The sequence below is a fragment of the Pseudomonas sp. Irchel s3h17 genome (assembly GCF_900187505.1).
In the GTDB taxonomy this organism is placed as follows: domain Bacteria; phylum Pseudomonadota; class Gammaproteobacteria; order Pseudomonadales; family Pseudomonadaceae; genus Aquipseudomonas.
The window spans coordinates 1-53,387 of the sequence record NZ_FYDL01000005.1; the positions used below are offsets into that span (position 1 = coordinate 1).

At 60.9% G+C, this 53,387-nt stretch carries 56 protein-coding genes and 1 pseudogene (1 of these 57 running past the window's edge); 33 read left to right on the forward strand and 24 right to left on the reverse strand.

The features are described 5' to 3' along the window. Window positions 1-127 precede the first annotated feature (127 nt). Window positions 128-1,059: pseudogene (locus CKW25_RS07900) on the reverse strand (helix-turn-helix domain-containing protein); the annotation flags it as partial. Window positions 1,060-1,423: 364 nt separating this feature from the next. Between CKW25_RS07900 and CKW25_RS07905 the strand changes: the two are divergent. The 3 genes from CKW25_RS07905 to CKW25_RS07915 all read left to right on the forward strand — a co-directional run bounded on the left by CKW25_RS07905 (window position 1,424) and on the right by CKW25_RS07915 (window position 4,881). Next, the gene (locus CKW25_RS07905; RefSeq protein WP_095078630.1) at window positions 1,424-3,418 is read left to right on the forward strand and encodes a nucleoside-diphosphate sugar epimerase/dehydratase; all 1,995 of its coding nucleotides are present in this window, start codon (window positions 1,424-1,426) and stop codon (window positions 3,416-3,418) included. 114 nt (window positions 3,419-3,532) lie between these two features. Then, window positions 3,533-3,868, forward strand: coding sequence for a helix-hairpin-helix domain-containing protein (locus CKW25_RS07910; protein WP_095078631.1), 336 nt, complete (start codon window positions 3,533-3,535; stop codon window positions 3,866-3,868). A 218-nt stretch (window positions 3,869-4,086) separates the two neighbouring features. Beyond that, window positions 4,087-4,881, forward strand: coding sequence for an SDR family oxidoreductase (locus CKW25_RS07915; RefSeq protein WP_095078632.1), 795 nt, complete (start codon window positions 4,087-4,089; stop codon window positions 4,879-4,881). 9 nt (window positions 4,882-4,890) lie between these two features. Here CKW25_RS07915 and CKW25_RS07920 read toward each other — a convergent pair whose 3' ends face one another. Together CKW25_RS07920 and CKW25_RS07925 are read right to left on the reverse strand one after the other, a co-directional pair. Beyond that, window positions 4,891-5,448 (reverse strand): TetR/AcrR family transcriptional regulator, encoded by a 558-nt coding sequence (locus CKW25_RS07920; protein WP_095078633.1) that lies wholly within the window; start codon window positions 5,446-5,448, stop codon window positions 4,891-4,893. Window positions 5,449-5,878: 430 nt separating this feature from the next. Continuing rightward, window positions 5,879-6,046, reverse strand: a complete 168-nt coding sequence (locus tag CKW25_RS07925; RefSeq protein ID WP_095078634.1) for a DUF2897 family protein — start codon at window positions 6,044-6,046, stop codon at window positions 5,879-5,881. A 298-nt stretch (window positions 6,047-6,344) separates the two neighbouring features. Here CKW25_RS07925 and kdpF point away from each other — a divergent pair, with 298 nt between their 5' ends. From kdpF to CKW25_RS07955, 6 genes are all read left to right on the forward strand, one after another. Further along, window positions 6,345-6,434, forward strand: coding sequence for a K(+)-transporting ATPase subunit F (kdpF, locus tag CKW25_RS07930; protein ID WP_019692955.1), 90 nt, complete (start codon window positions 6,345-6,347; stop codon window positions 6,432-6,434). A gap of 8 nt (window positions 6,435-6,442) precedes the next feature. Beyond that, entirely contained in the window at window positions 6,443-8,137 is a 1,695-nt protein-coding gene (gene kdpA, locus CKW25_RS07935) for a potassium-transporting ATPase subunit KdpA (protein WP_095078635.1), read from the forward strand. Between the two features lie 10 nt (window positions 8,138-8,147). Continuing rightward, entirely contained in the window at window positions 8,148-10,214 is a 2,067-nt protein-coding gene (kdpB, locus tag CKW25_RS07940; protein ID WP_095078636.1) for a potassium-transporting ATPase subunit KdpB, read from the forward strand. A gap of 54 nt (window positions 10,215-10,268) precedes the next feature. Further along, window positions 10,269-10,814 carry a potassium-transporting ATPase subunit KdpC gene (gene kdpC / locus CKW25_RS07945; RefSeq protein WP_095078637.1) on the forward strand — a complete coding sequence of 182 codons (546 nt, stop codon included), beginning with the start codon at window positions 10,269-10,271 and terminating at the stop codon, window positions 10,812-10,814. Window positions 10,815-10,901: 87 nt separating this feature from the next. Beyond that, entirely contained in the window at window positions 10,902-13,553 is a 2,652-nt protein-coding gene (locus tag CKW25_RS07950; RefSeq protein ID WP_095078638.1) for a sensor histidine kinase KdpD, read from the forward strand. A 60-nt stretch (window positions 13,554-13,613) separates the two neighbouring features. Further along, a complete protein-coding gene (locus CKW25_RS07955; protein ID WP_095078639.1) occupies window positions 13,614-14,312 on the forward strand; it encodes a response regulator in 699 nt (232 codons plus the stop codon). Between the two features lie 22 nt (window positions 14,313-14,334). On the opposite strand, the gene CKW25_RS07960 is transcribed toward CKW25_RS07955, so the two are convergent. After that, window positions 14,335-15,372, reverse strand: coding sequence for a patatin-like phospholipase family protein (locus CKW25_RS07960; RefSeq protein WP_095078640.1), 1,038 nt, complete (start codon window positions 15,370-15,372; stop codon window positions 14,335-14,337). Between the two features lie 224 nt (window positions 15,373-15,596). On the opposite strand from CKW25_RS07960, the gene CKW25_RS07965 reads away from it, so the two are divergent. From CKW25_RS07965 to CKW25_RS07975, 3 genes are all read left to right on the forward strand, one after another. Next, complete coding sequence (locus CKW25_RS07965) at window positions 15,597-15,875, forward strand: hypothetical protein (protein ID WP_095078641.1); 279 nt, start codon at window positions 15,597-15,599, stop codon at window positions 15,873-15,875. Between the two features lie 96 nt (window positions 15,876-15,971). Continuing rightward, the gene (locus CKW25_RS07970) at window positions 15,972-16,739 is read left to right on the forward strand and encodes a CHAD domain-containing protein (protein ID WP_095078642.1); all 768 of its coding nucleotides are present in this window, start codon (window positions 15,972-15,974) and stop codon (window positions 16,737-16,739) included. Window positions 16,740-16,858: 119 nt separating this feature from the next. Next, window positions 16,859-17,656: an acyl-CoA thioesterase II gene (locus CKW25_RS07975; RefSeq protein WP_095078643.1), complete on the forward strand. Its 798-nt coding sequence runs from the start codon at window positions 16,859-16,861 to the stop codon at window positions 17,654-17,656. On the opposite strand, the gene CKW25_RS07980 is transcribed toward CKW25_RS07975, so the two are convergent. The 3 genes from CKW25_RS07980 to CKW25_RS07990 form a co-directional block, all read right to left on the reverse strand. Continuing rightward, complete coding sequence (locus CKW25_RS07980; protein WP_095078644.1) at window positions 17,653-18,024, reverse strand: Mpo1-like protein; 372 nt, start codon at window positions 18,022-18,024, stop codon at window positions 17,653-17,655. The genes CKW25_RS07975 and CKW25_RS07980 overlap by 4 nt on opposite strands. A gap of 122 nt (window positions 18,025-18,146) precedes the next feature. Further along, the gene (locus CKW25_RS07985; protein ID WP_095078645.1) at window positions 18,147-19,628 is read right to left on the reverse strand and encodes a methyl-accepting chemotaxis protein; all 1,482 of its coding nucleotides are present in this window, start codon (window positions 19,626-19,628) and stop codon (window positions 18,147-18,149) included. A 118-nt stretch (window positions 19,629-19,746) separates the two neighbouring features. Further along, entirely contained in the window at window positions 19,747-20,553 is an 807-nt protein-coding gene (locus CKW25_RS07990; RefSeq protein ID WP_095078646.1) for a TatD family hydrolase, read from the reverse strand. Window positions 20,554-20,785: 232 nt separating this feature from the next. Here CKW25_RS07990 and CKW25_RS07995 point away from each other — a divergent pair, with 232 nt between their 5' ends. The 3 genes from CKW25_RS07995 (at window position 20,786) to CKW25_RS08005 (ending at window position 23,530) form a co-directional block, all read left to right on the forward strand. Beyond that, entirely contained in the window at window positions 20,786-22,207 is a 1,422-nt protein-coding gene (locus CKW25_RS07995; RefSeq protein WP_095078647.1) for a transglycosylase SLT domain-containing protein, read from the forward strand. Between the two features lie 103 nt (window positions 22,208-22,310). Further along, window positions 22,311-22,745 (forward strand): DoxX family protein, encoded by a 435-nt coding sequence (locus CKW25_RS08000; RefSeq protein WP_095078648.1) that lies wholly within the window; start codon window positions 22,311-22,313, stop codon window positions 22,743-22,745. Between the two features lie 476 nt (window positions 22,746-23,221). Continuing rightward, entirely contained in the window at window positions 23,222-23,530 is a 309-nt protein-coding gene (locus CKW25_RS08005; RefSeq protein WP_095078649.1) for a hypothetical protein, read from the forward strand. A gap of 1 nt (window position 23,531) precedes the next feature. Here the strand turns inward: CKW25_RS08005 and greB are convergent, their stop codons facing one another. The 3 genes from greB to CKW25_RS08020 are packed head-to-tail and all read right to left on the reverse strand — an operon-like array spanning window position 23,532 to window position 27,251. Continuing rightward, complete coding sequence (gene greB, locus CKW25_RS08010) at window positions 23,532-24,029, reverse strand: transcription elongation factor GreB (protein ID WP_095078650.1); 498 nt, start codon at window positions 24,027-24,029, stop codon at window positions 23,532-23,534. 34 nt (window positions 24,030-24,063) lie between these two features. Continuing rightward, window positions 24,064-26,568, reverse strand: coding sequence for an ABC transporter permease (locus tag CKW25_RS08015; protein WP_095078651.1), 2,505 nt, complete (start codon window positions 26,566-26,568; stop codon window positions 24,064-24,066). Beyond that, window positions 26,568-27,251, reverse strand: coding sequence for an ABC transporter ATP-binding protein (locus tag CKW25_RS08020; protein ID WP_095078652.1), 684 nt, complete (start codon window positions 27,249-27,251; stop codon window positions 26,568-26,570). The genes CKW25_RS08015 and CKW25_RS08020 overlap by 1 nt, the downstream gene beginning before the upstream one ends. 10 nt (window positions 27,252-27,261) lie before the next feature. Between CKW25_RS08020 and CKW25_RS08025 the strand changes: the two genes are divergently transcribed. The 3 genes from CKW25_RS08025 (at window position 27,262) to CKW25_RS08035 (ending at window position 29,291) form a co-directional block, all read left to right on the forward strand. Next, window positions 27,262-27,867: an arylesterase gene (locus CKW25_RS08025; protein WP_095078653.1), complete on the forward strand. Its 606-nt coding sequence runs from the start codon at window positions 27,262-27,264 to the stop codon at window positions 27,865-27,867. Window positions 27,868-27,925: 58 nt separating this feature from the next. Continuing rightward, window positions 27,926-28,219 (forward strand): hypothetical protein, encoded by a 294-nt coding sequence (locus CKW25_RS08030; protein ID WP_095078654.1) that lies wholly within the window; start codon window positions 27,926-27,928, stop codon window positions 28,217-28,219. A gap of 103 nt (window positions 28,220-28,322) precedes the next feature. Next, window positions 28,323-29,291: a L,D-transpeptidase family protein gene (locus CKW25_RS08035; protein WP_095078655.1), complete on the forward strand. Its 969-nt coding sequence runs from the start codon at window positions 28,323-28,325 to the stop codon at window positions 29,289-29,291. A 125-nt stretch (window positions 29,292-29,416) separates the two neighbouring features. Here CKW25_RS08035 and oprI read toward each other — a convergent pair whose 3' ends face one another. After that, window positions 29,417-29,668, reverse strand: a complete 252-nt coding sequence (gene oprI, locus CKW25_RS08040) for an outer membrane lipoprotei OprI (RefSeq protein WP_003172710.1) — start codon at window positions 29,666-29,668, stop codon at window positions 29,417-29,419. 636 nt (window positions 29,669-30,304) lie between these two features. On the opposite strand from oprI, the gene CKW25_RS08045 reads away from it, so the two are divergent. Further along, window positions 30,305-30,586 (forward strand): GNAT family N-acetyltransferase, encoded by a 282-nt coding sequence (locus tag CKW25_RS08045; protein ID WP_095078656.1) that lies wholly within the window; start codon window positions 30,305-30,307, stop codon window positions 30,584-30,586. Between the two features lie 61 nt (window positions 30,587-30,647). Here CKW25_RS08045 and CKW25_RS08050 read toward each other — a convergent pair whose 3' ends face one another. After that, entirely contained in the window at window positions 30,648-31,724 is a 1,077-nt protein-coding gene (locus CKW25_RS08050; RefSeq protein WP_095078944.1) for a 3-deoxy-7-phosphoheptulonate synthase, read from the reverse strand. A 132-nt stretch (window positions 31,725-31,856) separates the two neighbouring features. Next, the gene (locus CKW25_RS08055; RefSeq protein ID WP_095078657.1) at window positions 31,857-32,300 is read right to left on the reverse strand and encodes a PilZ domain-containing protein; all 444 of its coding nucleotides are present in this window, start codon (window positions 32,298-32,300) and stop codon (window positions 31,857-31,859) included. On the opposite strand from CKW25_RS08055, the gene CKW25_RS08060 reads away from it, so the two are divergent. From CKW25_RS08060 to cysB, 5 genes are all read left to right on the forward strand, one after another. Continuing rightward, window positions 32,299-32,685 carry a thioredoxin gene (locus tag CKW25_RS08060; protein WP_095078658.1) on the forward strand — a complete coding sequence of 129 codons (387 nt, stop codon included), beginning with the start codon at window positions 32,299-32,301 and terminating at the stop codon, window positions 32,683-32,685. The genes CKW25_RS08055 and CKW25_RS08060 overlap by 2 nt on opposite strands. After that, window positions 32,685-33,644 carry a putative 2-dehydropantoate 2-reductase gene (locus CKW25_RS08065; protein WP_095078659.1) on the forward strand — a complete coding sequence of 320 codons (960 nt, stop codon included), beginning with the start codon at window positions 32,685-32,687 and terminating at the stop codon, window positions 33,642-33,644. Before CKW25_RS08060 ends, CKW25_RS08065 begins: the two co-directional genes overlap by 1 nt. A gap of 25 nt (window positions 33,645-33,669) precedes the next feature. After that, window positions 33,670-34,575 carry a 5'-nucleotidase gene (locus CKW25_RS08070; RefSeq protein WP_095078660.1) on the forward strand — a complete coding sequence of 302 codons (906 nt, stop codon included), beginning with the start codon at window positions 33,670-33,672 and terminating at the stop codon, window positions 34,573-34,575. 94 nt (window positions 34,576-34,669) lie between these two features. Beyond that, window positions 34,670-35,170 carry a universal stress protein gene (locus tag CKW25_RS08075; protein ID WP_095078661.1) on the forward strand — a complete coding sequence of 167 codons (501 nt, stop codon included), beginning with the start codon at window positions 34,670-34,672 and terminating at the stop codon, window positions 35,168-35,170. Window positions 35,171-35,283: 113 nt separating this feature from the next. Further along, entirely contained in the window at window positions 35,284-36,258 is a 975-nt protein-coding gene (cysB, locus tag CKW25_RS08080) for an HTH-type transcriptional regulator CysB (protein WP_095078662.1), read from the forward strand. Here cysB and CKW25_RS08085 read toward each other — a convergent pair. Both CKW25_RS08085 and CKW25_RS08090 read right to left on the reverse strand, forming a co-directional pair. Beyond that, complete coding sequence (locus tag CKW25_RS08085) at window positions 36,255-36,737, reverse strand: GreA/GreB family elongation factor (RefSeq protein WP_095078663.1); 483 nt, start codon at window positions 36,735-36,737, stop codon at window positions 36,255-36,257. The genes cysB and CKW25_RS08085 overlap by 4 nt on opposite strands. A gap of 2 nt (window positions 36,738-36,739) precedes the next feature. Further along, a complete protein-coding gene (locus CKW25_RS08090) occupies window positions 36,740-37,135 on the reverse strand; it encodes a hypothetical protein (RefSeq protein WP_095078664.1) in 396 nt (131 codons plus the stop codon). Window positions 37,136-37,258: 123 nt separating this feature from the next. Between CKW25_RS08090 and earP the strand changes: the two genes are divergently transcribed. Both earP and CKW25_RS08100 read left to right on the forward strand, forming a co-directional pair. Beyond that, entirely contained in the window at window positions 37,259-38,392 is a 1,134-nt protein-coding gene (earP, locus tag CKW25_RS08095) for an elongation factor P maturation arginine rhamnosyltransferase EarP (RefSeq protein WP_095078665.1), read from the forward strand. A gap of 48 nt (window positions 38,393-38,440) precedes the next feature. Further along, a complete protein-coding gene (locus tag CKW25_RS08100) occupies window positions 38,441-39,010 on the forward strand; it encodes an elongation factor P (protein ID WP_003404205.1) in 570 nt (189 codons plus the stop codon). A 76-nt stretch (window positions 39,011-39,086) separates the two neighbouring features. Here CKW25_RS08100 and CKW25_RS08105 read toward each other — a convergent pair whose 3' ends face one another. The 3 genes from CKW25_RS08105 to CKW25_RS08115 all read right to left on the reverse strand — a co-directional run bounded on the left by CKW25_RS08105 (window position 39,087) and on the right by CKW25_RS08115 (window position 41,399). Beyond that, on the reverse strand, window positions 39,087-39,506 hold the full coding sequence (locus tag CKW25_RS08105) for an organic hydroperoxide resistance protein (protein ID WP_095078666.1): 420 nt from the start codon (window positions 39,504-39,506) through the stop codon (window positions 39,087-39,089). A 405-nt stretch (window positions 39,507-39,911) separates the two neighbouring features. Continuing rightward, a complete protein-coding gene (locus tag CKW25_RS08110) occupies window positions 39,912-40,373 on the reverse strand; it encodes a MarR family winged helix-turn-helix transcriptional regulator (RefSeq protein WP_095078945.1) in 462 nt (153 codons plus the stop codon). A 69-nt stretch (window positions 40,374-40,442) separates the two neighbouring features. Continuing rightward, the gene (locus CKW25_RS08115; protein WP_095078667.1) at window positions 40,443-41,399 is read right to left on the reverse strand and encodes a LysR family transcriptional regulator; all 957 of its coding nucleotides are present in this window, start codon (window positions 41,397-41,399) and stop codon (window positions 40,443-40,445) included. Window positions 41,400-41,518: 119 nt separating this feature from the next. On the opposite strand from CKW25_RS08115, the gene CKW25_RS08120 reads away from it, so the two are divergent. After that, a complete protein-coding gene (locus CKW25_RS08120; RefSeq protein ID WP_371854916.1) occupies window positions 41,519-42,256 on the forward strand; it encodes a sulfite exporter TauE/SafE family protein in 738 nt (245 codons plus the stop codon). Here the strand turns inward: CKW25_RS08120 and CKW25_RS08125 are convergent. Further along, window positions 42,246-43,133 (reverse strand): LysR substrate-binding domain-containing protein, encoded by an 888-nt coding sequence (locus CKW25_RS08125; protein ID WP_095078669.1) that lies wholly within the window; start codon window positions 43,131-43,133, stop codon window positions 42,246-42,248. The genes CKW25_RS08120 and CKW25_RS08125 overlap by 11 nt on opposite strands. Before the next feature lie 61 nt (window positions 43,134-43,194). On the opposite strand from CKW25_RS08125, the gene CKW25_RS08130 reads away from it, so the two are divergent. The 3 genes from CKW25_RS08130 to CKW25_RS08140 all read left to right on the forward strand — a co-directional run bounded on the left by CKW25_RS08130 (window position 43,195) and on the right by CKW25_RS08140 (window position 45,120). Then, the gene (locus tag CKW25_RS08130) at window positions 43,195-43,422 is read left to right on the forward strand and encodes a DUF1127 domain-containing protein (protein ID WP_095078670.1); all 228 of its coding nucleotides are present in this window, start codon (window positions 43,195-43,197) and stop codon (window positions 43,420-43,422) included. Between the two features lie 162 nt (window positions 43,423-43,584). Continuing rightward, window positions 43,585-43,824 (forward strand): DUF1127 domain-containing protein, encoded by a 240-nt coding sequence (locus CKW25_RS08135; RefSeq protein WP_095078671.1) that lies wholly within the window; start codon window positions 43,585-43,587, stop codon window positions 43,822-43,824. Window positions 43,825-43,890: 66 nt separating this feature from the next. Then, window positions 43,891-45,120 (forward strand): winged helix-turn-helix domain-containing protein, encoded by a 1,230-nt coding sequence (locus tag CKW25_RS08140; RefSeq protein WP_095078672.1) that lies wholly within the window; start codon window positions 43,891-43,893, stop codon window positions 45,118-45,120. A 42-nt stretch (window positions 45,121-45,162) separates the two neighbouring features. Here CKW25_RS08140 and CKW25_RS08145 read toward each other — a convergent pair whose 3' ends face one another. Continuing rightward, on the reverse strand, window positions 45,163-46,509 hold the full coding sequence (locus CKW25_RS08145) for a class II 3-deoxy-7-phosphoheptulonate synthase (protein WP_095078673.1): 1,347 nt from the start codon (window positions 46,507-46,509) through the stop codon (window positions 45,163-45,165). A gap of 155 nt (window positions 46,510-46,664) precedes the next feature. On the opposite strand from CKW25_RS08145, the gene CKW25_RS08150 reads away from it, so the two are divergent. Then, window positions 46,665-47,420, forward strand: coding sequence for a spermidine synthase (locus CKW25_RS08150; RefSeq protein WP_095078674.1), 756 nt, complete (start codon window positions 46,665-46,667; stop codon window positions 47,418-47,420). 61 nt (window positions 47,421-47,481) lie between these two features. Here CKW25_RS08150 and CKW25_RS08155 read toward each other — a convergent pair whose 3' ends face one another. Next, the gene (locus tag CKW25_RS08155) at window positions 47,482-48,273 is read right to left on the reverse strand and encodes a crotonase/enoyl-CoA hydratase family protein (protein WP_095078675.1); all 792 of its coding nucleotides are present in this window, start codon (window positions 48,271-48,273) and stop codon (window positions 47,482-47,484) included. Window positions 48,274-48,694: 421 nt separating this feature from the next. Here CKW25_RS08155 and CKW25_RS08165 point away from each other — a divergent pair, with 421 nt between their 5' ends. Continuing rightward, window positions 48,695-50,368, forward strand: coding sequence for a DEAD/DEAH box helicase (locus CKW25_RS08165; RefSeq protein ID WP_095078676.1), 1,674 nt, complete (start codon window positions 48,695-48,697; stop codon window positions 50,366-50,368). A gap of 69 nt (window positions 50,369-50,437) precedes the next feature. Here the strand turns inward: CKW25_RS08165 and CKW25_RS08170 are convergent, their stop codons facing one another. Continuing rightward, window positions 50,438-51,205, reverse strand: coding sequence for a class III extradiol ring-cleavage dioxygenase (locus tag CKW25_RS08170; protein WP_095078677.1), 768 nt, complete (start codon window positions 51,203-51,205; stop codon window positions 50,438-50,440). 103 nt (window positions 51,206-51,308) lie between these two features. Here CKW25_RS08170 and CKW25_RS08175 point away from each other — a divergent pair, with 103 nt between their 5' ends. Further along, on the forward strand, window positions 51,309-51,971 hold the full coding sequence (locus tag CKW25_RS08175; RefSeq protein WP_095078678.1) for a thiopurine S-methyltransferase: 663 nt from the start codon (window positions 51,309-51,311) through the stop codon (window positions 51,969-51,971). 56 nt (window positions 51,972-52,027) lie between these two features. On the opposite strand, the gene htpX is transcribed toward CKW25_RS08175, so the two are convergent. Then, entirely contained in the window at window positions 52,028-52,915 is an 888-nt protein-coding gene (htpX, locus tag CKW25_RS08180) for a protease HtpX (protein WP_095078679.1), read from the reverse strand. A gap of 313 nt (window positions 52,916-53,228) precedes the next feature. After that, window positions 53,229-53,387, reverse strand: the end of a protein-coding gene (locus CKW25_RS08185) for a pyridoxal phosphate-dependent aminotransferase (RefSeq protein WP_095078680.1). It continues 1,053 nt past the right edge of the window; 159 of the gene's 1,212 nt are visible here — the last part of the coding sequence; its start codon lies off the right edge, out of view; its stop codon occupies window positions 53,229-53,231.

The window sequence follows — 53,387 nt, forward strand, 5'->3', positions numbered from 1 at the left end:
GGAGCGCTTGCCGCATGCGCAGTCGATTGAAGACTATGAAGCGCTGCTGCCATGGAACTGCTCGCCAGAAATGCCACGGTAAACACGAAGCGCTTCTGGCGGTAGGTGTAGTTCATGGATCGGATACGTAGTACTTGCCGCGTATTGGCGACGGCAGATACGTGATGTCCCACGACCAAACCTGATTGGGCGCTTTGGCCGCATGCGTCGTCGGTAATGCGTGACGCCTGGGGCGCTGACTACGACCTCGATATTGCTGTTGACCCGCCGCACGCAAGACGCGATAGAACGTCGCCTCCGACGCCAGATAACGCCCTTGATCAGCCAGGCGCGGCACGATCTGGCTCGGCGGCAGATGGGCATACGCAGGGCTGTTGCACAGCGTCACAATCGCCTGTCGCTCAGCCTCGTTCAACGTATTACGCGGCGTTGGTCGCACGGTGGTCGTTCGAGCATCGGCCTGAACGATCTGGGCCTCGGTCCAGCGTTGCAAGGTTCTGAGTGACAGACCAACCTCCTGGCAGGCCCTGATCTTTCTGGTCCCTGCTGCGACGGCTTCGGTCAACCACGCCACGAGTAATTGCCGTTCCGGCAACGATGTCAGTTGTCCTCGTTGTCGGTCCCCCAGTAGTCGTTGAGCTTTTTTCGCAGCACCAACAACGCGGCTGTTTCAGCGAGCGCCTTGTCTTTGCGACGCAGTTCGCGCTCAAGTTCCTGGATGCGTTTCTTGTCCTTGCGAGACTGCTCCCGATCTTATTTTTGCAGGGCCTTTTCCGATTTCTGGCCGGTGATGAAGGCTTGCCGCCAAGCAGTGATTTGTTCGGGGTAAAGGCCTTTGCGGCGGCAATACTCGCCGAGGTCGATCTCGGACAAACCGGCGGCTTCAAGGACGACAGCAAACTTGGTTTCGGCTGACCAGTTCTCGGCCAACGGCTTGTTTTCGGACACTGCATTTCCTTCAGAACTGAGCTGCTTGCGCCAGTTGGACAAAGACATTTCGCTGACCCCTTCGCGCCGGGAAACCTCGGCCATCGACAGGTTCAGTGGGGGAAGCAGCATCTTGAGTAATGCGGCTCTGCGTTCAGGTGAATAGTACGGCACGACCAGTCTCTTTCCGCCCCCGATATGCTTTTTCAGGAAAAACCGAAGAGGCGACAACTATCCTGACACCGGGGGTGACCACTACAGTTTGGCACGCCTCAATCTTGCTTGTGTATTACTATTCTGTCTCTGTGCTTGGGACGTTTCGGACGGTGTGGCATCATTATTCGTGGCAGCGAATTAATTACGAGTAGGTGATGTCGAACGCTCACAGGTTGCGAGCGAAATTCCGTGCGGGTACGAACGGATGCGTTCTGCTTTTTGGATTTGCCGACACTGAAGGTGAAGGTGAAGGGAGAAAACCTAGGTGAGTGAGGGATTTATGGATAGGGTCAGGGCGTTGCTGTTAGGTCTACCAAGACGGCGCAAGCGACTGATTCAGGTTGCCACGGATATCGTGCTTGTCTGGGTGGCCCTGTGGCTGGCGTTTATCGTCCGACTCGGCATTGACGACATGTACAGCCTCATCAGAACCCACCTCTGGCTGTTTGCCTCTGCGCCTGTCATCGCAATCCCACTGTTTATTCGCTTTGGAATGTATCGTGCGGTCATGCGCTATTTTGGCAACGACGCCCTGATCGCGATTGTAAAAGCTGTCAGTTTGTCTTCTTTGATTCTGGTTGTGGTCGTTTATTGGTACAGCAACCATGAGGCGGTGGTCCCGCGCTCGATCATTTTCAACTATTGGTGGCTGAGCATGGTCATCATTGGCGGCTTGCGACTGTGCATGCGCCAATACTTCATGGGTGACTGGTTCACAGCCGCTCAACACGTGCCGTTTGCCAATCGTGATGATGGCCTGACCAAGGTCGCCATTTATGGGGCAGGTGTTGCCGGCAACCAGCTTGTGGCAGCGCTTCGCATGGGGCGTGTGATGCGACCAGTGGCATTTATCGATGATGATCCTAGTATTTCGGATCGCTCGATATCGGGTCTCCAGGTTTATAAACCTAAACATTTGCAGCAGATGATCGACGTCACCGGCGCTCAGGAAATTCTTCTGGCGCTACCGTCATCCACCCGGGCCCGTCGCAGGGAAATTCTCAATCTGCTGGAAGGCTATCCGCTTCACATTCGCAGTGTCCCCAATTTCACCGATCTGGCCAGTGGCCGTGTGAAGGTCGATGATATTCAGGAGGTGGACATTGCCGACTTGCTTGGGAGGGATTCGGTGCCAGCCCAACCCGATCTGTTGGCACACTGCATCAAGGGCAAGACAGTGATGGTTACCGGGGCGGGTGGCTCAATCGGTTCGGAGTTGTGTCGACAGATTTTCTCCATTGGTCCGACCACGCTTTTGCTGTTCGAGCACAGTGAGTTCAACCTTTACAACATTCTTTCCGAGCTCGAGCGGCGCGCTGCCCGGGAGTCTTCTTCTGTCCGGTTGCTGCCGATCCTGGGGTCCATTCGTCATCCCCATAAACTGCTGGATGTCATGAAAACCTGGAGCGTGGACACCGTCTATCACGCCGCCGCGTACAAGCACGTTCCAATGGTCGAGCACAATATCGCCGAAGGCGTGCTGAACAATGTGATGGGTACGCTTAATACTGCGCAAGCCGCATTGCAGTCGGGTGTCGCCAATTTCGTGCTGATCTCGACCGACAAGGCGGTACGCCCCACCAATGTGATGGGCAGTACCAAGCGTCTTGCCGAGATGACCCTTCAGGCGTTGAGTCGGGAGATTGCGCCGGTATTGTTGGGCGAAAAGGCGAATGTCTCGCGCGTCAACAAGACCCGGTTCACCATGGTGCGCTTCGGCAATGTGCTGGGCTCGTCGGGTTCGGTGATTCCGCTGTTTCATAGTCAGATCAAGTCGGGAGGACCGCTGACGGTCACTCACCCTAAAATCACCCGTTACTTCATGACCATTCCCGAAGCAGCCCAGTTGGTGATTCAGGCCGGCTCAATGGGGCAGGGGGGGGACGTGTTCGTCCTGGATATGGGCGAACCGGTGAAAATCGTCGAGCTGGCGGAGAAGATGATTCACCTGTCAGGTTTGAGTGTACGGTCGGACAAGAACCCTCAAGGTGATATAGAGATCGAGTTCACGGGGCTTCGTCCGGGTGAGAAGTTGTACGAAGAGTTGCTGATCGGCGATAACGTCGCGGCCACTCAGCACCCGATGATCATGACGGCCAATGAAGACCATCTGCCGTGGGATGTGCTCAAGGGGCGTTTGAAGGAGTTGCTCAGCGCCGTTGAGCAGGATGACTACACTCGGGTTCGCCAGCTTCTGCGCGAAACTGTCAGCGGCTACACCCCCGACGGTGAAATCGTTGACTGGATCTACCAGCAGCGTCGCCTCGAACCCTGATTGTTACACACTCTGCAACGGACACATTTTTGACAGAACCGCGCCATGACCTAGTTTTGGGAGGCAGCCTCGCAAAGGTTGCTTCTTCCCTAACGATGTCATGGAGTGTCACTTATGCGTACAGGTTACTTCCTCTCTCTGGTTTTCATCCTGATGACCAGCCTGTCCACTACCGCACTTGCAGCGCCAACGGCGAAGACAGAGGCGGGTGCTGCGCCGGTGACGGTGCCGGCAGTATCGTCGGTCGGGTCCGCAAAGGTTGATTTGAACAAGGCGGATGCCGTGACCTTGCAACGTGATCTCCTGGGAATCGGTGAGGCCAAAGCCAAGGCGATTGTTGCGCATCGTGACAGTAATGGTCCATTTGCATCGGTGGACGAGTTACTGGAGATCAAGGGCATTGGCAAGGCAATCCTGGACAAGAATCGCGACAGGCTTGCCGTGAACTGATGCGTAGATGGGGTGCAAGGGCCGGTCATTGATCGGCCTTTTTTGTGCCTGACGGTTGAGTCTCAGTGCGCTGGCGTCACGTCGCCATTTGTCCGAAAACAAATATTATGTCTGTAATATTATCGTTGGATTATGCCTATAATCAGTTCGCCAGCCCAGTTGGCATTCCGCGAGCGGGGGCATCCAGGTTCCCTACGGCATCTTCCAGGAGTACGGCTATGAATTCTGTTCAGTCCAAAGGTACGGCGCTGGTTACCGGGGCTTCTTCCGGCATAGGCGCTATCTACGCCGAGCGCTTGGCGGCTCGTGGTTTTGACTTGCTGTTGGTGGCTCGCGATGAACAACGGCTGCAACGTGCCGCAATGCGTTTGCGGGCTGAGCATGGGGTGCAGGTGGAAGTGTTGAAGGCGGACCTGACGCTCAAGGCAGATGTGATCACCGTCGAGCAGCGCCTGCGCAGTGATGCGAGTATCAGTTTGCTGCTGAACAACGCCGGTGTGGCGGCTGATGGGACCTTGGCGGGCGCAGACCTGGATCAACTGGAGCGGATGATTCAGCTCAATGTGGTGGCGGTGACGCGCTTGGCCTCGGCGGCCGCGGCGAGTTTTTCACAGGCCGGCAGAGGGGCCATTATTAACATTGCCTCGGTGGTTGCCCTGTTCCCGGAGCGTTTCAACGCGACCTACAGTGCGAGCAAGGCTTACGTGCTGAGCCTGACGCAGTCACTCAACGCGGAGCTCTGTGGTTCGGGGGTTCAGGTTCAGGCTGTTTTGCCAGGTGTGACGCGTACCGAAATCTGGGAGCGCTCAGGGATCGACGCCAGTGCCATACCAGCGGAGATGGTCATGGAGGCCGGGGAGATGGTCGATGCGGCGTTGTCCGGGTTCGACCAGGGGGAACTGGTCACCCTTCCTTCGCTACCCGATGCCGCGGACTGGGACGCTTTTGTTGCCGCGCGCTACGTGTTGGGGCCAAACCTGTCCAGGAATACGGCGGCTGCGCGCTACAAGTAAGGCGGCTCTTTACTCGACCTGTTTTTTAAGGTGTTCACGGGTGACGTCGAGGAGCCGCCGGGCCAGTTCCGGATTTTCGACACTGCGTGACAACAGCAATGCGCCGACCAGGGTCGACATGATGATCAGGCTTTGGTCGGCGGCATTCTCTGCGCCGAGCGCTTGCTCGACCTGTTCGAGTCGCGCATTGAGTACCGCGTCGCTGGTGGGACTGGCCTGGCCACGCAAGCCCAGTTCCGACGACATGGTGGGCAATGGGCAACCCTCGTGGGGAGAGGACTTGTGCCATTCGGACAAGTAGGCGTCGATGAAGGCTTCCAGGGGGCGGTTCTCGGAAAAAAGCTGCGCGCAACGGACACTGACTTCTTCACCGGCCGCTTGCAGGGCTTTCTCCACCAACTCGTCCTTGGACTTGAAGTGAGAGTAGAAGCCACCGTGGGTCAGGCCCAGGGCTTTCATCAAAGGTTGCAGGCCAGTGGCGCCGATACCGTCGCGGCGAAAGCGTGCTGCGGCTTCCTTGATGATGCGCTGATGGGTCTGGGCTTTATGGTCCTGCGAGTAGCGCATCTGAAAATCTCCACGGCGATGAGCCATCTTAACCAAGGTAAATAAGATGGTGACTGTACTTTTACTGCCATAAAGCATGCAGATGCGTCCAACGTGTCAGTAACGCGCGTAAACAGGTGACACGAATACGGATTAATCAGTGACTGGCGATTGTTCAACAAGCGCGAGTTGATGAGGGTGAGTGGCGGATTTCCCGGGCTGACCACACCACACTGGAGCTGCATGCCGACCGCATTGGTGGCCGCTTGCTCCCGGGCAAGGCGCTGGCAGCCCTGGATCTACTGCCCCACGGCTTGACGGACCTCGACATGCATGACGTGCTGAATATTTTCCAATGCGCGGGCACGCACGGGCTGCACATCGCAAAGGCGGATTGGCAGGTGCAGTGAGTGCCGTGGCGAGGGGGCAATTCCCTTGCCACGTTTTTCAATCAGCGATCCTGAGCGTCCTTGGCGTCCATTTCTGCGTTGCGCTCGGCCACACGTTTACGCTGTTCATCGGTCAGCTCAACCTTGTTTGCGGTGTCGCGCAGCAGCATCAGGCCACCGACGATCGAGCCGATTGCAAGTATCAGAATCAACCAGCCATACCAGGGCATAGGGCTCTCCTTAAGTGCAGGCGTCAACGCCGTGCTTGTCCATTTTGAGTCACTGCGTTTGTCAGTGGTTCCATTCTAGGCCTGTTCTGCACGATTGACGTCATTTACGCCGCAGGGCAGCGCATTGCTCGCAGCGGGTGTGCTCGCGATGACCTGGTTCAATCCGCCGTAACAAAGCCATAAAGCCACTCTTTACGCATTCTTTATGCCGCTCCCACCTCCTCGATCTCGTTCTTTTACGGCCCGGCTGCGGACAATGGTTCCACACGCGGCAATCGCCGTACGACGGAGAAATTCCATGAGCGTTCTGGACGGGGTGTCCCTGCTATTGGCGGTTGGACTGTTCATCTATCTATTGGTCGCGCTGTTGCGCGCGGATCAGCACTAGGAGCGGCTATGCACAGTTATGACTATTGGCTGATCCTTGCCTTCTTTGCCGTGGTGCTGGTGCCGGCGCCGTTTCTGGGGCGCTTCTACTACAAGGTGATGGAAGGCCAGCGCACTTGGCTGACGCCGGTTCTGGGGCCGGTGGAGCGCGGCTGTTATCGCGTGGCCGGGGTCGACCCGAAGCGTGAACAGAGTTGGCAGAAATATGCCCTGGCGTTGCTCGCGTTCAACCTCGCGGGCTTTTTGCTGTTGTTCGCGATCCTGCTGTTCCAGAACTACCTGCCGCTCAATCCGCAGCATTTGCCGGGCCAGGAGTGGACGCAGGCCTTCAACACCGCGGTCAGCTTCATGACCAACACCAACTGGCAGTCCTACAGCGGTGAGGCCACCCTGAGCTACTTGAGCCAGATGGTCGGCCTGACCGTGCAGAACTTCGTCAGTGCGGCCACCGGCCTGGCGGTATTGGTAGCGTTGTGCCGCGGTATCAGTCGCAAATCGGCCCAGACCCTGGGTAATTTCTGGGTCGACATGACCCGCGCCACGCTCTATGGCTTGTTGCCGCTGTGCTTGCTGCTGGCATTGTTCCTGGTCTGGCAGGGTGTTCCCCAAACCTTCGCGCAGTATGTGAATGCGCTGACCGTGCAGGGCGTTGACCAGGTGATTCCACTGGGGCCAGCGGCCAGCCAGATTGCAATCAAGCAACTGGGTACCAACGGTGGTGGCTTCTTCGGTGTCAACTCGGCGCATCCGTTCGAGAACCCCACGGCCTGGAGCAACCTGTTCGAGGTCTCCTCGATCATTCTGATTCCCGCAGCGCTGGTGTTCACCTTCGGCCATTACGTCAAGGACCTGCGTCAGAGCCGGGCCATCATCGGCTGCATGCTCGCGCTGTTCTTGATCGGTGGTGCGGTGTCGCTGTGGGCTGAAAACCAGCCGAACCCGAGCCTGAGCAATGCAGCGGTCGAGCAAGCCGCACCCCTGGAAGGCAAGGAAGCGCGCTTCGGGACCACCGCGACCGTGCTGTGGTCGGTGACCACCACGGCCGCCTCCAATGGCTCGGTCAACGGCATGCATGACAGCCTCAACCCACTGAGCGGCATGGTTGCACTGGTCAACATGATGGTCGGCGAGGTGATTTTCGGCGGTGTCGGTGCCGGCCTCTACGGCATGCTGCTCAACGTCCTGATCGCCGTGTTCCTTGCCGGCCTGATGATCGGGCGCACACCGGAATACCTGGGCAAGAAATTGCAGGCCAGGGAAGTCCAGTTGCTGGTGGTGACCTTGCTGGTGATGCCGGTTGGCGTGCTGGTGCTTGGTGCCCTGGCGGCAAGCCTGCCTGGCCCGGCGGCCACCATCAGTAACCCGGGACCCCATGGCTTCAGCCAGTTGCTGTACGCCTACACCTCGGCCAGCGCCAACAATGGCTCCGCCTTCGCTGGCCTGGGTGCCAACACGCCGTTCCACAACCTGATGCTGGGGCTGGGCATGTTGATCGGGCGCTTCGGCTACATCCTTCCGGTCCTGGCGCTTGCCGGCAGCCTGGCGATGAAGAAAGCCGCGCCGATTGGCCAGAACAGCTTCCCGACCCATGGCCCGCTGTTTGTCACCTTGCTGACCGTGACCATTCTGTTGGTGGGTGGCTTGACCTTCCTGCCGACCCTGGCGCTGGGTCCTATCGCTGATCACCTGAGCATGGGCTTCTAAGGAATCCATCATGAATATGCACGTTCCTGCCTCAAAACAAGCAGCTCCCGCCAAATCGGTCGAGGTGCCTAAAACAGCGATTTCGGCCCTGTGGCGACCGGCGCTGGTGCAAGCGTTCGTCAAGCTGGACCCGCGGCAGCTCAAGCGTTCGCCGGTGATGCTGGTGGTCGAGCTGACGGCCATCCTCACCACGGTGCTGTGCTTTATCCCGGACGCGGCGGTGCCGTCCTTTGTCGCGGCGCAAATTGCCCTGTGGCTGTGGTTCACCGTGTTGTTCGCCAACTTCGCCGAGGCGCTCGCCGAAGGTCGTGGCAAGGCGCGCGCCGATAGCCTCAAGGCCGGCAGCGAAGGCCTGAGCGCACGGCGCAAACAAGCCGACGGCCGCTTTCAGGTCGTGCCGGCGAGTTCATTGCGCAAGGGCGATGTGATACGGGTTGAGGCCGGGGAGATGATTCCCGGTGACGGTGAAGTGATCGAAGGCATCGCGGCGGTCAACGAAGCGGCGATTACCGGCGAATCCGCACCGGTGATTCGTGAGTCCGGCGGTGATCGTTCGGCAGTCACCGGCAATACCCGGCTGGTCTCCGACTGGTTGCTGGTGCGCATCACCGTCAACCCGGGTGAGTCGACACTGGACCGCATGATCGCGCTGGTGGAAGGCGCCAAGCGGCAGAAAACGCCGAACGAAGTGGCGCTGGATATTCTGCTGATCGGCCTGACCATGATCTTCCTCGTGGTGGTCGTGACCCTGCAGCCGTTCGCCCACTTCGCCAGTGGCAACCTGCCGCTGGTGTTTCTGGTGGCGCTGTTGGTCACGCTGATTCCGACCACCATTGGTGGCTTGCTGTCGGCCATCGGTATTGCCGGGATGGACCGTCTTGTGCGCTTGAACGTCATTGCCAAATCCGGTCGTGCGGTGGAAGCCGCGGGTGACGTACACGTGCTGCTGCTGGACAAGACCGGCACCATCACCTTCGGTAATCGTCGTTGCAGCGCTATCTACGCAGCGCCTGGCGTCAGTTCCAAGGAGCTGGCCGAAGGGGCGCTGTTCGCCTCGCTGGCCGATGACACGGCCGAGGGCAAGTCGATTGTCGAGTACCTGCGCGGCCTTTATCCACAGGCCGAGCCGTCCGCTGAGGCGCTGACCGCCGTGCCATTCAGCGCCGAGACCCGCTTGTCCGGTGTTGACTATCAAGGCCGTGTCTATCGCAAGGGGGCCGTGGACTCGGTGCTGGCGTTTGTTGGCCTGACGCGTGCCGACATGCTGCCTCCGATGTCGCGGGAAATCGACAAGATCGCCCAGAGCGGTGGTACGCCGTTGCTGGTGTGTGCCGAGGGCAAGTTGCTCGGCGCGATCCACCTCAAGGACGTGGTCAAGCCGGGTATTCGTGAGCGTTTTGCCGAGCTGCGCAAGCTGGGGATTCGCACTGTCATGGTCACCGGCGACAACCCGCTGACCGCCGCCGCGATTGCCGCTGAAGCCGGCGTGGATGACGTGTTGGCCGAGGCCACACCCGAGAAAAAACTCGCCCGCATTCGTCACGAGCAAAACGACGGTCGTCTGGTGGCCATGTGTGGCGACGGCGCCAACGATGCTCCGGCACTGGCTCAAGCGGATGTCGGGATGGCGATGAACGACGGCACGCAGGCCGCTCGCGAAGCGGCGAACATGGTCGACCTCGACAGCGATCCGACCAAGCTGCTGGACGTGGTGCAGATCGGCAAAGAGTTGCTGGTTACCCGTGGTGCGCTGACGACGTTCTCCATCGCCAACGACGTCGCCAAGTACTTTGCGATCCTGCCGGCCTTGTTCGCCTCGATTTATCCACAGCTGGGCGTGCTGAACATCATGCACTTGAGCAGTCCCCAGAGCGCGATTCTGTCGGCCATCGTCTTCAACGCCCTGATCATCGTTGGCTTGATCCCGTTGGCGTTGCGTGGGGTACGGGTCCAGGCCGCGAGCGCGGCGCATTTGCTGCGTCGCAACCTGCTGATCTACGGCGTGGGTGGGATCGTGGTGCCGTTCGTGGGCATCAAGCTGATCGACATGCTGCTGACGGCGCTGCACCTGGTGTAACTGCTGCACGCCGCGCCCCGGGCGTGGCGTTCACCCTGAATTGAGGTTTTTGACATGTCCACAATGATTCGTCCGGCCTTGAGCCTGCTTGTCCTGATGACGCTGGTCACGGGCGTCGCTTATCCACTGGTGGTGACCGGTATCGCCCAGGTCGCCTTCCCCGGCCAGGCCAATGGCAGCCTGGTGCGTGATGCCGATGGCAAGGTTCGTGGCTCTTCCCTGATTGCCCAGGATTTCGTCGGTGACGCCTGGTTCCACCCACGGCCATCGGCCGGCGGATTTGCCACGGTTGCCAGCGGCGCCAGCAACCTGGCACCGAGCAATCCGGCCCTGGCGACGCGGGTGATCGACGACGCCACCCAGCAGTGGGTCCCAGGCCAGGGGCCGGTTCCCCTGGCGTTGCTGACCACGTCCGGCAGTGGCCTCGATCCACACTTGCCACCTGCCGCGATTACCTATCAACTGGCGCGGGTGGCAGCGGCGCGTGATGTGCCGGTTGCCACCTTGCAACAGTTGCTCGACGCCCACATCGAACGGCCATGGGTGGGGCCACCGGTGGTCAATGTGCTGGAATTGAACCGGGCACTGGACGCGTTGTAGACACGTGATTGGCCGGGACGCCGAACGTCCCGGTCTGTATTCCCGAGCCAGGCCCGGGAGCGAACAACCTGAAAGAAAGAGACCCTGATGAGTGACTCCGGCCGCGCCGATGCACTGCTAGCTGAACTGCCCCGCGACGGTCGCGGCCGACTCAAGGTGTTTCTGGGTGCCGCCCCCGGTGTCGGCAAGACCTACGCCATGCTGCAGGCCGCCCACACCCAGTTGCGTCAGGGTGTGAAAGTCATCGCCGGGGTGGTGGAAACCCATGGTCGTGCAGAGACCGAAGCGCTGCTCGCCGGCTTGGCGCAGCAACCCTTGGTGCGCTCCGAATACCGCGGCGTGATGCTGGAGGAGATGGACCTCGATGGCCTGCTCAAGGCCAGGCCGAAACTGGTGCTGGTGGATGAGCTGGCACACAGCAACGCCCCCGGCAGCCGGCATGCCAAGCGCTGGCAGGACATCCAGGAGCTGCTCGCGGCGGGTATCGACGTGTTCACCACCGTCAACGTCCAGCACCTTGAAAGTCTCAACGATCAGGTGCGCGGTATCACCGGCGTTCAGGTGCGTGAAACCTTACCCGACTGGGTGCTGCAGGAAGCCTACGAGCTGCTGTTGATCGACCTGCCGCCACGAGAGTTGTTGGAGCGCTTGCGCGACGGCAAGGTCTATGTGCCCGAACAGGCGCGGGCGGCAATCGATGCCTTCTTCACCCAGACCAACCTCACCGCGCTGCGTGAGCTGGCCATGCAAACGGCGGCGGCCCAGGTCGATGATGACCTCAGTCGCGGCTATCGACAGCTGGGGCAGGCGGCCCCCGCGGTACGTGGTCGCTTGCTGGTGGGGGTGGACGGCGATGCCCAGGCAGAACGCCTGGTGCGTCACGCCAGTCGGGTCGCGCAGCGCCGGCATTTGCCCTGGAGCCTGGTGCATGTGGATAACGGCCGCGTGGGCGATGAACAGTCGCGCCTGCGTCTGCAAAATGCCCAGCAACTGGCGGAACGGCTGGGCGGGGAGGTGGTACTGCTGCGCGCCGGTGAAGTGGCGAAAACCCTGATCCAGCACGCCGCCGAGCGGCGTGCCAGCCTGCTGTTGGTCGGTCAGTCGCGCCCGCGCCTGCGTCGTCGAGTGTTGGGTGGCGGGTTGGCGTCGCGCTTGTTGCGCAATGCCCGAGGTCTGGAAATCAACGTTCTGGACAGCGACGAACAACAGTTCCAGCCACGTCAGCGTTCGGTGCAGTCGCTGGTCTGGTTCGACTATGCGCTGGCGCTGCTGGCAACGGTGCTGGCCACCGGTATTGCGTGGGCGGTGTCGAGCCTGCTGCCGTTGCCGAACATTTCGCTGGTGTTCCTTGCGGCGGTGTTGCTGGTGGCGGTGCGCAGCAGCCTGGGACCGGCGCTGGCGTGCGCGGCGTTGTCCTTTCTGACCTACGACTTTCTGTTTATTCCACCGACCTTTTCCTTCGCGATCCAGCGTGAAGAGGATGTGCTGACGTTGCTGTTTTTCCTGTTGATGGCGGCGCTCACCGGCAACCTGGCGGCGCGCCAGCGGCGACAGTTGCAGGCATTGCGCGACACCCAGGAGGAAACCAGCGAGTTGCTCGACCTGTCGCGCAAACTCACTGCGGCCACTGACCGGCAGGCCGTGGTCAGCGCGGCCGCACAGCACCTGGTGGGCTGGAGCGATATGCAACTGTGCCTGGTCAATCGTGACGGGCAGGCGGGCTGGAAGGTCGAGGCCGGTGGTCCGATACAATTTTCCGACGCCGAGCGCGCGGCGGCCGATTGGGCCTGGCAGTATGATCAACCGGCCGGCATGGGCACGGGCACCTTGCCGTTTGGCCGTTGGTGGTGGTGGCCGTTGTCGATCGACGACGGGCCGTTGGGCCTGCTCGGTGTATGCCCGAAGGAGGGGCAGCCGCTCAGTGGCCAGCGTCGGCGCTTGCTGACCGCGTTGAGCCAACCGCTGGCGCAAGCGTTGGCCCGCGCCCAGTTGGCCGAAGACCTTGAAGCGGCACGCCTGCACGGTGAAACCGAACAACTGCGCAGCGCTCTGCTGGCGTCGGTATCCCACGATCTGCGCACGCCGCTGACCTCCATGCGCGGCAGCATCGACAGCTTGCTGGCGCTGGGCGAGGCGATTCCGTTGGCGGATCGTCGCGAGTTGCTTGAAGGTACCCGGGATGAAGCCGAGCGCCTGGATCGCTACATCCAGAACCTGCTGGACATGACGCGCCTGGGGCACGGCGCATTGAAGCTGGCGCGGGACTGGGTGTCGCCTGCCGATATCGTCGGCAGCTCACTCAACCGCCTGCGCGCGGTGCTGGCGCCCTTGCAGGTGAGTGTCGAGGCCCCAGGCGAGTTGCCGCTGCTCTTCGTGCATGCGGCATTGATCGAGCAGGCGCTGGTCAACATACTGGAAAACGCCGCACGCTTTTCACCGGTCCATGGCCGCTTGCAACTGCGTGCCGGTGTCGCCGACAGCGAACTGTTTTTTGCCGTGAGTGATGAGGGTCCGGGTATTCCCGAAGCGGAGCGGGCGAAGATCTTCGACATGTTCTACACAGCCGCCCGGGGTGATCGAGGGGGGCAGGGGACGGGCCTGGGCCTGGCGATCTGTCAGGGCATGGTCGGTGCGCACGGTGGGCGAATCAGCGTGGCCGACGGCATTGACGGGCGTGGCACCTGCATCACCATTCACCTGCCGTTGCAGGAGCAGCCGGGGATGGACAGTGAAGCTTGATGCGACCTGCGCTACGCTTGCGGCTCTTTGTTTGCCATTTCCTCTTATTGATGTGAATCCATGAGCCAGACCGCGACCATCCTGGTCATTGACGATGAACCGCAGATCCGCAAATTCCTGCGCATCAGCCTGGCCTCCCAGGGCTACAAAGTGCTTGAAGCCGGCACCGGCAACGAAGGCCTGGCCCAGGCCGCGCTGAACAAGCCGGACCTGCTGGTGCTCGACCTCGGCTTGCCCGACATGGACGGCCAGCAAGTGCTGCGCGAGTTTCGCGAATGGTCGACGGTGCCGGTGCTGGTGCTGTCGGTGCGCGCCAGCGAAGGGCAGAAAGTCGAAGCCCTGGACGGCGGCGCCAACGACTATGTGACCAAGCCGTTCGGCATCCAGGAATTTCTGGCGCGGGTCCGTGCACTGTTGCGTCAGGCACCCGCGGGCGAAGCCCGGGAGGCGGCGTTGTCCTTCGGTCCGTTGACCGTGGACCTGGCGTACCGACGGGTGCTGCTCGATGGCGCCGAGGTGGCGTTGACCCGCAAGGAGTACGCCGTGCTGGCGCAATTGGCGCGCCATGCCGGGCGGGTCATCACCCAGCAGCAACTGCTCAAGGATATCTGGGGCCCGACCCATGTCGAGGACAGTCATTACCTGCGGATCGTGGTCGGGCACCTGCGGCAGAAGCTGGTAGACGACCCGACCCGACCCCGGTTCATCCTGACCGAGGCGGGGGTGGGGTATCGGTTGTTGAGCGAGGGGAGCCAATGATCCCGCCCGGGATGCGGGCTCCTCAGTCGCGCTCGTTCTCGTAGCGATCCAGGGTGTCGCGGGCAATTTCCCGTCCCAGGGCGATCAGTTCCGGCGCCTTGTAGAACTCGAAGAACCGGCAGACCCGCTTCGGTACGTTGATCAGGATGTCCGGTGGGTAACCGGCGATCTTGTATTGCGCCAAGGAGGTTTGCATCACCTCGAAACTCTGGTTGATCAAGTCCAGCAGCGAGGCCGGACCCACGTTGTCGATGATGAACGACCCCGTGGCGGATTTTGGAGCACCTTCGTTTTCCGGGCCCGCGGCGGGTTGCTGGGCTTCGGGGGCGGGGGACTCGATCCACGGATTGATCTCGGCGGCCTCACTGCGCAGTGCTTCCTGTTCCAGCAGCAGCAATTGTTCGGCTTGTTTACGGCGAAACGGCAGGTGCGAACCCACGGAGTTGATCAGGCTGTCGAACCGGCTTTTGAACGCGGCAGGTCGCTGGATCACCGGCAGTTGGTAATGCTTCTGGTTGGTGGAGTTGAGGTTGACCGCGATGATCAGGTCACAATGGCTCGACACCACCGGCACGATCGGCAGCGGGTTGAGCAGGCCGCCGTCCACCAGCATGCGGTTGCCTTGCATGACGGGAGTGAACAGGCTCGGAATGGCCGCCGAGGCACGCATGGCCTGGTGCAGGCAACCTTCCTGGAACCAGATTTCCTGCTGGTTGGTCAGGTCCGTGGCCACCGCCGTATAGGGGATACGCAATTGTTCGATGTTGATCTCGCCGACGATCTTGCGGATTTGCCCGAAGACTTTCTCGCCACGAATGGCGCCCAGGCGAAAGCTCACGTCCACCAGGCGCAGCACATCGAGGTAGTCCAGGCTTTCGATCCAGTCACGGTAATCGTTGAGTTTGCCGGCGGCATAAATGCCACCGACCACCGCGCCCATGGAGCAGCCGGCAACACAGGCAATGTCGTAACCACGGCGTTCAATTTCTTCGATGACCCCGATATGGGCATAGCCCCGGGCGCCACCTGAGCCCAGCACCAGTGCGACACGCTTTTTCATGTACTCGTCCTTACGTCAAACAGGCTTCAACAATGCACCCATCGAGGGGCGTGCTTCAATCATGTTGATCGGGCGTGCATGATGCGCGTCGTTTTTTCGACATTCGATGACGGCACATGAGTGCTCTGGCGGCCGCTATAGTTTCCAGCGACGCTGCAAGGCACTTTTGGCCGCGTTGACCGTCTTACCCAGCATGATTGTTTTTTTACCTTGAGGTGTCATTGATGAAAGCCTGGATCTGTCTGCCATTGATTGCGTTGGTACTTGCCGGTTGCGCGGGTAAAACCGCCTACCGTGACAGTTGTGGTAGCCAACTGGATGCGGCCTGGAAAGAGCTGGATCTGGCCAAGGCCGAAGGGTTTGCCGGTACCGTGAGTTACTCCAAGGCGTTGTCGCTGCTGACCGGGGCCAAGACCCAGCAGCAGTTCGAGGCCTTCGAAGGTTGCGCCAACAAGGCCCAGAAGGCGCGCTTCTACATCCGTGAGTCCCGCGCGGGTCGTTGAACCATCATGACCTGGCGCAATACAGGCGCCAGGTAGCCGGCCCAGTATGGGCCTATGCTTGTGCTCTGGTGTGGATGCCTGACCTGGGAGAAGACGATGTCTGCGTTGGTAGATCGGTTAGTGTCCCGGGTCCTGGGGCTGGAGGTGCGTTTGCTGGCCTGTCAGGCCCGGCTGAGTGCAAGCACCGACGCCGAAGCGTTGCATGATTTGCGCATCTCGGTTCGCCGTTTGCGCAGCCTGTTGCGACCCTTGCGGGGCTTGCCCGGGGTTGAGCAACTGGAGGTGGCCGCGGCGGCGGTGGGCACCCTGACGACCCCCTTGCGCGACCGTGAAGTGCTGGCTGTCTATCTGCTCCAGCATGGGCAGCGGCAAGCGGCCGAGCATCGCATGCTGCAGATGAGCCAGGCGTACCCGGCGGTGGCGGACAGCCCGCAGCTGGCGCAGTTGATGATGATCCTCGACGCGTTTCCGCGTTTTCTACGCGCCTGTGAGCGCCAGGGGTTGCTCAAAGGTTTGCGCAGGCGCATCGAGAAGCGTCTGGCCAAGCAGTGGAGAACCCTGGATCACACCCTGCACGATCCCGCCCACGATCGCCACCGCCTGCGTCTGCTGATCAAGCGGGTGCGCTATGCCATCGAAGCCTACCCCGAGCTGGATCGCCTGCCTGCGGCTGCCACGGCACGGCTCAAGGCGGCACAAGGCGCCCTGGGGGATTGGCATGATTGTTTGCAATGGCTGGCGCGGGCCGAACATGAGCCCGACTTGTCGCCCTGCGTGGAGGGCTGGAAGGTGACCATGGCCACGGCTGAAAGCCGTGCCGATCGGGTGCTCGACAAGCTCAGTGCGGCTTGCTTCAAGTCTTGATCGCATGGCATTGCCCGAGCATCCGGCCTATCTGTCCGTTTCTTTGGCCGGAATAGGCGCTGTACCGGGGGCGAAGGCTGGTTAAGATCCGTCAGTCTTTTCCTAGCCTTGAGGTGTTCATGCGCTTTTCAGAATTACTCGACGCCGTGCGCAACTCGCCTGATGAGCTGGTGATACCGGCGCAGTGGGGGCAGGGCCGCGCCAGTTTCGGTGGTCTGGTGGCCGCGCTGCAGTACGAAGCCATGCGTGCGAAAGTCCCGGCCGAACGCCCGGTACGCTCGTTGGCGATTACCTTTGTCGGTCCGGCCGAGCCCGGTGTTCCCATCCGCTTCGAAGTGGAAGTCTTGCGTGAAGGCAAGGCGGTCAGCCAGGTACTGGGTCGAGCACTGCAAAATGGTCAGGTGGTGACTGTGGTGCAGGGCAGCTTCGGTGCCTCGCGTCCTTCCGAAATCGCGGTGACGGCCCTGCCGGCACCCGAGATGATGCATTGGGACGATTGTCAGGAGCTGCCCTACATCAACGGCGTGATGCCTGAGTTCATGCGCCACCTGGCGATGCGCTGGGGTGTCGGTGGCATGCCGTTTACCGGCAACAAGTCCCGGGACATGGGGGGCTGGGTTCGCTTGCGCGGCGGCGTACAGGACGAGCCGGTGAGCGAAGCGCACATCCTGGCGCTGGTGGACGCCTGGCCACCGGCCTTGTTGCCGCACCTGGCGAAGCCCGCGGCAGGCAGTACCCTGACCTGGACCATCGAATTCGTACAGCCCCTGCTGGCCGTGAGCACGCTGGACTGGTGCAAGTACCATGTGGAAATCGAGCATGCCCGTGATGGATATGGGCATGCCGCCGCCGCGTTGTGGAACCAGGAGGGCGAGTTGATTGCCCTTAGCCGACAGACCGTGACGATTTTCGCTTAACGATCTTTATGCCGGTGGCGTTCGCACCAGGCGCGCCACCAGCGGCCACTGAAGAGAAAACGCGGGAACGTCAGGAACTGCTCCACCAGCAAGCGCGACACCGCATCCTTGCGATCACTGAATGGCTCGGAGGCCTGCGCCTCCAGCCTGTGACCATGACGCTGCAAACCCAGGGCTGCCAGCAGGCCGACAATGCCGATGGCGACGTTCCCAAGGTTCAGGCCGAACACCCCGGAAACGATCAGCAAAAATGCCAGGATGAACAGCGGCACGGCAATCAGGTGCAACACCAGATTGGTCGGATGCTGGTGATTGTTCGGGTACTCCCGCCATTGCCAGGCGGGAAGGTTGGGGTGACGTTTGCCCATCGTGATAGTCCTCGATCCGTGAAACTCATACCTGAAGAATAGGCGGGGTAGAGGTCGACGGCGAATCAAGGTTGGCTATCGAAGTGATAGGCGGTCACGGCCAATGATGAGGATGCCCCGGGTCAAAGCTTCAGTTGCCCGATGGCCTTGCTCAACTCTCCCGCCAGTGTTGCCAGCTCATTGCTGGTGGTGGCCGAGTCCACCGTCTGCTGTACCGTTGACTCGGTGACGTCACGAATACTCACCACGGCGCGGTTCATTTCTTCGGCGACCTGGCTCTGCTGCTCGGCGGCCACCGCAATCTGGGTATTGCTTTCACGCATCTGGGCCACGGCGCTGGTGATCTGCGCCAGTGCGGCATCCGCCTCCCGGGCCTGTTGCATGCAGTCGTCGGCCTTGTAGGAACTCTCCTGCATGAAGTCCACGGCGTCCCGGGTACCGGTCTGCAAGGTCGACACCATGCGGGTGATTTCGTCGGTAGAGGCCTGCACGCGCTTGGCCAGGTTACGCACCTCGTCGGCAACCACGGCGAAGCCTCGACCCATTTCCCCGGCCCGCGCCGCTTCAATGGCGGCGTTCAGGGCCAGCAGGTTGGTTTGCTCGGCGATGCTATGGATCACGCTGACCACGCCATTGATTTTCTGACTGTCCTCGGCCAGGCGTTGAATCATCTCGGCGGTTTGCTGCACGCCGGTGGACAGCCCGGCAATCGATGTTTGCACCCGACCCACCACCTCCTGACCACTGCCGGCGAGGATGTCGGCGGTCTTCGACAGGTCACGCGTGGCGCCGGCATGCTGGGCGATGTGATACACCGTGGCCGACATCTCATTGATGGCGGTGGCGGCCTGATCGGTTTCGCTTTGCTGGCCGAGCATGCCCTGGCGTACGTCGTTCATGCTGCTCGCCAGGCGCGCCGCGCCGACATCCAGTTGGCGCGCAGTGTGGGCCACGGTGCTGACCACCCGTTGGTAGCCGGCCTGCATGGCGTTGAAGGCGCTGGCCATCTGCCCGACCTCATCGGTGCAGGACAGCGGCACGCGCGCCGACAGGTCACCGGTTTTCTCCACATGCAGCATGACGTCCTTGAGGGTGTTGAGCTGGCTCAGCAGGAAGCGGATCAACAGCTGCGAGGCACAGAGCATCGCCAGCATGAGGATGAACACGGCCATTGCATAGTTGGCAAAACGATCGCTGAACACCTGGCTTAGGCTCGGGCCATAGGCCAGGACGGCGGTGTATTGGCCATTGCCCCGCGACACCACTTCGGCGCCGATCAAGTGTGTTTTGCCGAACAGCGGCAAGGGGTTGATGTCGACCCAGCCGTTGGCGTCGATCAATTGGGGCAGTGGCTGATCATTGAGCCTGGGTGTCTGGCCCTTGTTGAAGTTCAGCAAGGTATCGGCCTGGGGCAGTGCCTGACCGGCGGGCCACGCCGTGATCAACCGTGCCTGAGCGCTGGCCGCCTGCTGTGAAGCCTGGCTGCGCGCCTGTTGTTCCAGCTGCACGGCATATAGCACCAAGAGCAATGTGGTGACGAAAGCGACGGCGTTGACCGCCCAGAATTTGTATTTCAGCGAGATATTGCTAAGCCAGGCACCCATGGAAGGTCTTCTCTGATAGCGGAAACAGTATTGGCAAGGTGCCATCATTGTGCCGCTACTCAGGAGAAAAATTTTTGATGTGGATCAAGTCCACTGGGCGGCACAGAGGCGCACCGACTCAATCAATCGCAGGCAATGCAAAAAACGCCCGTGCGCAGGCGGTGCTGTGTGCCGCCAGATCTTCCAGCGACTCGCCACGATGCAGCGCGACTTCACGCAGTACTTCCGTCAGGTACGCCGGCTCATTGCGACCGTTCTTCGGCTTGGGGCGCAAGCTGCGGGGCAACAGATAGGGCGCATCGCTTTCAAGCATCAAGCGTCCACGGGCAATCTCGCGTACCAGCGGGTGCAAGTGCGTGCCCCGGCGTTCATCGCAGATCCAGCCGGTGATGCCGATGTGCAGGTCCAGATCGAGGTAACTGAACAGCGCCTTCTTTTCACCGGTGAAGCAATGCACCACGGCCGCCGGTAACCGGTCTCGGTAATCGCGCAGGATTTCCAGCAGGCGCTGGCTGGCGTCACGCTCATGCAGGAATACCGGCAATTGCAGGTCGACGGCCATTGCCAGGTGCTCTTCGAGTACCTTTTCCTGTTGCGGGCGTGGCGAGAAATCGCGATTGAAATCCAGCCCGCATTCACCCACCGCCCGCACGTTCGGCTCTTTGAGCAAACGGTGTAAACGCTGAGCGCTGTCGGCATTCCAGTCGCTGGCGGAGTGTGGATGAATGCCGGCGGTGGTGAACAACCGCTGCCCGGTTTCGTCCAGTTGCTGGCACAGCTCCAGGGCCTGCTCGCTGCCCTCGACACTGGTGCCGGTCAGCACCAGTTGGCAGACGCCAGCGGCATAGGCACGGTCCAGTACCGCCTGGTGTTTGTCGGCGAAACTGGGGTTGGTCAGGTTGACGCCGATATCGATGAGTTGCATGGTGCTACCCTAGGCCAATGGCCGGAAAGCATACCAGAGCTGTAGATTTATAAGAAAAACCAAGAACTACAACGAGTTATAGCTGTCTTTTGATGCCGAAAATGCACTTCGGCGGTTTTTTCCGTCGCCGATTGAGGCTTTCGCACCCTTGCCAGCGCTCCAGGCGCTCTGTTTCTGTCGACCTGCTGCAGCCCTTCTTGTGCAGCGGGACAGTATTCTTTCCGGAGAACGGATGACGCGACTCCAGGTTTTGCTACTGCTGTGCTTGTCGATGCTGCTGCCGTTGCCGGCGGTTGCCCGGTTGGCAGGCCCCGTGGAGGCCGTTCAGCCAGGCAAGGTCCGGGATCTGGAGCAGATCCGCAGCAGCCGTGTATTGCGGGTGCTGGTCAACCAGAGTCGCAACAGTTCCGGTGAAGTCCAGGGCCAGAGCATTGGCGTTGAGTACCATCGCTTGCGCGCCTTTGAGCAGTACCTCAACGGTCGCGCCCGTGACGGCCAGGAAATTTCCCTCAAGATCATTCCCAAGGCCAAGGACCAACTGCTCGGCGCCTTGCAGCGCGGAGAAGGGGACCTCGTGGCTCCGGGGGAATTGCTTGATCTGCAAAGCGCTCGTGGCGTGACGACCAGCGAACCGATTGTCAGCAATGTGCCGTTGCTGCTGGTGGGGATCAAGGGCGAGCGCCGCTACACCCGGCTTGAGCAACTGTCCGGCAAAACCCTGGCCTTGCCTGCCGGTAGCGCCGCCGGTGAAGCCATCAATCAGATCAACCAGAAGCTGGCGCTGCACAAGTTGCCGCCGGTCACGATCGAATGGGTCGACCCGAGCCTGGCGGTCGAAGATGTTCTGGAGATGGTGCAGGGCGGGATTTTTCACCTGACCATTGTCGAGCAACCAATCGCCGAGCGTTGGGGCAAGATCCTGCCCAAACTGCGTTTTGACCGGCAAGTGGTGATCAGTGAGCCGGGCGAGGAGTTCTGGTTCGTGCGTCGCGATGCATCGATGTTGCGGGCCAGCATTGACCGCTTCCTGGGTGGCTACAAGACACCGTCCGACCAGGATGTGGCATTCCTGCGTATCTATCGGCGTTTGTACCAGGTGCGCAATCCTCTGGCCCGGGCCGATCGCCAGCGTCTGGAGAAGGTGCGCACGGTCTTGCAGAAACATGCCCGCGAGCAGGGCATGGACTGGCTGAATCTGGCCGCGCTGGCCTTCAAGGAATCGGCGCTGGAACCCAACGCCCAGAGCGGCAGCGGCCCGACCGGGCTGATGCAGATCACCCCGTCGGCGGCGCAACGGGTCGGGGTCAACAATATTCAGTCCCTGGACAGCAATGTCCAGGCTGGGGCCAAGTACCTGGCGCTGATCCGTCGCAAGTTTTTCGCCAGCCCCAAGCTCAATGAACGTGAGCGCATGGCCTTTGTCCTGGCCGGCTACAACATCGGCCCGGAACGGGTCCAGGCCATGCGGGCCGAAGCCCGGCGACGTGGCCTGAATCCCAATCAATGGTTCTTCCAGGTCGAGCGTGTTGCGTTGGAGCAGGTGGGGATGGGACCTGTCAGCTATGTTAACAGTGTGAACAAGTACTACTTGGCCTATGACCGGGAACGGGAGTCGCTGGAGGCCCAGGGGCAGAACGTTGTCTCACGTAAATGATCAGCTAAACTGATTGGTATTGCGGATTTTTTGCGCTTTTAACATGAGATTTACTGATTAATATAGCGGCCAACCCACACACACTCGCAATGGATGACAGAGCATGAGCACATTGATCAACAAGGTACTTTCTACTCGCGCTGGCTACGGCCTGACCGTTTTGCGGATTTTCGTCGGCATCATCTTCGCTGCCCACGGTGCGCAGAAACTCTTTGGCATGTTCGGTGGCTATGGCATTGCCGGGACTGCGCAGTACATGGAAAGCCTGGGCCTGGCACCGGGCCAGTTGATGGCGACTCTGGCCGGTGGTACAGAATTTTTCGGCGGCCTGGCATTGATCGTTGGGCTGCTGGTGCGTCCGGCGGCATTGGGCCTGGCCTTCCTCTCGCTGGTGGCGATCTTTTCGGTGCACATCGGCAACGGCCTGTTCATGGCGAACAACGGTTATGAATTCGCCCTGGCACTGCTCGGCGGCAGTTTCGCCGTACTGGTCGAAGGTGCCGGCAAGCTTTCACTGGATCGCGCCATCGCCGACTGACCGCTCTGGCTCAACGAAAAGGCCCGCATTGCGCGTAATGCTGTTCAGTTAAGGATAGGGTTGCTCAATACGTCCCCCGTGGCGAGCGAGCTTGCTCGCGCTGGGCTGCAGAGCAGCCCCAAAAACTGTCGTCGAGTTCGTTCTGAAAGACCGCAGTCGCTTTGTTGGGTGCGCTTCGCGCACCAGCGCGAGCAAGCTCGCTCGCCACGGGTCTCTCACCCGCTTCAAGCCTTTCTTAACTGAACAGTATTGCCGCATTGCGCGGGCCTTTTTTGTTGCCCGGGATTCTTGACACTGTCCCGTCGGCTTCTCTAGGATGCTGTCATGCGCCGATTTAAACAGCTACTTGCGGGGCGCCAGGTGACTCATCCAGTTGCCGATAGAAGCTTGAAACAGGCTTCGAAATACCGCTAAAGCGCTGGTTCGGTGTTGCCTCTCACCTGCCATGCAGACTTTTGAGGCAGAGACACGACATCATGAATGCACTTCGCCCTCCCGTACGTCCCGCGCCGATCACGGCTCACCTGACCCAACGCAACCCGAAAATCCTCCTTGGCGGTCATCATCAGCCCACGCTCTTGCGTTATCTGGACGGCTGGCCGCGTCGCAATGGCGGCCCGGCGGCGTTCCTGATCCAGTTTGTCGAGGACGGTGAATCGCTGGCGCGCTTTGCCAGCGACAGCTTCGACCTGGCGGTGATTCAGTCGCCCAGTGCCGAAGAGGCGGTCGAAGTGATCAGGCAACTGACGCGCGTTGCCCGCCAGGGGCTGATTGCCCGTCGCTGACTCAGGGGTAATCGATGGCGACGATGTACACGAACTGCTCGCCGGTAGGCGTCTGGACCCGGACTTCGGCGTCCAGGGCCTTGCCAATCAGGGCTCGTGCCAGGGGCGAGTCGATGCTGATCAAGCCTTGCTTGAGGTCCAGCTCGTCCGGGCCGACGATCCGGTAGCGTGACTGCTTGCCGTCTTCATCCTCGATGGTCACCCAGGCGCCAAAGTAGACCTTGTTCGGATCGCTGGGTTTTTCGCTGACCACCTTGAGCGCTTCCAGCCGTTTGGTGAGAAAACGCACGCGGCTGTCGATTTCGCGCAGCATCTTCTTGCCGTAGGTGTACTCGGCATTTTCAGAACGGTCGCCCTGGGCGGCGGCTTCGCTGACCGACTGGGTGACCTGAGGGCGACGTACATGCCAGAGCTCATGGAACTCGGCACGCATCCGGGCCTCGCCCTCGGGTGTGATGAGGGCGGTGCCGGCAGGACGGGGAGGGCGATAGCGGCTCATTGCGATTTCTTTTGGTGAGAAGGCCTCGAGTTTATCAACCCTCGCGCAAGACTGTCAGTGGGCTGGCATTCAGCGCACGACGTGTTCCAAATACCCCGGCGGCGCCGACCAGCAAGGCACCGATCACCGGCAATAGCAGCAACCAGGGATGGGGGTGCCAGGCCAGATCAAAGGCATAACGGTAAAGCACCAGGCTCACCAGCTCCGAACCGAGTGCGGCGAGCAGGCCGCTGACGGCACCCAGCAAGCCAAACTCGATGCGCCGTGCCTTGACCAGCAGTTGCCGTTCGGCCCCCAGGGCGCGTAGCAGTGCGCCTTGGCGAATGCGTTCATCGAGGGTTGCCTGCAAGCCGGAAAACAGCACCGCCATGCCCGCCGCGAGGACGAACAGCAGTACGTACTCCACCGCCAGCGTGACTTGTCCAAGGATGCTGCGCAGTTGGGCGAGCAAGGCTTCGACCTGCAGGATGGTCACCGCCGGAAAGGCCCGTGACAGCTCGACGATCTGCGCGTCGTGGCCGGGCGCCAGGTAGAAGCTGGTGAGGTAGGTCGCCGGCAGGTCCTTCAGGGTGCCGGGCTGGAAGATCATGAAGAAGTTCGGCTGGAAGTTGTCCCAGTTGATGTTGCGCAGGCTGGTGACCCGTGCTTCGCGATTGACTCCGCCGACGGTGAAGACCATGTGGTCGCCGAGTTTGAGTTTCAGGCTCTCGGCCACTTTGCCCTCGACCGATACCCCGGGTATGTCGTCCGCAGGTTGCGCTGGCCACCAGTCGCCTGCGGTAATGCTGTTGCCCGCCGGCAATTCGGCGGCCCAGGTCAGGCTCAGGTCGCGCTGGATCGCCCGATCACCCTGGGAATCCTTGCTGACGATGCCCTGCACCGGCTCGCTATTGATGCTGATCAGCCGTCCCGGTACCACCGGGTACAGCGGCGCCGATTGAGCGGAGAGGTCGATCAGGCGATCGGTGAAGGCTTGTTTGTCGGCCGGCAGGATATTGAGCGCGAAGTAGTTGGGGGCGTTCTTCGGCAGCTGGTTTTGCCAGGTGTCCAGCAACTCGCCACGCAACAGGGCGATGAGCGCCATCGACAACAGGATCAATCCGAAGGCCAGGGACTGGCCTGCCGCCGCCAGCGGGTGGCGCAACAACTGCCCCAGGCCCAGGCGCCAGGGCAGCGGTGCGCCGGCCAGCAGGCGGCGCAGGCTTTTGAGCAGCACCAGCAACAGGCCTCCGAGCACCAGGGCGGCGATGATACCGCCCCCCAGCAGGGCGAACGTCAGCAACAGGTCCAGGCTCAAGCGCCACATGATCAGTGCCAGGGCCGCCAAGGCGGCGCCATAGACCATCCAAGTGCTGGAAGGAATCGGCAGCATGTCGCGGCGCAGGACGCGAAGCGGCGGAACGCGACCGAGGGCGGCCAACGGCGGCAGGGCAAAACCGGCGAGCGCGACCAGGCCGGTGCCTATCCCGGCAATGGCCGGCAGCAATCCCCCTGGCGGGACATCGGTGGGCAGTAGGTCATGCAGCAGCGCGAACAAGCCAAGCTGGGCCAGCCAACCGAGGAGGGCGCCGCTGATGCTGGCCAGCAGGCCGAGCACCGCCAGTTGCAGGCTGAACAGCAGCAAGGTTTCCCGGCGCGACAAGCCAAGGCAGCGTAACAGGGCGCTGGCGTCGAAGCGGCGAGTGGCGAAGCGGGTGGCCGAGAGTGCGACGGCGACGCCCGACAACAGCACCGCCACCAGGCTGGCCATGTTCAAGTAACGCTCGGCCTTGCCCAAGGCACCGCCGATCTGTCGGTTGCCGTCGCGGGCGTCCTGCAACCGCTGGTTGGCCGCCAGCCCCGGCTTGATCCCTTGTCGGTAGGCTTCCAGTGCCGAGGCCTCGCCGCGCCACAGTTCGCGGTAGCTGACCCGGCTGCCGGGCTGCACCACGCCGGTCGCGTCCAGGTCGGTGAGGTTGATCATCACCCGGGGCGTGAGGCTGTAGAAGTTGCCGGCCCGATCCGGTTCGTAGGTCAGGACGCGGCTCAGGCGCAGGGTTTTCATGCCGACGTCGATGCTGTCGCCGATCTTCAGGTCCAGTGCCGTCAACAAGCGCGCCTCGACCCAGGCTTCGCCCGGTTCCGGACCGCCGCCCGCTTCCTCGGGGGCAAACGGGGCGGGCGCGCTTTTCAGCTGGCCCCGGAGCGGGTAGATCTCATCGGCGGCCTTGATGCTCGACAGCTGAATACCCTTGTCGGTGGCGATGACACTGGAAAATTCCACCACCCGGGCGTGTTGCAGGCCCAGTGCCTTGCCGCTCTGAATCTGCTCCGCACGGGCCGGTGAACTGCCTTCGAGCAGCAGGTCGGCACCGAGGAACTCGGTGGCGCGCAACAGCATCGCGCTGTTGAGGCGTGCGCCGAAGTAACCGATGGCAGTGCTTGCCGCCACGGCCACCAGCAGGGCGAAGAACAACACCCGCAGTTCTCCGGCACGGGCATCGCGCAACAATTGGCGAATGGCGAGGCTGAACAGGCGCAACAGCGGCAAGCGTGCCATCAAGGCTCCAGGGGGGCGACCAACAGGCCGGCTTCAAGGCGGATCAGGCGGTGGCAGCGATGGGCCAGGCGTTCGTCGTGGGTGACCAGCACCAGGGTCGTGCCGCTTTCTTTATTGAGGTCGAACAGCAGGTTGCTGATGTGCTCGCCGGTGTGGGTGTCGAGGTTGCCGGTGGGCTCGTCGGCAAACAGCACGTCGGGCTCGGCGGCAAAGGCCCGGGCAATCGCCACGCGCTGTTGCTCGCCACCGGAGAGCTGGCGCGGCGAATGGCTCAGGCGCTGGCCGAGGCCGACGCGACGCAGCAGCTCAGTGGCGCGCTCACGGGCATCCTTGCGGCCGTCGAGCTCTAGCGGCAGCATGACGTTCTCCAGGGCGTTGAGGCTGTCGAGCAGTTGGAAGGACTGGAACACGAAGCCGACATGCTCGGCGCGGATGCGCGCGCGCTGGTCCTCGTCCAGGTTACCCAAGGCCTGGCCCGCCAAAGTGACCTCGCCGCTGCTGGGCAGGTCGAGGCCGGCCAACAACCCCAGCAGGGTGGATTTGCCGGAACCGGAGCTGCCGACAATGGCCAGGCTGTCGCCCTTGTTCAGTTCCAGGTTGAGTTGATGCAGGATGGTCAGTTCACCTTCCGCGCTGGGAACCACTTTGCTAAGGTTCCGCGCAGTGAGAATGCTTGCGCCCATGGAGAGTCCGATGCGTGTGTGGTTTTTGAGTGCTGGCCTGGCCTTGGTGTGCATGGCCCAGAACGCAGCGGCGGGTACAGTCCTGATCGTTGGCGATAGTATCAGCGCCGCTTTCGGCCTGGATACCCGGCAGGGGTGGGTGTCGTTGCTCGAGCAGCGGCTGCGGCAAGAGGGTTTCAGCGATAAGGTGGTCAACGCCTCCATCAGTGGCGATACCAGTGCGGGGGGGCAGGCGCGGCTGCCGGCGCTGCTTGCAGAGCATAAGCCTGAACTGGTCGTGCTGGAGTTGGGGGGCAATGACGGCCTGCGCGGACAGTCGCCCACACAATTGCAACAAAATCTTGCGTCGATGATCGACAGCGCCAGGGCCAGTGGCGCCAAGGTGCTGTTGCTGGGCATGCAACTGCCGCCTAATTATGGGGTGCGCTACACCGAGGCTTTCGCGAAGGTCTACAGCAACCTGGCGGAACAGAAAAACGTCCCGCTGGTGCCGTTTTTCCTGCAGGGAGTCGGCGGTAATCCCGAGCTGATGCAGGCCGATGGCATCCATCCGGCGGTCGCGGCGCAGGACAAGTTGCTGGAAAATGTCTGGCCTACGCTAAAACCGCTGCTGTGACGCTTTTCTAGCGGCAGTCTTTCGGCTAATGTGGCGCCCCCCTGATTTGGAGCCCCCGATGCCGCGTTCTGCCTGGTCCCTGTTTGCCTATCAACTGATCGAGCCTGACGAGCAGCTGGATCTGTTCGCCTGCCAGGAAGTCCGGGTGCATCTGGTGACGCGTCAACTGGAGTTGGGCGGCTCGGCCGACCGTACCTTGTGCGGCAGCTTGTTGCCGGCGCAACCGCGCTGGTCGAGCGTCGACCGCACGGTGTTCCAGGACCAGCGTCTGTGCTCGCTGTGCCGGGCGATCCTCGAGTCGCAAAAGCGCGGTACCTCGCCGATCTGGCCCGAGTTGCGTTTCGAGTTGTAACACTCCAGTGGGGCGGGCCGTCGGCCCGGCTCCCCGATTCTTCGGGTGTCAGTGTACAATCGAGCGTTTATACCCTCTGTTGACCATGCAAAGGATTTTCCGGATGTTGCCGCGCTTTCCTGCCGTCGCCCGCTGCCTGTCTCTTGCCGCCTTGTGCGTTGCAGGTCCCGTTGCAGCGTTGGAGCTGCCTTTACCGCCACCGGGCGAAGATATCGTCGGTCAGGTGCAGGTGGTCAAGGCCAAATACGAAGATACCTTCGCTGATCTGGGCACCACCTATGACCTGGGTTATTCGGAAATGGTCGCGGCCAACCCGGGTGTCGACCCATGGTTGCCTGGAGCGGGTACCGAAATCATTCTGCCGACGCGCTTCATTCTGCCACCTGGCCCGCGCGAAGGCATCGTGATCAACCTGGCCGAGTACCGCCTGTACTACTACCCCAAGGGGCGGAACGTGGTCTACACCTTCCCGCTGGGTATTGGTCGTGAAGGCTGGGGCTCGCCGATTGCCCATACCAGCATCGTCGCCAAGACACCGAACCCGACCTGGACCCCTCCAGCCTCGATCAAGGCTGAGCACGCGGCCGATGGCGACCCGCTGCCAAACGTCGTGCCGGCCGGCCCGGACAACCCACTGGGGCCCTTCAAGTTCACCCTGGGCACGCCTGGCTACCTGATCCATGGCTCGAACAAGAAGTTCGGCATCGGCATGCGCACCAGCCACGGCTGCTTCCGCATGTTCAACAACAACGTCCTGGAAATGGCCAGCATGGTGCCGGTGGGCACTCCCGTGCGCATCCTCAACGATCCGTACAAGCTGGGCATGAGCGGTGGCAAGGTCTATCTGGAGGCGCATACGCCGATCGACGACAAGGGCAACCCGTCGGTGGTCGACAAGCACACCTCGGTGATCAACGCCATGCTCAAGCGTGAAGACATCACTGGCAACATGCGCATGAACTGGGACGTGGTGCGCGACGTGGTCGCTGCCGAAGATGGCCTGCCGGTAGAGATTGCAGTGCCGAACGCCACGGCGCCGATGGTCACCAGCGCGCCGCTCGAACTGCAGTAAGCGCTTCAAACAACCCGTCGGGGCGACATCGCTTCGGCGGGTTTTTTTATGGCCTGAAGAAACCGCAGGCGATAAAAAAGCCGACCCAGAAACTGGGTCGGCTTGATAACAATCCCGAGGGATTATTACTTGCGGCTAGCTTTTTCCAGCATGCGCAGAGCACGCTCGTTAGCTTCGTCAGCAGTCTGTTGTGCTTTTTGAGCAGCAGCCAGAGCTTCATCAGCTTTACGGTAAGCTTCGTCTGCACGAGCCTGGGAGCGAGCTGCTGCGTCTTCAGTAGCAGTCAGACGTGCTTCGGTTTCTTTCGATACGCTGCTGCAACCGGTAGCCAGAACTGCGGCCAGAGCCAGAGCAGAGAATTTCAGAACGTTGTTCATCGTGTTCCCCTTCAAGGACTTTCAATTAAATAGCTATCACCTCAGAGTGAGGAAACAGCCGGCGTACATACTACCCATTACTTTTAGTAAGTAAACTGACGTAGCGCAAGAAGCAAAAAAAATTGTAGGCGCTGATTCTTTTTCGAGCAACTTTTAATCGCGCTGTATAAAAAGTATGCAGCCGGGATGCCCGCCCTGAGCGACCTGCTTGAAACGCGCAACCTGCCCAGGTGCCTGTTTCGCAGTATGGGGCTAAAGTCAGTCTTTATTGATTCGTCTACACTTTTGTTGACGATTTGCGGAGCGCCTCACGCGAGTTTGCTTGTTAGAGGTGACTTTAACTACCGACGCTCGTCTCAAGTCTCAATATCCGGCAATGTTCAGGCGCCCGCCCCGGGAGGATTTTCGGCCGGGCCCCCTCGACGTGACCCGTGTCGATCCAGCGCATGCGCTGTCATGACGAGCGCGCCTTGAGCATTTGTGCCATTGGTGCCTACTATTTGATACGTGCAAGACTGCGCGAGATCGGTACGGCCTTTTCTCGGTGTCCAGACAGGCACGGGGTGGCGCAGAGGTTCCTTCGCCGGAAAAACATCGGTAAGGTAGGGGTCAATTCAAGACCCGCGAGGAGTAGTGATGAGCGAGGCGTTGTCCATCCACCATGACCAGGCTGGTCATCAGTTCGAGACCAATGTGGACGGTCATCGTGCCTACCTGACCTACATGGACCTGGGTAAGCAAACCCTGGATATCTATCGCACGTTCGTGCCCAACGCGCTGCGTGGCCGTGGTATTGCCGCCGCGTTGACCGAGCATGCGCTCGAGTATGCGGAACAAATGGGTTACACCGTCATCCCTTCGTGTTCCTACGTGGAGCGCTACATGGAGCGTCACCAGCGGCATGCCGCCAAGCTCTGATCAGGGGCACTCATGAAAACGCCGGGCTAAGCCCGGCGTTTTTGTGTGCGGTACATGCCGGTCAGGTGCGTTCACGCTTGGGCAGCACGTCCTTGAGCTTGGCATGCATGCTGCGCAAGGTGTTTTCGGTCGCGGACCAGTCGATGCAGGCGTCGGTAATCGACACGCCATACTGCAGTTCGGCGAGGTCCTTGGGAATCGCCTGGCAACCCCAGTTCAAATGGCTTTCGACCATCAGGCCGATGATCGACTGGTTGCCTTCCAGGATCTGGTTGGCCACGTTCTCCATCACCAGCGGTTGCAGTGCCGGGTCCTTGTTGGAGTTGGCGTGGCTGCAGTCGACCATGATGTTCGGCTTGATCCCGGCCTTGTTCAGCGCTTGCTCGCAGAGCGCGACGCTGACCGAGTCGTAGTTCGGCTTGCCGTTGCCGCCGCGTAGTACCACGTGGCCGTAGGCATTGCCTTTGGTGGTCACGATCGACACGCCGCCTTCCTGGTTGATCCCCAGGAACCGGTGCGGGCTGGAAACCGATTGCAGGGCGTTGATGGCTACGGTCAGGCCGCCATCGGTACCGTTCTTGAAGCCGACGGCCGAAGACAGGCCCGAGGCCATTTCACGGTGAGTCTGGGATTCGGTGGTGCGGGCGCCAATGGCCGACCAGCTGATCAGGTCCTGCAGGTACTGCGGGGAGATCGGGTCAAGGGCTTCGGTTGCCGTCGGCAGGCCCATTTCGGCCAGGTCCAGCAGCAACTGACGACCGATGTGCAGGCCGTCCTGAATCTTGAAGGAGTCGTCCAGGTACGGGTCGTTGATCAGGCCTTTCCAGCCGACGGTGGTACGTGGCTTTTCGAAATAGACCCGCATGACCAGGTACAGGGTATCGGACACTTCAGCGGCGAGCACCTTGAGGCGCTCGGCATATTCGTGTGCGGCCTTGATGTCGTGGATCGAGCAGGGCCCGATGACGACGAACAGGCGGTGGTCGGTGCCATCCAGGATATTGCGAATCACTTCGCGACCCTTGGTCACGGTGCGCAGGGCGGCATCGCTCAAAGGGATATCACGCTTGAGCTGGTCAGGGGTGATCAGCGTCTCGTTGGAGGCGACGTTTAGGTCATTGATCGGTAAATCAGCCATCGTGTTACTCGTCAGGTCACGGGTGCCGGCCGCCAGCGATCCCCGCGCGGCGGAGCACAGCATGATTTAAGCGCAGCGGGGAGCCGAACCTTAGCGCGTTACGCTGTTGCTCGACAATGGGCAGGCGCGGGTTTAATCCAGTGCTGGCTGCACAAAAGCCTGGTGAACGGTCTCGTGGGAGTACTCCGTGGCATGCTGGTCGACCCATTCGAGGGCCAGGGCCTGGAGGCCTTGCTGTTCGCGCTGGCGTTCCTGTTGCCGGTAGTAACGTTCGATCTGGCAGATCTGCTCGCCCATCCGCGCCTTGAACAGGGTTTGCTCGTCGATGAACGCAATCCCCACCAGGTAGCCATGCTTTCGTCGCAGGCACCAGGCGACAAAGCCCAGGTAGCAGACATTTTCACTCAAGGTCGGCATGCGCACTTCCAGTGCCGTACCCTTGCGCCAGGCGCGGTGGTAATTGCAAGCCACGCCTCCGAGACTGATAGTGTGCAACTCTTGCCGAGAAATACACTGGTGTTTGCGCAACGTTAACTCGACGGGCACATCATCAGGATGAGGAATGAAACGCCCCATGAACACGGACTCCAAGTGTCGGTCATTCGACAGCGTTCTCCCCAGTATAGTGGTCGAATGGGAACTGACCGATTTCGATGCCGACCAGCGGTTGTTGGCGATGAAGGGCATTTCCCTGGTGATTTTCACCAGTGTGGGCTGTTCCGGTTGTCGCTGGGCACGTCAGCAATTGCCCCGCCAGGCGCTGGATATCGACCAGTTGTGCTGGATCGATGCCGGCAATAACGGTGGGGTGGTGGAGCGTTATCAGGTCTTTCATTTGCCGGCGCTGTTTGTGGTGCGCGACGGTGAGTTTTATGGGGCGCTACAGTCGCGCTTGACCTGCACCGAATTGAACACGGCGGTGGGGCTGGCGCTGAGTCGGGATCCAGAGGAGTTACCGTGATGAGTGCAACGATTCAAAAGCCGAAAATCGGCATTATCGGTACCGGGGCGATTGGTGGTTTCTACGGCGTGATGCTGGCGAAAGCCGGGTTCGACGTGCATTTCCTGCTGCGCAGCGAGTTTTCAGCGGTGGCTGAGCACGGCCTGCAACTCAACAGTGCGCCGTACGGTGCCGTGACCCTGAACCCGGTCCAGGCCTATTCGTCGGCGGAGGACATGCCGCCCTGTGACTGGTTGTTGGTCGGTACCAAGACCACCGGCAATGCCGCGCTGGCACCGACGATCATCAAGGCCGCCGCAGCCGATGCCAAGGTGCTGTTGCTGCAAAACGGCCTGGAGGTCGAAGACAGTCTGCGCGATGTACTGCCGGACAGCCTGCACCTGTTGGGCGGCCTGTGTTTTATCTGTGTGCATCGCGCAGGTCCCGGGGTGATCGAGCACCAGGCGCTGGGTGCTGTCCACCTGGGTTACCACAGTGGCCCGGCGCAGGCGGACGAGCCTGCGCGTCAGCAGATTGTGGAACAGGGTGCCGGCTTGTTCCGTGCCGCCGGTCTTGATTCCCAGGCCACGGCCAATCTTGCGCAGGCGCGCTGGCAGAAACTGGTCTGGAATGTCCCCTACAACGGTTTGTCGGTATTGCTCGGTGCGAGTACCAAGCCATTGATGGCGGATGAAAACAGCCGCCAACTGATCCAGGCATTGATGGCCGAAGTGGTGCAGGGGGCACTGGCGTGTGGCTACAGCATGCCTGCGGGGTACGCCGAGCATTTGTTCAAGGTCACCGAGCACATGCCCGATTACTGGCCCAGCATGTACCACGACTACCTGAATAAACGACCGCTGGAACTGGCCGCCATCTATGAAAGGCCCTTGGCGGCGGCCGGGGCTGCCGGTTGTTCGCTACCGAAAATCGAAGCCTTGTATCAGGCCCTGAGCTTTATCGACGGGCGTAACGGCTGAGTCTTTCAGCCAGGGGGGAGTACGCATGGCAAACGGGATAGACAACAGACTGGTGCTGGCGATTTCTTCGCGGGCGCTGTTCGACCTGAGTGACAGCCATCAGGTCTATCTGGCCAGTGGCGTCGAGGCGTACCGGCAATATCAGATCGAACACGAAGACGAAATCCTCGAGCCGGGCGATGCCTTTCCCCTGGTGCAAAAGCTGCTCAACCTCAATGCCAGCCTGGGCAAGGCACGGGTCGAGGTGGTGCTGGTGTCGCGCAACAGTGCCGACACCGGTCTGCGCGTGTTCAATTCGATCCACCATTACGGGCTGGCGATTTCCCGGGCGGCGTTTGTCGGTGGGCGCAGCCCGTACCCGTATCTCAAGGCGTTCGGCTGCGACCTGTTTCTCTCCACGCACGCCGACGATGTGCGCAGCGCGCTGGACGCGGGTTTTGCTGCGGCGACCATTCTGTCCGGGGGGGCCAGCCGTGCCGCCAGCGAGGAATTGCGCATCGCCTTCGACGGTGACGCGGTGCTGTTTTCCGATGAGTCGGAGCGGGTCTATCAGGCCGGTGGCCTGGAAGCCTTTCAGGCCAGTGAGCGCCAGGCGGCACGAGAGCCGTTGCGCGGTGGTCCGTTCAAGGGGTTTCTGGCCGCACTCAATGCCTTGCAGCGCGAGTTTCCCGAAGACCGTTGCCCGATCCGCACCGCCTTGGTCACAGCCCGTTCGGCGCCGGCCCATGAGCGGGTGATTCGGACACTGCGCGAGTGGGATATCCGGCTCGATGAATCGCTGTTTCTCGGCGGCCTGACCAAGTCGGCCTTTCTCGAGGCCTTTGCCGCCGATGTGTTTTTCGACGATCAGGCGGGTCATTGCGAGCTGGCTCGCGAGGTGGTGGCCACCGGTCATGTACCCCATGGCATCAGCAATGAACTGAAGGTTTAAGCCTGTTGTTCAACGCTTTACCCGGAATGTCGTACTCGCTGTGGCACTGCTAAGCTGAATCAAGCTCCGCCATCTTGGCATTCGAGGAGGTCACATGATTCATTCGATTCTGTATGCCACTGACCTCGGCCTATACGCTCCCTTCGTGATGCAACATGCACTGGCGCTGGCACGGACATTCAGAGCCGATCTGTATGTGGTGCACGCCGTTGAACCCATGGGACTGTTTGCCGAGTCGGTGTTGCAGAGCTATCTGGATGAGCAGGCCCTGAACGAATTTCACAGCCAGGGCTTGAGTACGGTAATGGCCAATATCGAGCAGCGCGTACTCGACAGTTTTCGCGAAGAGTTGGGGGAGGGGCAGCAGGACCTGGCGCTGATTCAATCGGTCAGAGTGTTTCAGGGCGACCCGTCGCAGGTCATTCTCGAGCAGGCACAGAAGCTCTCGGTGGACTTGTTGATCCTGGGCAGCCACAGCCATGGGGCAGGGGGGGAAACGCCGTTGGGGCGCACGGCCGCGCGGGTCTTGCAACTGTCCCAGGTCCCGGTTTACCTGGTGCCCTTGTCGCAACGCCGGCGCCACGGAGATATTTGAGGCGGTAACGCTGGCCTTTTGATGAAAAAGTTCTAGATTTATTCTTCAGGCCATTCATATAGTTATATATCGTCGCTGATGCCCGTGGCGTTTATCTGCTTTGAGGGATTCATATGAAGCTTCAACAATTGCGCTACATCTGGGAAGTGGCGCACCACGACCTCAACGTTTCCGCTACTGCCCAAAGCCTGTATACCTCGCAGCCTGGCATCAGCAAGCAGATCCGTCTGCTGGAAGACGAATTGGGTGTCGAGGTCTTCGCACGCAGCGGCAAGCACCTGACCCGAGTGACCCCAGCCGGTGAGCGCATCATCACCACCGCTGGCGAGATACTGCGCAAGGTCGAAAGCATCAAGCAGATTGCCCAGGAGTTCTCCAACGAGAAGAAAGGCACCCTGTCGATCGCCACCACCCACACCCAGGCACGTTATGCGCTGCCGCCGGTCATCAGTAATTTCATCAAGCAATACCCTGACGTTGCCCTGCACATGCACCAGGGCTCGCCGATGCAGATCGCCGAAATGGCCGCCGACGGCACCGTGGATTTCGCCATCGCCACCGAAGCCCTGGAGCTGTTCGGTGACCTGGTGATGATGCCGTGCTATCGCTGGAACCGTTGCGTGGTCGTGCCTCAGGGGCACCCGTTGACCAAACTGCCGAAGCTGAGCCTCGAAGCCTTGGCCGAATACCCGATCGTGACGTACGTGTTCGGTTTCACCGGCCGTTCGAAGCTCGATGAAGCGTTCAGTCACCGTGGCCTGACCCCGAAAGTGGTGTTTACCGCGGCCGACGCCGACGTGATCAAGACCTATGTCCGCCTGGGGCTGGGCGTCGGTATCGTGGCCAAGATGGCGGTCGATACCAAGCTCGACAACGACCTGGTGGTGCTCGATGCCAGCGAACTGTTCGAATCCAGCGTGACCAAGATCGGTTTCCGTCGTGGGACATTCCTGCGTGGGTTCATGTGCGACTTCATCGAGAAGTTCGCCCCGCACCTGACCCGTGAAGTCATGGCCAAAGCCATCCAGTGCCACAACAAACAGGAACTGGAAGAGCTGTTCGCCGGCGTTGAGCTACCGGTTCACTAAAGCACTTCGGTGACAGTGAACTGTTGCCGAGTGCCCGCCACCACAATCTCTACCTCATCATCCTCGAACTTGCCCACCAGGCTTTTGCCCAACGGTGAGCGCGGGGTGATGACGGTAATCGGCTGCCCCACCAGGCAGACCTTCAATCCCGCGCCGTCGGGAGCCAGAAACAGCCATTGCTGACGACCGTTTTCGTCCTCAAGACCGAGCAGGGTGCCGACCTGGATGCCTTGTCGCGCGTCATAGGCCCCCAGGTTCATGTTCTGGCAAAGCGCCAGCGCCTGGCGAATTTCCTCCACGCGCCGGGCCTGGCCTGCCGCCAGGTAGGACGCCTCCAGGCCCAGGGTGTCGTACTTGTTTTCGGCTATGTTTTCTTCATGGGTGGCGGTTTCGTAGGCGGTTTGTGCCGCGCGCCGGGCACTCTCGAGGTCGGCTGAGAGCTTTTCCAGAATCAGTTGGTGAACCGTTTGTTTATTCATGATCAATCGCAGAATTGCAGGACATTGGCGCGGCTTTTTTCGCTGGGGGCCGTCTGGTCTTGTTGCAGCCAGAACTGGCATTTGGGGTTGGACAGGTTGCGAGTGTTATTGCGTGCCTGGTCGAGCGACTGCTGCTGCGTCTGTTTGCGCAGGTTTTCCTGGTACTGCTCGAACAGTGCAGGCGCAGGTTCGACCGCCGATGGTTTGGGCTGCGTCAATTGTCGGGTCGCCTCGGCCAAAGGAGCCAGTTGCTCGCCGGGCAAGACCATCGACAACAGCCAGCAGGTCAGTGCGATGGCCAGGAATCCCAGCCATAGACCCAGCGCGATGCTGACAATCAATTGCCGTGGATCGAGCGTGATGGCCAGCGTGCGGCGAGCGGGTGGACGGTAGGGCATGACGGCCTCCTGGCGCGGATGTCGGGCAATCGGTGATTGTCGCATGAAGATTAATCGACCTTGGCACTTCTGCGCGCGACGATTTATGCGGACAATTGAGGTCTTTGCCCCGCGGAGCCCGGAATGAAAGTCGACTGGGATATTTTTTGCACGGTTGTCGACAACTATGGCGACATCGGCGTGACCTGGCGCCTGGCCCGACAATTGGTGGCCGAGCATCATTGTTCGGTGCGTCTCTGGGTCGACGACTTGCGCGCGTTCGAACGCCTGTGTCCGGAGCTGGACATTCACGCGGCGCGGCAATGGCAGCAGGGCGTGGAAGTGTGTCATTGGCCCGAGCACTGGCAGCCGACGGATACCGCCGACGTGGTGATCGCGGCATTTGCCTGTCAGTTGCCTGGTGCTTACATGGAGGCAATGGCGGCCCGTGAAACCACCCCGCTGTGGATGAACCTGGATTACCTGAGTGCCGAGGACTGGATCGTCGGATGCCATGGCTTGCCGTCGGTGAAGCACAAGCATGTGCAGAAGTACTTTTTCTTCCCGGGCTTCCAGGCGGGTACCGGCGGCCTGCTGCGCGAGCGCGATCTACTGCCGCGCCGCGAGCAATTCCAGGCCGACCCGCACGCCCGGCAGGCGTTCTTGCAAGGGTTGGGTGTCGAGCGCGCCGAAGGCGAAGAGCTGATCTCGCTCTTTGCTTATGAGAACGCCGGCCTGGCCGATTGGCTGGATGTCATGGCGGCCGGTGCTCAAACCACTCATCTGTTGGTACCCGAAGGACGAATCCTCGGCGATGTGTCGCGCTGGCTGGGTGTCGACGGATTGTCGGTCGGGGCCCGGGAGGTACGGGGCGCCTTGACTGTGCAAGTGCTGCCGTTCATCCGGCAGGATCAGTATGACCTGCTGCTGTGGAGCTGTGATTTCAACGCGGTGCGTGGAGAGGACTCGTTCGTCCGGGCGCAGTGGGCCGCTCGTCCGATGATGTGGCATATTTATCAGCAGGAAGAAGACATCCACCTCGACAAGCTTGAAGCTTTTCTGGCGCTCTATACCCAACGCCTGTCGCCCGCGGCGCGCACGGCGCTAGAGGGGTTGTGGCGAGCGTGGAACACGGGTGAAGGAATGGCCCCGGCATGGGTTGCGGCACGGGAACACTGGCCAGAACTGCAAAATCACGCCCAGGCATGGTGTCTGGAACAGGCTTTGCAAGCCGATCTTGCTGCGGCGCTGGTGCAGTTTTACCTAAATTGGATATGATACGCGGCCTAGATTTTTGTAAATCCCATCCAAATTCGGATATTCGCAATGAAAACTGGTAAAGAACTGAAACCCGGTACGGTGATCCGTCTCGAAAACGACCCTTGGCTGGTTCAGAAAGCTGAATTCACCAAGTCCGGTCGTAACAGCGCGATCATGAAGACCAAGCTGAAAAACCTGCTGACCGGTTACAAGACCGAGATCGTTTACAGCGCTGACGACAAACTGGACGACGTGATCCTCGACCGCAAAGAAGCGACCCTGTCCTTCATCAGCGGCGACACCTACACGTTCATGGACACCAGCGACTACACCATGTACGAGCTGAACGCCGAAGACATCGAAAGCGTTCTGCCATTCGTGGAAGAAGGCATGACCGACGTTTGCGAAGCCGTATTCTTCGAAGACCGCTTGGTTTCCGTAGAGCTGCCGACCACTATCGTGCGTCAGGTTGACTACACCGAAGGTTCCGCTCGCGGTGACACTTCCGGCAAGGTGATGAAGCCTGCCAAACTGAAGAACGGTACCGAGCTGTCGGTTGCTGACTTCATCGAAATCGGCGACATGATCGAGATCGATACCCGCGAAGGCGGTTCTTACAAGGGCCGCGCTAAATAAGCGCAGTTCTTGTAGGCACGAAAAAGCCCGACCATTGAGTCGGGCTTTTTTGTGCGCGTCTGATCAGGGCTAGCACTCAGACGGTGACGTGCAAGCGAACGTCGACATTACCGCGAGTGGCGTTGGAGTAAGGGCAGACCTGGTGTGCGGCATCGACCAGGTTTTGGGCGTCGGTCTGCTCCAGGCCTGGCAGGCTGATGTGCAGGTCGATGTCCAGGCCGAAGCCTCCAGGGATCTGGCCGATGCCGACATGGGCGGTGATCGAGGCGTCATCGGGAATCTTGCGCTTGGTCTGGCTGGCGACGAATTTCAGCGCGCCGATGAAGCATGCCGAATAACCGGCCGCGAACAGTTGCTCGGGGTTGGTCGCCGCACCGCCGGCTCCGCCCAGCTCTTTCGGGGTAGCGAGCTTGACGTCGAGGATATTGTCACTGGAGACGGCGCGACCATCACGGCCACCGGTAGCGGTTGCAACAGCGGTATAGAGCGTTTGCATGGTATGAGCCTCTTCGGAGTTTACGTTTTGCGCTAAAGGTTTGCGCGCTAAGTAATCGCCAAATAAATGTATCGCTCAAATATATTGCGCGCAAGATATTTTTTCGATGTGCTCGAACGAAATGGAATCTACCGGCCTAATGCCGGTCAGTTAAGCAACTCAAGCGACGAAGATCCTGTGGGAGCGGGCTTGCCCGCGAAGAAAACACCGCGGTTTTCCAGGCATTACGCGTTATCGCGCTTCGCGGGCAAGCCCGCTCCCACCGGTCCTGCGGCTTAACTGACTGGCATTAATCTGCTGGTCTGCGTTTTTTGGGGGGGAGGGCTGGTTTGGCAGTGCAGGCGGTGTCTCAGGAGCACCGCATGACTGTATTCGCCTGCAAGGCCGCTGCCAGGGAATGCGGCGTCAGAGGTTGTCTTGCAGATGGCTGCGCAGGTTCTGCAGATCGGCCTGCAGCTTGCGCATTTGCTCCAGGGTCTGGCCACTGGCGCCGAGGATGCAGGGCGGAATGTCACGGGCTTGGTCTCGCAACGCCCGGCCTTGTTCGGTCAGTTCGACGATGACCACTCGCTCATCTTCACGACTGCGGGTGCGGCTCAGCAGCCCCTCTGCTTCCAGGCGCTTGAGCAAGGGCGTCAGCGAACCGGGGTCGGTCAGCAGGCGGTGACTGATTTCGCCGACCGTCAGCCCGTCCCGTTCCCACAACACCATCATTGCCAGGTATTGCGGGTAGGTCAGGCCAAGCGCTTGCAGCAGGGGTTTGTAGACCTTGGTCATCAGCAGCGAAGTGGAGTGCAGGGCAAAGCACAGCTGGTTATCCAGCAGCAGGTTGTCGCAGTTGTCCGGGGTGTTGCGTGGAGGGGTCATGTCTTGGCCTTGATCGGTGATCGTCATGAATCTAGCGGGCGAGTGTTTAATGCGCCAGATAATTTTCAGCTAGAGCCGGCCGAAGTCCCGTTGCAGCGCCAGATCCCAGGGGGGCACCGGGCTGAAGCGGCTCTTGAGGTATTCCAGCAACAAGCGACTGCGCGAACTGGCCTGCTGCTCGAGGCGTAAGGCGTAGATGCCGGTGTTTTCCGGTTTCGGCAGACCGCCTTCGCAAAACAGCGGCAGCAATTCACCGCGCAACAAGTATTCGCCGCACAACCAGGTGGGCAGGTGGGCGATGCCCAGGCCGGCGAGGGCACCGTAGAGCAGGGCTTCGGCGTTGTTGGCGCTCAGGCGAATGCGTGGCGGGCGATGCAATTGCAGTTGCCCATCCACTTCGAAGCGCCAGGCGAAGGGCGGCGCCAGGCCAGCCCAGTCGAGGCCATCGTGCTCATGCAACTCCCCCGGATGGCGGGGTGTACCGCGACGCTTGAGGTAGGCCGGGCTGGCACAGGCAATCCGCACCATGCAGGCCAGCGGGGTGGCGACCATTCGTGTGTCCGCCATTTGCCCGGCGCGCAGTACCAGATCGACCTTGCCCAGGTTCGAGCCGTGCATGTCGACGAAGCTGTCGATCAAGTGCAATTGCACGTCCAGCCCGGGGTACAGCCCCAGGAAATCGGCGATCACCGGTGCCAGGTGCCGTCGTCCGAAGGCAGCGGGCGCGTCGACCCGGATCAGGCCTTCCGGCGCGCTGCTCAAGGACGCGGCCTCGGCGCGGGCCAGGCGCAATTCGCTGACGATCCGCCGCGCCCGCTCGGCAAACGCCAGCCCGGCGGGCGTGGCACGTACAGCGTGGGTGCTGCGCACGAACAACTGGCTGCCGAGGGCGTTCTCCAGGCTGTCGATGCGCCTGGCCACGGCCGAAGGTGTCAGCGGATGTCGGCGAGAAGTGGCGGAAAAACTGCCGGTTTCCAGTACGTCGAGAAAAAGCCCCAGTTGATCGGTGAGTGCGTTCGGATTCATGGCGCTGTGCTTGTGCGAAGTTGGCATAACCATTGTGCGTTGCTGTGCGTTTCCCCGCCAGAGCTGACTGCGTAGCATGTAGCGTCTGATGCGAGAGGAAATCGCCCGTGGTTGAATTAATGATCTATCTGGTACTGGGTGCCGCCCTTGGCACCGTGGGTGGCTTGTTCGGGATTGGCGGTGGCTTGATCGCCATTCCTGTGCTCGGTGTGCTGTTCGGCCTGGACCAGCAGATGGCACAAGGTACCGCGCTGGTGATGGTGGTGCCGAATGTCATGCTGGCGCTGTGGCGCTATCACCAACGCAATCGCATCGAACTGCGTCATGCGGTGCCGCTGGCCTCGATGGGCTTCTGCTTCGCCTGGCTCGGCTCGATCTGGGCGGTCGGGATTGATGCCCAGGTGATGCGCATCGGGTTTGTCGCCTTTCTGGTGGCCTTGTCGGCGTACAACCTGCTGCGCATGTTCATGGCCAGCACCCCGGCCACTGGGCAGATGCGTTACGGCTGGCCGTGGCTGGGCGTGCTGGGCGCAGCTTCCGGAGCCATGGGCGGGTTGTTCGGCGTGGGCGGTGCGGTGGTGGCGACACCGGTGCTCACCAGCCTGTTCGGCACTACCCAGGTGGTCGCCCAAGGGTTGTCGCTGGCGTTGGCCTTGCCCAGTACCGGCGTGACCCTGGTGACCTATGCGGCTCACCAGCAAGTGAACTGGAGCATCGCACTACCGATGGCGCTCGGTGGTTTGCTGAGCATCAGTTGGGGTGTGAGGATCGCCCATGCCATGCCGGAGCGATGGCTGCGCGCGTTGTTCTGCGGCTTTCTCGTGCTGTGTGCAGTGATGCTCGCCTTTAAAGTTTGAAGCCCTCGACAATGTGTTCCGCCAGGCACTCGGTGATCGGCGACGGGTGATGCAGGTTGCGCACCAGCATGATGCTGGCCTCGGGTAGCTGGGGCAGCCCTTGCGCTTCGCCGAGGATGCGCATGTCTTGAGGAATGAGACTCTCCAGTTGCGCAGTGATCGCCAGGCCCGCGCTGACCACCGCCATGATCGCCGACAGGCTCGAGCTGTTGTAGGCGATCCGGTACTCACGGCCGGAAGCGTCCAGCGCATTACAGGCCCAGAGACGGCAGAAGCAATCACTGTTGAACATCGCCAGCGGTAAGGGTGATTGTTCGATGGGGTTGTAGCACTGTGCCTGGGCCCAGACGAAGCGCTCCTTGCGCAGCAATTGGCCGATCTCGCTACCAGGTTCGCGGGTAACGATCGACAAGTCGAGGTCCTGGCGCAGCAGGAGCTGTTTGGACGACTCGCAATGCACTTCGATCTGGACCAGTGGGTAGGACTGGGCAAAGCGCGACAGAATGCCGGGCAAAAACCGCATCACGTAGTCATCGGGCGTGCCGATGCGCACGGTGCCGACCATGTGCGGCTCGCGCAGGGTGTTGAACACTTCGCTGTGCAGTTTCAGGATGCGCCGGGCATACCCCAGGAGCACCTGGCCCTCGGCGGTCAGCCTGACCTGGCGACCCTCTCGTTGAAACAGCTGGCGCTGCAACACGTCTTCTTCCAGGCGCTTCATCTGCATGCTCACCGCCGATTGCGTGCGGTTGACCAGCTCGCCGGCACGGGTGAACCCGCCTTGGTCGGCGATGGCGACGAAGGTGCGCAGGACGTCGGTATCGATACTGGGGTAGGCCAATTGATCAATCTCCGAGATGTGTTTCATTAGAAACATTCGTTGGATTGATCTTAGTCCCGGCGCGAGACTTGAGCCATCCACAACGGAGGGCAAGACGATGAAAGGTCAAAAAGGCTACGTGCAGCTGGACCATTTTTCACACCATGGCTTCTCTCTGCACCACCTGCTGGACAAGCTCACCCGCTGGCATCAGCTCTACCGTGAGCGCACGCTGTTGGCCAGCCTGAGCGATGAGGCGCTGAAGGATATCGGCTTGAGCCGGGCGGATGTCGAACAGGAATCCGAACGGCATTTCTGGGAAGACCCCATGGGGTTGGGTAAATAACCGCAAGCGCTTGTTGAAATGTCCGGTCACGGCTTCATCGCACCGTGCGAAAGCCCTTGCGGTGGGGCTTGTGGCGATCAGGAAACAGACGGTCATAGACATTCGCTAGGCCCGTTTCGGCACCTGTACAAGACTGCGCCCTCAATTTTGAGGAGCACCGTCATGGAACGACAGCGCAAATTAATGAGTGTGGGAGCCCGGGCACTGCGATCGACGCTGAATGCCTCCAGTCAACGCCTGTGCAAGGCAGTGGCGCAGTTGAGTCGCTGGCGACAGCTGAGCCAGGATCGTGCCGAGCTGGCTCGGATGAGTGATGACCGGCTGCGGGACATTGGCCTGAGCCGGGCGGACGTGCTCAAGGAGTATGCTCGTCCTTTCTGGGATGATCCGTTGAAACGATGACCGGGTTCGTTGGCATTTTGTCATCCTGGCACTAAGGTGGAGGGAGCCTTCATCACGAGTTATCGAATGACAGGTTCCCTCTGTTTTTCCTTGAATCAGGCCCGGCGCCTGGCGCTGACGGCCCAAGGGTTCTCCGGGCGCCAGCCATCGGCGGTGCTCAAGTCGACCCCGCTCAATCGGTTGATCGAGCGACTGGGTGTGTTGCAGATCGATTCGGTCAACGCCCTGGTGCGCTCGCACTACCTTCCCTTGTTCTCTCGCCTGGGCCATTACTCAACCGACTTGCTTGACCAGGCCGCCTGGAGCCAGGGGCGGCGACGGACGTTGTTCGAGTATTGGGGGCATGAGGCCTCCTTGCTGCCGTTATCGATGTATCCCCTGATGCGCTGGCGCATGCAACGGGCAGCGCAAGGGCAGGGCATTTATCAGCAACTGGCGGCCTTTGGCCGGGAGCAACAGGCGACTATTCGTAGGGTGCTGGCCCTGGTTGAGGAGCGTGGGGCGCTCGGTGCCGGCAGTCTGTCCACTCGCCAGGAACGAGCTGGCCCTTGGTGGGACTGGAGTGCCGAGAAGCATGCGCTGGAATGGTTGTTCGCCGCCGGTGAGGTGACAGTGGCGGGGCGCCGGGGGTTCGAGCGTCTTTATGATTTACCGGAGCGGGTCATTCCCGCGCAGATTCTGCAGCACCCCCTGATCGGGGAAACCGAAGCCCAGAAGGGGCTGTTGTTGCGCGCCGCCAGCGCCTTGGGTGTCAGTACGGAAAAGGACTTGCGTGACTATTTCCGCCTGGAGTTGGCGCCGTGTCGGCATGCGTTGGCCGAACTGGTCGAGAATGGCCAGTTGCAGGTGTGCCAGGTGCAGGGCTGGAAGCAACCGGCCTATTGCCTACCCAATCCTTCGGTGCCGCACAGTGTGGTTGCCAGCGCATTGCTGTCGCCGTTTGATTCGTTGATCTGGGAGCGCAGTCGAACCGAGCGGTTGTTCGATTTTCGCTATCGGCTGGAAATCTACACACCACCAGCCAAGCGAGTTTATGGCTATTACGTGTTGCCGTTCCTGCACCGAGAGCGGATTGCGGCGCGGGTCGATCTTCGGGCAGAGCGGGCATTCGGCTGCCTGGCGGTGCATGGGGTCCACGAAGAGCAGCAAGGCCTGGACGAGGAGGGGATGCTGGCGTTGGCACTGCACCTGAGGCAGCTGGCGAATTGGCTGGGGCTGGCGCGGATTCAGCTCAATTGCCCGCGCGCCAGTGCGGCGCGGTTGCGGGTGGCGTTGGCCGGCATGGGCGGTGACTGATCCGACGCTCGCGGCGAATCAGTCAACCCGGGACCGCCTGACTCAGCGCCGAACCTGTTTCAGGGTTTCAGCAATCAGGAACGCCAACTCCAGCGACTGATCGGCATTCATCCGAGGGTCGCAGTGGGTGTGGTAGCGATCCGACAAACCATCTTCGGTGATCGGTCGTGCGCCGCCGATGCATTCGGTGACGTTCTGCCCGGTCATCTCGATGTGAATGCCACCGGCGTAGGTGCCTTCTGCTTCGTGAACCTGGAAGAACTGTTTCACCTCGCCGAGGATCTGCGCAAAGTCCCGCGTCTTGTAGCCGCTGCTGGCCTTGATGGTGTTGCCGTGCATTGGGTCGCAGCTCCAGAGCACGTTCTTGCCCTCGCGCTCTACGGCGCGGATCAACGACGGGAGATGGTCGCCGACCTTGTTCGCGCCCATGCGGGCGATCAGGTTCAGGCGGCCCGGGTCGTTGTCCGGATTAAGCACATCGATCAGGCGAATCAGATCGTCGGTGTTCATGCTTGGGCCGACCTTGACCCCGATCGGGTTGTTCACCCCGCGCAGGAATTCGACATGGGCACCGTCGAGCTGGCGGGTGCGGTCGCCGATCCACAGCATGTGGGCCGAGCAGTCGTAATAGTCGTTGGTCAGACTGTCACGGCGTACAAAGGCTTCTTCGTAGTTGAGCAACAGCGCTTCATGAGCGGTGAAAAAACTGGTTTCGCGCAATTGCGGCGAGCTGTCCATGCCACAGGCGCGCATGAAGGCCAGGGTTTCATCGATGCGGTCGGCCAGGTGACTGTATTTCTCGGCCAGCGCCGAGTTGGCGATGAAGTCCAGGTTCCATTTGTGCACTTGATGCAGGTCGGCAAAGCCGCCCTGGGCAAAGGCGCGCAGCAGGTTCAGGGTGGCGGTGGACTGGTGGTAGGACTGCAACAGGCGTTCCGGGTCCGGCACGCGGCTCTTCGCGTCGAAGCCGATGCCATTGACGATGTCGCCACGGTAGGCCGGCAGGGTGATGCCGTTGATGGTTTCGTCATTGGCCGAGCGCGGCTTGGCGAATTGTCCGGCCATGCGCCCGACCTTGACCACCGGGCAACCGGCGGCGAAGGTCATGACGATCGCCATTTGCAGCAAGACTTTGAACGTGTCGCGGATCTTCGCTGCCGAAAACTCGGCAAAGCTCTCCGCACAATCACCGCCCTGCAACAAGAATGCCCGCCCCTGGGTGACTTCGGCGAACTGACGACGCAACTCCCGGGCCTCACCGGCAAACACCAAGGGCGGATAACTGGCCAGGCTTTGCTCGACGGCCTGCAAGTGCGCCGCGTCAGGGTAGTGGGGTTGTTGCTGGATCGGCAGGGCGCGCCAGCTGTCAGGACTCCAGGGTTGGCTCATCACGGTCTCTAGTGTTTACGCTCGGGACCTCATGTTATCAGTAATTAGTGCGTGACCTATTCCCGAAGCTTGGCGGACAATCGCGCCTTTGCCGCGCTGAGCGCAATGAATGATTGCGTTGCCGGGGATCCGTCCGGTAACGACCAGGAGATGAAATGACTGAGGAGCGCGTCGAGCATCTGCTCGCCGAGGTGCATGATGAATTCGGCATGATCCGGGTGCTGGAAGTGGCGGATTATCGCTTTCTCGAATTTGGCGATGCGATCGAGCAGAGCTGCGTATTCACCGCTGATCCAAGCTGGCTCGAATATGATTACACCCGCGCCATGCTGATTGGTGCCCTGTGCCATGAGCAGCCGGAAAGCGCGCTGTTTCTTGGGTTGGGGGCCGGTACGCTGACCCAGGCGTGCCTGAAGTTCCTGCCGCTGGAAGACGTCGAGGCCATTGAGCTGCGCCCGGACGTGCCGCGCCTGGCCATCGAATACCTGGGGCTGGATGACGATCCCCGTCTATTCATCCGTATCGGCGATGCGCTCGAGCTGTTGGAAACGGCCGAATCGGCCGACCTGATTTTTGTCGACCTCTACACCGATGTCGGGCCGGGTGTCGGGCATCTGGCCTGGGGCTTTCTGGAAAACTGCCAGAAGCGCCTCAATCCGGGCGGCTGGCTGGTGATCAACCAGTGGGCCACCGATGACGGCAAGCCCTTGGGCGCTGCGCTGCTGCGCGGGCTTTATCACCGGCATTACTGGGAACTGCCGGTGAAGGAGGGCAACGTGATCCTGCTCGTGCCGTCCGCCCTTGACCAGACACTGGACATGCAAGGGCTGACTGCCCGCGCCGAAGCCCTGGCGCCGCGCCTGGGTTACTCGTTGCAGTCGTTGATCAAATGCATTCGCCCGGCGACCTGAGTGGCTTGTGAGTGCTGTCGCGAGCAAGCTTGCGACAGCACTCTGACGGGCAACTGCCACGCTAAACCCCTTTGAAGTTACCGGGGCGCTTCTCGATCAGCGACCGTATGCCTTCCTTTGCGTCTTCGCTGCTCAGTAATTTCCTGGCCAGCGCCGGCAGGCTGAGCGCCGCCGCCGCTTCACCTTCCAGGTGGGCCTGGCGCGCCGACTGCAAGGTGGCCTGGACTCCCAGCGGTGCCTGGCGGGCAATGCGCTCTGCCAGTTCGATGGCGCGGGGCAGCAGGTCTTCGCTGGCCATGACCTCCTGCACCAGCCCTAGGCGGAGCGCTTCGTGGGCATCGAATTCGTCGCCCGTCAGCAACCAGCGCATGGCGTTGCCCCATCCAGCCACCCGGTGCAGGCGCAAGGTGGCACCGCCAAAGGGGAAGATGCCGCGCTGCACTTCCATCTGCGCAAAGCGTGTATTGCTGGCGCACAGGTTGATATCGGCCGCCAGCATCAGTTCGATACCGATGGTCAGGCAATAACCCTGCGCCGCAACAATCACCGGCTTGCTGACCCTGGGCCCGATGAAAATACCCCAGGGATCGCAACCGCCGGTCGGAACTTTCCAGCTTCCAGTCAGCGCGGTGCTGGCACTCATCAGGTCCAGTCCGGCGGTAAAGTGTTCGCCGTGGGCAAACACCACCGCGACCCGTGCCTCGCTGTCGGCCTCGAACTCACCATAGGCCAGGCTCAAGGCGTTCAGCAGTTCCAGGTCGAACGCGTTGCGCTTGGCCACCCGGTCCAGCCCTATCAGCTGGACATGACCGCGCCGTTCACGGCTGACACGACTGCAATCAGGTTGATTCATGGGGGACGTCCTCGGGCGGGGAAGGGGGGGCAGGCGCAAGGCCGCAGCCTGAAAGATGAACCGTTTAAGCGTTGTAACCAGCAGGGCCGGGCCTTTGAAAAATAGACCGTGACGCGATAATCCGCAAAACCTGTGACACTCCTGCGTTCATAGGGTTATTGCGATAAAAAAAGCTCCCTTTTTTGGCAAATTCCGGTATAGTGCGCGCCGGCCTTTAGCCGGGCCGCGTTTAGGTAGCGCAATTCCCCGAAGTCAGCTTCGGCTGCACGTCCGCACAGCGGACTCTTCCTTGACGACTCTTTTCATTCATTCGTTTTCGCAAATCCCCGCCGACAAAGCTGCCAGGGCGACTCTTGAGTCTCAACACGGCACGCGCAGCTTTGGAGCATGGGTCTTTGCGGATGCACTTAGAGGCAGACCCATGACCCAGGAAACCGGCGGCTTCGCCGCTTTTAATCTTAATCCGAATATTCTTGCAGCCGTCATCGCGACCGGCTACGAAGAGCCTTCGGCTATTCAGCAGCAATCGATCCCGATCATCATGGCCGGTCACGACATGATTGGTCAGGCGCAAACCGGTACGGGTAAAACCGCTGCGTTCGCCCTGCCGATCCTGCATCGCATCGATCCTGCAAAGCGCGAACCGCAAGCCCTGATCCTGGCGCCAACCCGTGAGTTGGCGCTGCAAGTAGCAACCGCTTTCGAAACCTACGCCAAGCAAATGCCGGGCGTTACCGTTGTGGCCGTTTACGGCGGCGCGCCGATGGGCCCGCAACTGAAAGCAATCCGTAATGGCGCACAGATCGTTGTCGCCACTCCGGGTCGTCTGTGCGACCACCTGCGTCGTGACGAAAAAGTCCTGGCTACCGTGAACCACCTGGTTCTCGACGAAGCGGACGAAATGCTTAAACTGGGTTTCATGGACGACCTCGAAGTTATCTTCAAGGCCTTGCCTGCAACCCGTCAGACCGTGTTGTTCTCGGCTACCTTGCCGCAGTCGATCCGTGCTATCGCCGAGCGCCATCTGCGCGATCCGCAGCACGTGAAGATCCAGACCAAGACTCAGACCGTTACCGCGATCGAACAGGCTCACCTGTTGGTTCACGCTGACCAGAAGACCTCGGCTGTATTGAGCCTGCTGGAAGTCGAAGACTTCGACGCACTGATCATGTTCGTGCGTACCAAGCAAGCGACCCTGGACCTGGCCAGCGCCCTGGAAGCCAAAGGCTACAAAGCCGCTGCGCTGAACGGTGACATTGCCCAGAACCAGCGTGAGCGCGTGATCGAGTCCCTCAAGGATGGCCGTCTGGACATCGTTGTAGCGACCGACGTTGCCGCTCGTGGCCTGGACGTACCGCGCATCACTCACGTGTTCAACGTTGACATGCCGTACGACCCGGAATCCTACGTTCACCGTATCGGCCGTACCGGCCGTGCCGGTCGCGAAGGTCGCGCACTGCTGTTGGTGACTCCTCGTGAGCGTCGCATGCTGCAAGTGATCGAGCGTGTAACGGGTCAGAAAGTTGCTGAAGTTCGCCTGCCGGACGCCCAAGCTGTTCTCGATGCACGCATCAAGAAGCTGACCAACAGCCTGTCGCCGCTGGTGGCTGATGCTGAGTCGACTCACGGTGATCTGCTGGATCGCCTGACTGCCGACATCGGTTGCACCCCGCGTGCCCTGGCCGCAGCCCTGCTGCGCAAGGCAACCAACGCTCAAGCGCTGACCCTGGCCGCGATCGAGAAAGAGCGTCCACTGGTGCCGAACAACGCACCGCGTGGCGATCGTCCAGAGCGTTCCGGTGATCGTCCGGACCGTGGTGATCGTGAGCGTCGTGCTCCGGTGCCATTGGCCGAAGGTCGTGCGCGTTGCCGTACCGCGCTGGGTGCGCGTGATGGTATCGCTGCCAAGAACCTGCTGGGCGCCATCCTCAACGAAGGTGGCCTGGCTCGCGAAGCAATCGGTCGTATCCAGGTGCGTGACAGCTTCAGCCTGGTCGAGTTGCCGGAAGATGGTCTGGAGCGTCTGCTGACCAAACTGAAGGACACTCGCGTTGCCGGTAAGCAGCTGAAACTGCGTCGCTACCGCGAAGATTGATCCGCTCTCGAGCTGATTGATCGTTGATGAAAAATCCCCGACTGGTTCGGGGATTTTTTTTGCCTGCCGTTAGCCGAAGCGGTAAATGTCCATGCCGAGGGCGCCCAGGGTGAAACCCTGGTGGGCGATGCTGAAGTCGCCACCGGCGCCACGGGCGAAGTACAGCGGCAACAAGTGTTCGTCACTGGGGTGGCTGCGGACCGCATGGGGTGCTTGCTGGCGATAGTCGTGCAGCGCGGCTTCGTCGTTGGCGGCGAGCTTTTCGATCATCCAGTCCCTGAAGGCCTTGGCCCAGGGTTCGATGCTCTCGGGGCCGGCATGCCAATCCAGCTCCCGCAGGTTGTGGGTGATGCTGCCGGAGCCGATCAGCAGCACGCCTTGCTCACGCAGACTCGCCAACACCTGGCCGACGCGGGTTTGCAGGGCCGGGCCCAGGTGGCTGGGAAGCGAGACTTGCACCACGGGAATGTCGGCGCGGGGGTACATCAGTGACAGAGGCACCCAGACGCCGTGGTCGAACGGGCGCTCGCTGTCGAGTTGCGCGGGCAGGCCGTCGGCCTTGAGTCGGTCGACAACCTGTGCCGCGAGCGCTGGCTGGCCAGGTGCGGGGTATTGCACCGCGAACAGCGCGGCGGGAAAACCGCCGAAATCGTGCCAGGTGCGCGGGTGTTCGCCACTGCTGACGCGCAGGTCCTGGCTTTCCCAGTGCGCGGAAACGATCACGATGGCGCTGGGTGTCGGCAACTCGGCCGCCAGGCGGGCCAAAGCCGGGCCGCTGGCACCCGGCTCCAGTGCCAGCATGGGGGAACCGTGGGAGATAAACAGGCTGGGGAGCATGAAGAGTGTCCTGGGCGTTAAGATGGCCTCATCTTCAGTCAGGTCAATGATCTAAATCTAATATAAGTTTTAGTGCAAATTGATCGAATTTTCAGGGTGATTTATGCAGCCGGAGTTTTGGCAAAAGCGCTGGGCGCTCAATCAGATCGGTTTCCACCAGGCTGATGTGAATCCTTATCTGCAGCGCTATTGGCCGCAATTGGGGCTAAAGGACGAGGCCCGGGTGCTGGTGCCGCTTTGTGGGAAAAGTCTGGACCTTGTGTGGTTGGCAGGACAGGGCTACCGGGTGTTGGGCGTCGAGCTGTCGGAAAAGGCGGTAGACGACTTCTTCGCTGAGCAACAACTGACGCCGCGTATTACCGAGCGCGGGGTGTTCAAGGTCTATGAGGCGGGACCGATTGCGTTGTGGTGTGGTGATTTTTTCGCGCTGACAGCAGCCGATGTGGCGGATTGCGCGGCGCTCTATGATCGGGCGGCATTGATTGCCTTGCCACCCTCGATGCGTGAGCAGTACGTCGCCCACCTGATGCGGATAGTGCCTGCCGACTGCGAGGGGCTGCTGATTACCCTGGACTATGAGCAGGCGCAGTTGGCGGGGCCACCCTTTGCGGTAAAGGATGACGAGGTCCAGGCGTTGCTCGGTGATCGCTGGCAGCTCGAAGTCCTTGAGGTGCGGGATATCCTGGGTGAGAGCTGGAAGTTCCTTCAGGGCGGTGTCACGCGCCTTGATGAGCGCGTTTACCGCCTGGGCACGGCGGGCGCCTGAAGCGGGCGGGCACAAAAAAGGGCGACCGTGGTCGCCCTTTTTCATGGTCGTGGTATTTAGCCGCGACGACGCAGTGCGTCAATGCGCTCTTCCAGCGGCGGGTGGCTCATGAACATGCGAGCCAGCCCTTGCTTGATGCCACCGTTGATGCCAAAGGCGTTCAAGGTGTCCGGCATGTGCACCGGCAGGCCTTGTTCCGAACGCAGGCGTTGCAGGGCACCGATCATTGCGCTGGTGCCGGCCAGGCGGGCACCGGCCTCGTCTGCCCGGAATTCGCGCTTGCGCGAGAACCACATGACGATGGAGCTGGCCAGGATGCCCAGTACCAGTTCGGCGAAAATGGTCGCCACGTAGTAGGCGATACCCTGGCCTTCTTCGTTCTTGAAGATCACCTTGTCGACAAAGTTGCCGATGATCCGCGCGAAGAACATCACGAAGGTGTTCACGACCCCCTGGATCAGGGCCAGTGTCACCATGTCGCCATTGGCGACGTGACCGATTTCGTGCGCCAGAACCGCTTTTACTTCATCGGGCGAGAAACGCTCGAGCAAACCCTGGCTGACCGCGACCAGTGCGTCGTTCTTGTTCCAGCCGGTGGCGAAGGCATTTGCCTCGTAGGCCGGGAAAATCCCGACTTCGGGCATCTTGATGCCGGCTTCGCGGGACAGCTCTTCAACGGTTTGCAGCAGCCATTGTTCATGGCGAGTGCGCGGCTGGCTGATGATTTGAGTGCTGGTGCTCATCTTCGCCATCCACTTGGAGATGAACAGCGAGAACAGCGAGCCGGCAAAACCAAAGACCGCACAGAAGATCAGCAGCTGATTGAGGTTGAGATCAACCCCGTTGGCCGCCATGAACCCGTTGAAGCCGAAAAGGCTCAGGGTGATGCTGGCAATCAGCACGACCGCCAGGTTAGTGGCCAAAAACAGCAGGATGCGCATCATGGTTGTAGAAATCTCCTCATGCTAAAGATGTAGCGTACTGCGGGGTATATAAGGTGATGCACCGGGCTATTCAACCGGGTGACTATTTCAAACTGTGTCCTACAGCCAGATTCCAGTTCATCGCAGGGCAATTCTGATTTCATTCGACCCCCTATCCGACGGCTAATGACTATCGCAAGTACCGCCATCATTGGGTGTAACGCGCGCTCAGGCGCCTGCGCGAGCAATCGAGGCGCGGTCGCGATGAAGAATATTTAATCTGTTGCCGAGTCGATCGCCGAGGGCATTGAAATGACCCTCGGCGTTGCAGGGCTTATTGGCGATAGGACTTCAGGAAGTTGCCGATTCGGCCGATGGCCATGTCCAGGTCATCCACCCGTGGCAGGGTCACGACACGGAAGTGATCCGGCCATGGCCAGTTGAACGCCGTGCCTTGGACCACCAGCAGTTTTTCCGAGAGCAGCAGGTCGAG

Excerpts from the sequence above, each read along its gene's own strand:
- CKW25_RS08125 (WP_095078669.1), bottom strand. The coding sequence starts at position 43,133 with ATGTTTCTAATGAAACACATCTCGGAGATTGATCAATTGGCCTACCCC.
- kdpA (WP_095078635.1), top strand. The coding sequence starts at position 6,443 with ATGCACAGTTATGACTATTGGCTGATCCTTGCCTTCTTTGCCGTGGTG.
- CKW25_RS07990 (WP_095078646.1), bottom strand. The coding sequence starts at position 20,553 with ATGCAACTCATCGATATCGGCGTCAACCTGACCAACCCCAGTTTCGCC.
- CKW25_RS08115 (WP_095078667.1), bottom strand. The coding sequence starts at position 41,399 with ATGAATCCGAACGCACTCACCGATCAACTGGGGCTTTTTCTCGACGTA.
- CKW25_RS08175 (WP_095078678.1), top strand. The coding sequence starts at position 51,309 with ATGCAGCCGGAGTTTTGGCAAAAGCGCTGGGCGCTCAATCAGATCGGT.
- CKW25_RS08025 (WP_095078653.1), top strand. The coding sequence starts at position 27,262 with ATGCGTGTGTGGTTTTTGAGTGCTGGCCTGGCCTTGGTGTGCATGGCC.
- kdpF (WP_019692955.1), top strand. The coding sequence starts at position 6,345 with ATGAGCGTTCTGGACGGGGTGTCCCTGCTATTGGCGGTTGGACTGTTC.
- CKW25_RS08060 (WP_095078658.1), top strand. The coding sequence starts at position 32,299 with ATGAACACGGACTCCAAGTGTCGGTCATTCGACAGCGTTCTCCCCAGT.
- CKW25_RS07975 (WP_095078643.1), top strand. The coding sequence starts at position 16,859 with ATGCGCTTTTCAGAATTACTCGACGCCGTGCGCAACTCGCCTGATGAG.
- CKW25_RS08020 (WP_095078652.1), bottom strand. The coding sequence starts at position 27,251 with ATGGGCGCAAGCATTCTCACTGCGCGGAACCTTAGCAAAGTGGTTCCC.
- cysB (WP_095078662.1), top strand. The coding sequence starts at position 35,284 with ATGAAGCTTCAACAATTGCGCTACATCTGGGAAGTGGCGCACCACGAC.
- CKW25_RS07920 (WP_095078633.1), bottom strand. The coding sequence starts at position 5,448 with ATGCGCTACTCGCAGGACCATAAAGCCCAGACCCATCAGCGCATCATC.
- CKW25_RS07910 (WP_095078631.1), top strand. The coding sequence starts at position 3,533 with ATGCGTACAGGTTACTTCCTCTCTCTGGTTTTCATCCTGATGACCAGC.
- CKW25_RS08120 (WP_371854916.1), top strand. The coding sequence starts at position 41,519 with ATGATCTATCTGGTACTGGGTGCCGCCCTTGGCACCGTGGGTGGCTTG.
- CKW25_RS08065 (WP_095078659.1), top strand. The coding sequence starts at position 32,685 with ATGAGTGCAACGATTCAAAAGCCGAAAATCGGCATTATCGGTACCGGG.
- CKW25_RS08070 (WP_095078660.1), top strand. The coding sequence starts at position 33,670 with ATGGCAAACGGGATAGACAACAGACTGGTGCTGGCGATTTCTTCGCGG.
- CKW25_RS08130 (WP_095078670.1), top strand. The coding sequence starts at position 43,195 with ATGAAAGGTCAAAAAGGCTACGTGCAGCTGGACCATTTTTCACACCAT.
- htpX (WP_095078679.1), bottom strand. The coding sequence starts at position 52,915 with ATGATGCGCATCCTGCTGTTTTTGGCCACTAACCTGGCGGTCGTGCTG.
- CKW25_RS08140 (WP_095078672.1), top strand. The coding sequence starts at position 43,891 with ATGACAGGTTCCCTCTGTTTTTCCTTGAATCAGGCCCGGCGCCTGGCG.
- kdpB (WP_095078636.1), top strand. The coding sequence starts at position 8,148 with ATGAATATGCACGTTCCTGCCTCAAAACAAGCAGCTCCCGCCAAATCG.
- CKW25_RS08050 (WP_095078944.1), bottom strand. The coding sequence starts at position 31,724 with ATGGCTGATTTACCGATCAATGACCTAAACGTCGCCTCCAACGAGACG.
- CKW25_RS07970 (WP_095078642.1), top strand. The coding sequence starts at position 15,972 with ATGTCTGCGTTGGTAGATCGGTTAGTGTCCCGGGTCCTGGGGCTGGAG.
- CKW25_RS07960 (WP_095078640.1), bottom strand. The coding sequence starts at position 15,372 with ATGAAAAAGCGTGTCGCACTGGTGCTGGGCTCAGGTGGCGCCCGGGGC.
- CKW25_RS08090 (WP_095078664.1), bottom strand. The coding sequence starts at position 37,135 with ATGCCCTACCGTCCACCCGCTCGCCGCACGCTGGCCATCACGCTCGAT.
- CKW25_RS08155 (WP_095078675.1), bottom strand. The coding sequence starts at position 48,273 with ATGAATCAACCTGATTGCAGTCGTGTCAGCCGTGAACGGCGCGGTCAT.
- CKW25_RS08075 (WP_095078661.1), top strand. The coding sequence starts at position 34,670 with ATGATTCATTCGATTCTGTATGCCACTGACCTCGGCCTATACGCTCCC.
- CKW25_RS08170 (WP_095078677.1), bottom strand. The coding sequence starts at position 51,205 with ATGCTCCCCAGCCTGTTTATCTCCCACGGTTCCCCCATGCTGGCACTG.
- CKW25_RS08045 (WP_095078656.1), top strand. The coding sequence starts at position 30,305 with ATGAGCGAGGCGTTGTCCATCCACCATGACCAGGCTGGTCATCAGTTC.
- CKW25_RS07965 (WP_095078641.1), top strand. The coding sequence starts at position 15,597 with ATGAAAGCCTGGATCTGTCTGCCATTGATTGCGTTGGTACTTGCCGGT.
- CKW25_RS07985 (WP_095078645.1), bottom strand. The coding sequence starts at position 19,628 with ATGGGTGCCTGGCTTAGCAATATCTCGCTGAAATACAAATTCTGGGCG.
- CKW25_RS07905 (WP_095078630.1), top strand. The coding sequence starts at position 1,424 with ATGGATAGGGTCAGGGCGTTGCTGTTAGGTCTACCAAGACGGCGCAAG.
- earP (WP_095078665.1), top strand. The coding sequence starts at position 37,259 with ATGAAAGTCGACTGGGATATTTTTTGCACGGTTGTCGACAACTATGGC.
- CKW25_RS08135 (WP_095078671.1), top strand. The coding sequence starts at position 43,585 with ATGGAACGACAGCGCAAATTAATGAGTGTGGGAGCCCGGGCACTGCGA.
- CKW25_RS07925 (WP_095078634.1), bottom strand. The coding sequence starts at position 6,046 with ATGCCCTGGTATGGCTGGTTGATTCTGATACTTGCAATCGGCTCGATC.
- CKW25_RS08165 (WP_095078676.1), top strand. The coding sequence starts at position 48,695 with ATGACCCAGGAAACCGGCGGCTTCGCCGCTTTTAATCTTAATCCGAAT.
- CKW25_RS08085 (WP_095078663.1), bottom strand. The coding sequence starts at position 36,737 with ATGAATAAACAAACGGTTCACCAACTGATTCTGGAAAAGCTCTCAGCC.
- CKW25_RS07995 (WP_095078647.1), top strand. The coding sequence starts at position 20,786 with ATGACGCGACTCCAGGTTTTGCTACTGCTGTGCTTGTCGATGCTGCTG.
- greB (WP_095078650.1), bottom strand. The coding sequence starts at position 24,029 with ATGAGCCGCTATCGCCCTCCCCGTCCTGCCGGCACCGCCCTCATCACA.
- CKW25_RS07980 (WP_095078644.1), bottom strand. The coding sequence starts at position 18,024 with ATGGGCAAACGTCACCCCAACCTTCCCGCCTGGCAATGGCGGGAGTAC.
- CKW25_RS07950 (WP_095078638.1), top strand. The coding sequence starts at position 10,902 with ATGAGTGACTCCGGCCGCGCCGATGCACTGCTAGCTGAACTGCCCCGC.
- CKW25_RS07955 (WP_095078639.1), top strand. The coding sequence starts at position 13,614 with ATGAGCCAGACCGCGACCATCCTGGTCATTGACGATGAACCGCAGATC.
- CKW25_RS08005 (WP_095078649.1), top strand. The coding sequence starts at position 23,222 with ATGAATGCACTTCGCCCTCCCGTACGTCCCGCGCCGATCACGGCTCAC.
- CKW25_RS08055 (WP_095078657.1), bottom strand. The coding sequence starts at position 32,300 with ATGGGGCGTTTCATTCCTCATCCTGATGATGTGCCCGTCGAGTTAACG.
- CKW25_RS08030 (WP_095078654.1), top strand. The coding sequence starts at position 27,926 with ATGCCGCGTTCTGCCTGGTCCCTGTTTGCCTATCAACTGATCGAGCCT.
- CKW25_RS08150 (WP_095078674.1), top strand. The coding sequence starts at position 46,665 with ATGACTGAGGAGCGCGTCGAGCATCTGCTCGCCGAGGTGCATGATGAA.
- CKW25_RS08145 (WP_095078673.1), bottom strand. The coding sequence starts at position 46,509 with ATGAGCCAACCCTGGAGTCCTGACAGCTGGCGCGCCCTGCCGATCCAG.
- kdpC (WP_095078637.1), top strand. The coding sequence starts at position 10,269 with ATGTCCACAATGATTCGTCCGGCCTTGAGCCTGCTTGTCCTGATGACG.
- CKW25_RS07915 (WP_095078632.1), top strand. The coding sequence starts at position 4,087 with ATGAATTCTGTTCAGTCCAAAGGTACGGCGCTGGTTACCGGGGCTTCT.
- CKW25_RS08035 (WP_095078655.1), top strand. The coding sequence starts at position 28,323 with ATGTTGCCGCGCTTTCCTGCCGTCGCCCGCTGCCTGTCTCTTGCCGCC.
- oprI (WP_003172710.1), bottom strand. The coding sequence starts at position 29,668 with ATGAACAACGTTCTGAAATTCTCTGCTCTGGCTCTGGCCGCAGTTCTG.
- CKW25_RS08105 (WP_095078666.1), bottom strand. The coding sequence starts at position 39,506 with ATGCAAACGCTCTATACCGCTGTTGCAACCGCTACCGGTGGCCGTGAT.
- CKW25_RS08000 (WP_095078648.1), top strand. The coding sequence starts at position 22,311 with ATGAGCACATTGATCAACAAGGTACTTTCTACTCGCGCTGGCTACGGC.
- CKW25_RS08100 (WP_003404205.1), top strand. The coding sequence starts at position 38,441 with ATGAAAACTGGTAAAGAACTGAAACCCGGTACGGTGATCCGTCTCGAA.
- CKW25_RS08015 (WP_095078651.1), bottom strand. The coding sequence starts at position 26,568 with ATGGCACGCTTGCCGCTGTTGCGCCTGTTCAGCCTCGCCATTCGCCAA.
- CKW25_RS08110 (WP_095078945.1), bottom strand. The coding sequence starts at position 40,373 with ATGACCCCTCCACGCAACACCCCGGACAACTGCGACAACCTGCTGCTG.